This is a genomic window from Azospirillum largimobile, from assembly GCF_977007025.2.
In genome coordinates this window covers 174,888-231,056 of the sequence record NZ_CDRMUA020000003.1, presented here as the reverse complement: position 1 = coordinate 231,056, position 56,169 = coordinate 174,888, and the positions used below count along the sequence as shown (strand labels likewise).

Sequence of the window (56,169 nt, the reverse complement as noted above, 5' to 3'; positions counted from 1 at the left end):
TCTACGTGGAATGACTTTTCCCGCATGACCCTTCCGCTGCCGGCCGGTGCGCGGAAGGGCAACGACACGGAAGGCGACCGCCTCCCGTGAGCCGGCGATCCATGCCCAAAAATCCAATACTGAAACTCCGGAGGAGACATCATGACCACATTCTCCACCCTCGGTCGGCACGCCCTCGGCCGGCGCCGCTTCCTGCAGGTCGCCGGCGCCGGTGCGGCCATGGCCGCCGGCAACGCCTTCGCCCAGGCAATCCCGTTCACGCCGAACGCCCGCTATCCCGACCCGGCCGTCCAGATCCTGGATCCGAGCTTCGCCAAGTACCGCATCTACAGCAGTTCGGTGGAGCAGGTCGCCACCGGCTTCCGCTGGGCCGAAGGCCCCGCCTATTTCCCGGAGACGGGCACGCTCCTGTTCAGCGACATTCCCAACAACCGCATCATGAGCTTCGACGAGAAGACCGGAAGGACCACGGTGTTCCGCGAAAACGCCAATTATGCCAACGGCAACGCCCGCGACCGGCAGGGGCGGCTGGTCACCTGCGAGCATTCGGTGACGCGGCGGGTGGTCCGCACCGAGAAGAGCGGCGAGATCACCGTGCTCGCCGAGTCCTATCAGGGCAAGCGCCTGAACGCGCCCAACGACGTCGTGGTCAAGTCGGACGACAGCGTCTGGTTCACCGATCCCCTGTTCGGCATCAACGGCGAATGGGAAGGGTTCAGGGCCAAGCCGGAGCAGGAAACCACCAACGTCTACCGCATCGCCCCGGACGGCCGCATCGCGGCGGTGGTCACGGACCTCGTGAATCCCAACGGTCTGGCCTTCTCGCCCGACGAGAGCAAGCTCTACGTGGTGGAATGGAAGGGCACGCCAAACCGCGGCGTCTGGAGCTTCGACGTCGGCAAGGACAACACGCTGTCCAACAAGACCAAGCTGATCGACGCGGCCGATTTCGGGGCGCTGGACGGCTTCAAGGTCGACCGCGATGGGAACCTGTGGTGCGGCTGGGGAAGCAACGGCGCCCTGCAGGCCGAACCCACCCAGGTCGGCGGCCGCATGGTCTATCCGTTGAAGGGCAAATCCGAAGACCTCGACGGCGTGATGGTGTTCAACCCCCAGGGAAAACCCATGGCCTTCATCAAGCTGCCCGAGCGCTGCGCCAACCTGACCTTCGGCGGGCCGAAGAACAACCGGCTCTACATGGCGAGCTGCCACTCGGTCTACGCCCTGTATGTGGAGGCGCACGGGGCGGTCTGACCCGGCTCTCGATCGTCGATCAGGCGGTGGCCCGTTCCACGATCTCGAATCCGACGTCGATGACCTTCTTGGTCACCCGGTTGCCTGCCAGTCGGGTCAGCAGGGCTTCGGCGGCCAAACGGCCGATCGCCGACCGATCAATGCGCACCGTGCTCAACGGCGGCGACATGTAGGCGGCGAAATCCAGGTCGCCGAAGCCGATGACGGCGATGTCCCCCGGGACCGACAATCCGCGGGCCTGCGCCTCCAGCACCACGCCATGCGCCATGGCGTCGGAACTGCACTGAATGGCGCCCTGCCGGAAGCCGCGGGCCAGCAGCTCTCCCAAGGCCTGCCGTCCCATGGCCATGGAGCTGGGGGCCTCGGTCGAAAGGCAGGTGACCTCCTGGATGCCATGCCGGGCCAGGGTCGCAACGAATTCGCGGGTGCGCAGCATGGCGCGCTCGTCCTCGGCACTGATCGCAGCGAACTGACGGTAGCCCTTGTGATGGAGATAGTCGGCGACACCCCGGCCAACCGCCTCATGGGAGAAGCCCACGGCCATGTCCACGGCCTTGTGCGACAGATCCCAGGTTTCGACGATCGGAATGTTGGCGGCGCGCAGCTGCCGGCGCGTCTGTGCCAGATGGCTGGTGCCGGTGAGATACAGGGCGTCCGGACGGCGGCTGAGGATGGCCTGCAGCAGTTCGCCCTCCCGCTCGGTCGGATAGCCGGACAGCCCCAGCAGCATCTGGTAGCCGTCCAAAGCCAGCCGGTCGGTGAAGGCCTGGATCGCACCGGAGAACAGCACATGCGTCAGCGTCGGCACGACCGCGGCGACCACCTTGGTCCGGCTCGAAGCCAGCCCGCCGGCCAGCAGGTTGGGCACATAGCCGGTTTCGGAGATGGCCTTGAGAACGATTTCCCGCAGTTCCGGCGTCACCGATTCCGGACGATTGATCACGCGGGAGACCGTCATCCTGGAAACGCCGGCCAGCGTCGCCACGGTTTCCAGCGTCGCCTTGCCGCTGGTCGGCCGTGTGCCACGGTTCCCGGCGGTCTTCGCCGGCAGGGCGTCTTTCTTGGCTGCACCCTGACGCGGGCGAATAACTGGTGTGTCGGACACGGCGTAAACCCCAGGATGTAGAGTCTAGATACGGCTTGCGACGGTTCGACGCAAGGACGTCCCGAGGACGGGCGGCGTGCCCAAGCCGGGGGTTGCCCGCAAACGTGCCGGTTACTGTCTCGGCCGATCCCCCCGGCGACTACCTCGATCGTTGGGCCAACGGAAAAAATCGTGGCAAAGCGCCGCAGGCTCTTGCGCCGGCCCGATGTTGAGTTTAGGAGTCACAGCGCTATTGTGAGCGGTAACAAGAGACATCAAGCGCTCTTCCAACCATAAGAGAGCGCTCACATCAGAATCTTTCTCCCGATAAGCGCGCCTTAGAAAATAACAAACGGCAGCGCAGCATCGAGAATGGAGGCGCCACATGAGTGTCAACACAGTGATGGATCATAGCTCTGTCGCAGGCGCGGCAGCGGCAACAAAAACACGCATCCGTTGGACGATCGTTGTTATGCTGTTCGTCGTGACAGCAATCAACTACGCCGACCGCGCCGTCCTGGCCATCGCCGGCCCGGTTCTGTCCAAGGACCTCGGCATCAATGCCGCGCAGATGGGCTTCATCTTCTCCGCCTTCGGCTGGTCCTACGTGATCGGCCAGCTGCCGGGCGGCTGGCTGCTCGACCGCTTCGGCTCCAAGTGGGTGTATGCGGCGAGCATCTTCACATGGTCGGTGTTCACCCTGTTCCAGGGCTTCGTCGGCTTCCTGACCGGCGCCGCGGCGGTGACAGCCCTGTTCGCGCTGCGCTTCGCCGTCGGCCTTGCGGAAGCCCCGTCCTTCCCCGGCAACAGCCGCGTGGTCGCCGCCTGGTTCCCCGGGCACGAGCGCGCCACGGCCTCGGCCATCTTCAACTCGGCCCAGTATTTCGCCACGGTGATCTTCGCCCCGCTGATGGGCTGGCTCACCCACTCCTTCGGCTGGCCCTGGGCCTTCGGCTTCATGGGCGCCCTGGGTCTGGTCGTCTCCGGCATATGGCTGAAGACCGTCTACAGCCCGGTCGAGCACCCGAAGATCAATCAGGCGGAGATCGACTACATCGCCGCGGGCGGCGGTCTGGTCAACATGGACGACGCCGCGAAGAAGAAGACCGATGCGGCCGGCGGCGCCAAGTGGGATTACATCCGCCAGCTGTTCGCCAGCCGGATGATGGTCGGCATCTTCCTGGGCCAGTTCTGCATCAATGCGATCACCTATTTCTTCATCACCTGGTTCCCGGTCTATCTGGTGCAGGCCCGCGGCATGTCGGTGCTGAGCGCCGGCTTCGTCGCCTCGATCCCCGCCATCTGCGGCTTTGCCGGCGGCATCCTGGGCGGCGTGCTGTCGGACGCCATGCTGCGCAAGGGCTTCTCGCTGACCGCGGCACGCAAGACGCCGATCGTTCTCGGCATGCTGCTGTCGATGAGCATGATCGCCTGCAACTACACCGACGTGCAGTGGATCGTGGTCGGCTTCATGGCTCTGGCCTTCTTCGGCAAGGGCATCGGCGCGCTGGGCTGGGCCGTCATGTCGGACTGCGCGCCCAAGGAGATCACCGGCCTGTCGGGCGGCGTCTTCAACATGTGCGGCAACATCTCGTCGATCAGCACGCCGATCATCATCGGCTACATCATCCAGACCTCGGGTTCGTTCAACGGCGCCCTGCTATTCGTCGGCGCCAACGCCCTGGTCGCCGCGGTCAGCTATCTGGTCGTGGTCGGCGAGATCAAGCGCATGGAACTCAGGAAGTAAACGGCTCCCTCTTCCCCAGTTGAAGACGCATTCGAGAGGATTTCCCGATGTATATCGGCGAACAGCTGATCAACCCGACCGACAGCCGCCTGCGCCTGTCCGCCCAGCTCGGCTGCAAGGGCATCGTCATCGACACCCGCCCCAACAACGCGGTGATCGGCGAGGACGGGCTGTGGGATGCCGGCAAGGTCGCGGCGCAGCGCCGGTGGATCGAAAGCCATGGCATGCGCCTGGAAGGCATGGCGCTGGACGTCGGCTCCATCCTGCTCGACAGCCTGCGCGCGCCGGAAAATGCGGCGGCCAAGGCGAAGGAGCTTCGCCGCAACATCCAGGCCGCCGCGGACGGCGGCGTGGACATGGTGAAATACACGGTCGCCATGGTCGGCATCACCCGCACCGGCGAGATCGAGGGACGCGGCGGCATGCGCTGCTCCACCTTCAAGGCCGACGAGTACAGGGCGGAGAACGACGCCCGCTTCTCCTACTGGGGCACCGTGCTGCCGGACGACGAGGACGCGCGTGCCGGCGGCGCTGCCGAAACCTGCGGTCAGGTGATGGCCTCGCAGGCCGGCGGCATCTCCGAAGCGGACGGCTGGCGGGCCATCGAGTATCTGGTGGAGGCGCTGCTCCCCACCGCCGAGAAGGCCGGCGTCAAGCTCGCCTGCCACCCGCATGACCCCGCCTATCCGCCGGGCGGCCTGAACGGCGTGCATCATGTGCTGGGCTCGCTGGACGGCCTCAAGCGTTTCGTCGCCCTTGCGCCGGAAAGCAAGTCGCTCGGCTTCAACTTCTGCCAGGGCACCATCGCCGAGATGTCGCGGAACCCGACCGAGACGGTGCTGGAAGCAATCCGCACCTTCGGTCCGCAGAACCGCATCTTCATGGTCCATTTCCGCAACATCCGGGGCGGCTACCTCGACTTCCGCGAAGCGATGCCTGACGAGGGCTCGGTGGACATGGCGGCCTGCATCCGTGCCTACCGTGAGGTCGGGTACAAGGGCGTCCTCTGCCCGGACCATGTCCCCTTCTCCGACGTGGATCCGGACCGCGAGCGCTTCTTCTCCTTCTGCCTGGGATACACGCAGGCCCTGCTCCAGGCGGCCTGATCCCGGCGCCGCCAGCTGAAAAACATGGTCAATCGCAAATACATAGGATTGGAGACATCATGAGCAAGATCGGCTTTATCGGCTTGGGGATCATGGGCGCGCCAATGGCGGGCCACCTTCAGGCGGCGGGTCACGCGCTGTTCGTCCACACCGTCGGCCCGGTGCCCGGCAGCCTGACCGCCGGCGGCGCCGTGACCTGCGGCTCGGGCAAGGAGGTGGCGGAACAGGCCGAGATCGTCTTCATCATGGTCCCTGACACTCCCGACGTCGAAAAGGTCCTGTTCAGTGCCGGCGGCGTCGCCGAGGGCCTCGGCGCCGGCAAGATCGTCGTCGACATGTCCTCGATCTCCCCCGTCGCCACCAAGGACTTCGCCCGCCGCGTCAACGAGCTGGGCTGCGACTATCTCGATGCCCCGGTGTCGGGCGGTGAGGTCGGCGCCAAGGCCGCCTCCCTCACCATCATGGTCGGCGGGCCGCAGACCGCCTTCGACACCGTCAAGCCGCTGTTCGAGCTGATGGGCAAGAACATCACCCTGGTCGGCGGCAACGGCGACGGCCAGACCACCAAGGTCGCCAACCAGATCATCGTCGCCCTCACCATCGAGGCGGTCGGCGAGGCCCTGCTGCTCGCCGCCAAGGCCGGCGCCGATCCCGCCAAGGTCCGTCAGGCCCTGATGGGCGGCTTCGCCAACTCCCGCATCCTCGAGGTCCATGGCGAGCGCATGGTCAAGCGGACCTTCGATCCGGGCTTCCGCATCGAGCTGCACCAGAAGGACCTCAACCTGGCGCTCGCCACCGCCCGCTCGCTCGGCGTCAGCCTGCCCAACACCGCCACCGCCCAGGAGCTGTTCAACGCCTGCGCCGCCAACGGCGGCAAGGCCTGGGACCATTCCGGCATGGTCCGCGCCCTGGAGATGCTCGCCAACTTCGAGATCGGCCAGAAGGTCTAAAAGGAGGCTCCGTCCATGTCGACCGTTCCGCGCGACCTGCTGCGCCAGATGTTCGAGGCCGCCATCGCCGCCGCCCAGCCGGCGCTGTGCGTCCCGGCCAACCTGCCGGACCCGCCCAAAGGCCGGCTGGTGGTGATCGGCGCCGGCAAGGCCTCGGCGGCGATGGCGCGGGCGGTCGAGGACCATTGGCCGGGAGACCTCTCCGGGCTGGTGGTCACCCGCTACGGCTATGCGGTGCCGTGTGAGCGCATCGAAATCATCGAGGCCGCCCACCCGGTGCCCGACGCCGCTGGGCTGGCCGCTGCCGAGCGTATCCGCGCCCTGGTCTCCGGCCTCGGCGCCGACGATCTGGTGTTGTGCCTGATCTCCGGCGGCGGCTCGGCGCTCTTGGCGCTGCCGCAGGGCGGCGTGACGCTGGCGGACAAGCAGGCGGTCAACCGCGCCCTGCTCGCCTCCGGCGCCACCATCTCGGAGATGAACTGCGTGCGCCGCCACCTGTCGGCGGTGAAGGGCGGCCGGCTCGCCGCCGCCTGCGCCCCGGCCCGGGTGCTGACCCTGCTGCTGTCCGACGTGCCCGGCGACAATCCGATGGACATCGCGTCGGGCCCCACCGTCGGCGACCCCACCAGCTGCGCCGACGCCCTCGCCATCCTCCGCCGCTACGGCATCACAGTGCCGCCCGCGGTGCTGGAGCTGCTGGAAAGCGGGCGCGGCGAAAGCGTCAAGCCGGACGACCCGCGGCTGGCGGGCTGCGAAGCCCGCCTGATCGCCACGCCGCAGATGGCGCTGGAGGCGGCGGCGGCGGTGGCCCGCAAGGCCGGCTACCCGGTGCACATCCTGAGCGACCGCATCGAAGGCGAGGCGCGCGACGTCGGCAAGGTGCTGGGCGGCCTCGCCCTGCAGGTGGCCGACCGCGCCCAGCCCTTCACCGCGCCCTGCATCCTGCTGTCGGGCGGCGAGACCACGGTGACGGTGCGCGGTGGGGGCCGCGGCGGCCGCAATGTGGAGTTCCTGCTGTCGCTCGCCATCGCGCTGGACGGCCATGCGGCCATCCACGCCATCGCCGGCGACACCGACGGGGTGGACGGGCAGGAGGAGATCGCCGGCGCCATCATTGGCCCCGACACGCTGGCGCGGGCCTGGAGCCTCGGCCTCAAGCCGCGCGACAGCCTGGCCGACAACGACGGCCACGGCTTCTTCGAGGCGCTGGGCGACGGCGTGGTGACCGGCCCGACCCTGACCAATGTCAACGATTTCCGCGCGATCCTGATCGACGCGTGCTGAGCGACGAGGTGACAGCCATGACCATTCCCGAGAATTCCTTCAAGCGCGCGCTGGAAGCGGGCCGCCTGCAGATCGGCCTGTGGTCGATCCTGTCGAGCCATGTGACGGTGGAGATCATCGCCGGCTCCGGCTTCGACTGGCTGGTGCTGGACACCGAGCATTCGCCCAACGAGCTGCCGATGGTCTACAGCCAGCTGCAGGCGGCGGCGGCCGGCGGGCGGGCGCATCCGGTGGTGCGGGTGCCGTGGAACGACATGGTGACGCTGAAGCGCTACCTGGACATCGGCGTGCAGTCCTTCCTCATCCCCTATGTGGAGAGCGCGGAGGAGGCGGCGAACGCGGTGGCCTACACCCGCTATCCGCCGCATGGGGTGCGCGGCTATTCGGCGGCGCCGCGGGCGAGCGGCTTCGGCCGGATCAAGGATTATCCGCAGCTGTGCGAGGCGGAGCTTGCGGTCCTGGTTCAGGTGGAAAGCCGCCGTGGCCTGGACAACATCGAGGAGATCGCGGCGGTCGAGGGCGTCACGGGCGTGTTCATCGGCCCCGGCGACCTTGCGGCGGCGCTGGGCCATGTCGGCAATCCCAAGCACCCGGAGGTGCAGGCGGCGATCGAGGACGCCATCGCCCGCATCCGCGCCTGCGGCAAGCCGGCCGGCATCCTGTCGGCCGACGAGGCGCTCGCCAAGCGCTACATCGAGCTGGGCTGCAGCTTCGTCGCCGTCGGCTCCGACCTCGGCATCCTCGCCCGCACATCCGAACAGCTCGCCGCCAAGTTCAAGACGAACGCCTGAGAGGACCCCGTCCGATGTCCGACACTCCGCTCTACATCAAGGTGCATGGCAACGACAATGTCGCCATCATCGTCAACAACCTGGGCCTGCCGGAAGGAACGACGTTCCCCTGCGGCCTGAGATTGCGCGAGTTCGTTCCCCAGGGCCACAAGGTGGCGCTCGCCGATCTGGCGGAGGGCGAGGCGATCCTCCGCTACGGCGAGGTGATCGGCCATGCCGCGCGCGACATTGCCCGGGGAAGCTGGATCGAGGAGTCGCTGGTGAGGCTGCCGTCCGCTCCGGCGCTGGCCAGCCTGCCGCTCGCCACCGCCGTACCGCCGGCGCAGCCCCCGCTGGAGGGCCACACGTTCGAAGGCTTCCGCAACCCGGACGGCTCGGTCGGCACCAAGAACGTGCTGGGCATCAGCATGAGCGTGCAATGTGTGGCCGGGGTGATGGACTTCGCCATCGAGCGCATCAAGAAGGAGCTGCTGCCCCGCTACCCGAATGTCGACGACGTCGTCGCCATCGAACACGCCTATGGCTGCGGCGTGGCGATCAACGCCCCCGAAGCGGTGGTTCCGATCCGCACCCTGCAGAACCTCGCCCGCAACCCCAACCTGGGCGGTCAGGTGATGGTGGTCGGGCTGGGCTGCGAGAAGCTGCAGCCGGAACGCCTGCTGCCGGCCGGCGCGGCCGGCGACACCAGCATCATGACGCTGCAGGACGAACGCCATGTCGGCTTCGGCGCCATGGTCGCCTCGATCATGGAGATGGCGGAGAAGCGCCTTCGGGAACTGAACGGGCGCCGGCGCGTGACCTGCCCGGCCGCCGACCTCGTGGTCGGCATGCAGTGCGGCGGCAGCGACGCGTTTTCCGGGGTCACCGCCAATCCGGCGGTCGGCTATGCCTCGGATCTGCTGGTACGGGCCGGCGCGACCGTGATGTTCTCCGAAGTGACGGAAGTGCGTGACGCCATCCACCTGCTGACGCCGCGCGCGGTCGACGAGGAGGTCGGCCGGGCCCTGATCCGCGAAATGGACTGGTACGACCGTTACCTCTCCGCCGGCCAGACCGACCGCAGCGCCAACCCGTCGCCGGGCAACAAGAAGGGCGGGCTGGCGAATGTGGTGGAAAAGGCTCTCGGCTCCATCGCCAAGTCGGGCAGCAGCCCGATCGTCGGGGTGCTGTCGCCCGGCGAGCGGGCCGACCGCAAGGGGCTGATATACGCCGCCACCCCCGCCAGCGACTTCATCTGCGGCACGCTGCAGCTGGCGTCGGGCTGCAACATGGAGGTGTTCACCACCGGGCGCGGCACGCCCTACGGCCTCGCCATGGTGCCGGTCATCAAGGTCTCCACCCGGACCGCACTGGCCGAGCGCTGGCACGACCTGATCGACGTGGATGCCGGACGCATCGCCACCGGTCAGGCCACCATCGAGGACATCGGCTGGGAAATCTTCCGCATGATCCTGGATGTCGCCAGCGGCCGGAAGAAGACCTGGGCCGACCATTGGGGCATCCGCAACGCGATGACGCTGTTCAACCCGGCGCCGGTCACCTGATCGGACCGGCTCCCCTGCGCAGTGCCCCGGCGTTGGTTGCCGGACGCAAAAAATTGTTTCAGATCGTTGCAATCAAAAGGGTTGGATTGACACTGCACGTATGGCCTATTCCAGGCGCATGCGGGACGTGGGGCGCTTCCATGCCATGACCGGGCATCGCATGGAAAGACACGGTACGCAGTATGATCATGTGGCTCGACTCCCTGTTCCGTCCCGCCGCGCCCGGCCCCCTGGATGCCGTGTTGGTCGGGTCCTACACCCCCTGGTTGGTTGGGCTGTCCTTCCTGGTCGCGGCTTTCGCCTCCCTGGCTGCCCTGATGATCGCCCAGCGGCTGTCCACCGCCGCGCCGCTGGCCCGGGCGGTGTGGCTGGCCGCCGGTTCGGCCAGCATGGGCGGCGGAATCTGGGCCATGCATTTCATCGGCATGCTGGCGTTCGCGCTGCCCTGCGGCGTCAACTACAGCACGGGCCTGACCCTGCTGTCGCTCCTGCCCGGAATGATGGCCAGCGCCGTCGCCCTGCGAGTGATCGGACGGACCGACGAGATCGGGCGGAAGCGGCTGGCGCTCAGCGCCGTCCTCATGGGTGCCGGCATCGGCGCCATGCACTACACCGGCATGGCCGCCATGGATATCGACGCTGTCCTGCGCTATGACGCGCGGCTGGTGGTGCTGTCGGTCGTGGTCGCCGTGGTGTTGGCCTTTGTGTCGCTGAGCATCCGCGGCCTGACCCGCCGGGCCAAGGCGGCCGGCGGACGGCTTCTGGCGATGGTGGCGGCGGCGGTGGTGATGGGCGGCGCCATCACCGGCATGCACTACACCGCAATGCATGCCGCGGTCTTCTTCCCCGCCGAGCAGCCGGAGGCGCTCGTCGCCACGCTGCCGCCGACGACGCTCGCGCTTCTGGTCGTCGTCTTCGCGGTGTCGCTCGCCACCGCCACCATAGCCGCCGCCGTCGCCGGGCGCCAGGTCGAGACCGCCCAGGCTCTGCGCGAGGAGATCGCCCGCCGCGCCGCGCTGGAGCGGGACGCCAAGGCCGGCGAGGCACGGTTGCAGGCGATCTTCGATACGGTGGTCGACGGCATCATCACCATCAACGAGCGCGGCACCATCCTGCGGTGGAGCCCGGCCGCCGCCCGCATCTTCGGCTACGGCGCCGAGGAAACCGTCGGCAACAACGTCTCCCTCCTGATGCCCGAGCCGCACCATTCCGCGCATGACGGGTATCTGCGTCATTTCCTCGACACGGGCGAGGCCAAGATCATCGGGATCGGGCGCGAGACCGTCGGCCGCCGCAAGACCGGAGAGCTCTTCCCGCTGGAGTTGTCGATCAGCCAGGTCCGGCTGGGCGACGAGATGCTGTTCACCGGCATCGTCCGCGACGTCACCGAACGCAAACGCGTGCAACGGGAGCTGGAGGAGGCCGTGCGCGGCGCCGACGCCGCCAATCGTGCCAAGTCGGCCTTCATCGCCAATGTCAGCCACGAGGTGCGCACGCCGCTGAACGCCATCATCGGCATGGCGCATATTCTCATGCGGGCCGGCATGGAACGGTCCCAGCATGACCAGGCGGCCAAGATTCTCAATGCCGGCCGTTCGCTGCTGTCGATCATCAACGACATCCTCGACTTCTCGAAGGTCGAGGCCGGCCAGCTCACCATCGAGGCGATCGAGCTGGACCTGGAGCGGGTGCTCCAGGACGTCGCCGACATGGTGGTGGAGAAGGTGGCGGCGAAGGGGCTCGAACTGGTCGTCGACATCGGCGCCGACGTGCCGCTGCGCCTTGTCGGCGACCCGCTGCGGCTCGGCCAGATCCTGCTGAACTACGTCAGCAACGCCGTCAAGTTCACCCAGTCGGGCGAGATCAAGGTGACGGTGCGGCGAGACGACGGCGCGGGCGAACCGGCGGAAGGGCACGTGCGCCTGCATTTCGCTGTCAGCGACACCGGCATCGGTCTGTCGGAGGAAGCGCGGGGCCGCCTGTTCCAGCCCTTCCAGCAGGCCGACGCCTCGACCACCCGGCGCTTCGGCGGCACCGGTCTTGGCCTTGTCATCAGCAAGCGGCTGGCCGAGATGATGGGCGGCAGCGTCGGGGTGGAGAGCCGCCCCGGCGAGGGCAGCACCTTCTGGTTCACCGCCGCCTTGGGCGTCGCCGCCAGCGCCGCGGACCGGAAGGCCGCCACGCCGGTCGGGCTGCGCGGCCGCCGCGCCCTGGTGGTCGAGGACAACGACAGCACCCGCACAGTGATCTGCGACATGCTGCGCTCGATGACCTTCGAGGTGCAGGGGGCTGCGGGCGGCAACGAGGCCGTCGCGGCGACCCGCGCGGCGCTCGCCGCCGGCAAGCCCTTCGACATCGTCTTCGTCGACTGGCGCATGCCGGGCATGGACGGCATCGACGCGGTGCGCGCGATCCGCGCCCTGCATGCCAAGGACCCGGTTTCCGCCGCCGACCCGGCCTTCGTGCTGGTCACGGCCTATGGCGGGGCGGAGATCATGCACCGCGCCGCACGTGCCGGCGTCGACGAAATCCTGGTCAAGCCGGTGAATCCCAGCATCCTGCTCGACGCCGCATCCCGCGCGCTCGGCATCGTCGGCGCCGAGTTGGTTCCGCCCGACGCGCCCGATGCCGCGATCGGCGCGCAGTTGGCCGGGCTGCGCATCCTGGTCGCGGAGGACAATCCGCTGAACCAGGATGTCGCCCGCGAGCTGCTGACCAGCGTCGGCGCCCTGCCCGACATCGCCGACAACGGCGCCATCGCTCTGGAACGGCTGGCGGCACAGCGCTACGACCTCGTCCTGATGGACATGCAGATGCCGGTGATGGACGGGTTGACCGCCGTCCGCCTCCTCCGCGAGCGGCCCGAACTGACGACGCTGCCGGTGGTCGCGATGACGGCCAACGCCATGGCAGGCGACCGCCGGGCTTGCCTGGACGCCGGCATGAACGATCACCTCTCCAAGCCGATCGATCCGGATGAGTTGTACGCGATGGTCGCCCTCTGGGCCGGACGTACGACTGAGGCTTCGGATGGGTCGGCGGGATGCTCCCAGGATACTGCCGCGCCCGGCGTCCGCCGTGCGGCGGCCAGCGTGCCGTCACCCTTCGACGCCGTCGGGCCGGAGATCGACGCGGCGGCCGGCCTGCACCGGGTGCTGAACCGGCCGCAGCTCTATCGCTCCCTGCTCGACCGCTTCCGGGCCGAACAGGAAGGATCGGACGCGCTGATCGCCGATGCGCTTGCCGATGGCAACCTCGCCCTTGCGGAGATCATCGTTCACACCGCAAAGGGCCTGTCGGCGCAGATCGGGGCCGGCGCGCTCGCCGATGCGGCGTCGGCCTTGGAGGCTGCCGTGCGCGCTGGCGAGACCGGGGCCGCAACGGACGGGCTCGTCGCCGTCTACGCGCAGGCGCTGCGCCGGACGCTGGGCGCCATCGACCGCGCGATCCCGCAACGGGCGGCACCTCCCGCCGGATCGCCGGGTGTCGCGCCGTCTTGCGCCGCCACTCTCGACGCACCGTCCGGCACGCCAGCGGCTTTCGCCCCCCTCCCGCCGCTGAGTGCGGCGCAGGAGGACCTGCTGCGCCGGCTCGACGCCCTGCTGGCCGACGACGATGCCGATGCCCACGACCTGGTCCAGCGGGAGGAAGAGGCTCTGCGCGCTGCACTGGGATCCGAAGCCTACCGGACTTTGGCGACGGCCGTCGGGCGTTTCGATTTCGACCAGGGGCTGGCCGTCACGCGCGGCCGCCTGGCCGCCATCGCCGCCTCCACCTGATCCCTGCCATGTCCACAGCCGACCTGCCGACCGAAAGACAGTTTGCGATGACCGACGCCGAAGTCCGCCGCCCCCTCGTGCTCGTTGTGGACGATACACCGGACAATCTGATGTTGATGGCCGGCCTGCTGAAGGAGAGCTACCGCGTCAAGGTGGCGAGCGGCGGCGAGAAGGCGTTGCGGATCGCGCAAACCGCTCCGGCTCCCGACCTGATCCTGCTCGACATCATGATGCCGGACATGGACGGCTACGCCGTGTGCCGCCGGCTGAAGGCCGATGCCGCCACCCGGGACATTCCGGTGGTCTTCCTGACCGCTTTGTCGGAGCAGGCGGACGAACAGGCCGGGCTGGAGCTGGGTGCGGTGGACTACATCACCAAGCCGATCAGCGCGCCCATTCTGCTGGCCCGCGTGCGCAATCACATCCGCCTCAAGGAGGCGGCCGACTACATCCGCGACAAAAATCTGTTCCTGGAAGCCGAAGTGGAGCGCCGTACCGCCCATGTGCGGGCGATCCAGGACGTGACGATCATGGCATTGGCCTCTCTGGCGGAGACGCGGGACAACGAGACCGGCAGCCATATCCTGCGGACCCAGCATTACGTCCGCGCTCTGGCAGAAGAACTGCGCCACCACCCGCGCTTCGCCGACTTCCTGACCGACGGCGTCATCGACCTGCTCTACAAATCGGCGCCGCTGCACGACATCGGCAAGGTCGGCATCCCCGACGCCATCCTGCTGAAGCCGGGCAAGCTGACGCCGGAGGAGTGGGACATCATGAAGACCCACGCCACGCTCGGCAGCGATTCCCTGGCACGGGCGGAGGACCGGCTGGAAGGCGACACTCCATCCTTCCTGCGCTTCGCCCGCGAGATCGCCGATGCGCATCACGAGAAGTGGGACGGCTCCGGCTACCCGCGCGGCCTGAAGGGGGAGGAGATTCCCGTGTCGGCCCGGCTGATGGCGCTGGCCGACGTCTACGATGCCCTGATTTCCAGGCGCGTCTACAAGGAACCGATGAGCCATGAGCAGGCCATGGCGATCATCCTGGACGGGCGGGGCCGCCACTTCGATCCGGATGTCGTCGACGCGTTCCGGCGGCTTGCCGGACGTTTCCAGGAAATCGCCGAGCGCTACGCCGACCAAACCATGTCGTGAGAACCCCACTGGACCGCACCGGGCTTGCCGGAGGCCGACAGCGCCTTGGCCAAGCGATCAACGGCCTCCACAAGACCGAAGCGATCCGGCGCGGTTCGGTATTCGGGAGATCCGTCCTCAATCGGCCCTTTTGAAATCCATGGTCCAGTTCGTTTCCCAGCTTTCGCCGCCGTCGGCCGACATCGCCTGTTCCCACCGCGGAGTGGCGGTGTGGGTGTCCAGCCAGAGAAAACGGGTTTTGACCGGCCGGCCCTTGAAGCATTCATCCGCGTAGAAGGTCCCGACATTATCCTCGAACCGGCCCACCACGGGCGTCTCGATTGAATGCGGGTCGGCAGCGGAAAGCCACCAGATGGCCCAGAGCCCGCGCTGCGGATCATAGGACCTGATCGCAATCGCTCTGTAAGCGCCCTGCGGAAGGTTCAGGAAGTTATCTTCGATGTTCCCGTTCCCCCCGAGCACCGGCCGCATGTCCGCCGTCCCGGTAAAGCTGTCCCACTCCTGGCAACCGGCCAGACGCTCCCGCAGACGGCGATGCGAGACGTGCCAGGACCCGATTTCGAAATCAAAGGCACGCGCCATCAAGTCACGGTCACTCATCTGCAATCCTCCCGGCCGGAAACGGATAGCATGTTCGCTTTATGTTCCCTCAAGTGTCAATGGCATACTTCAACTGGCGCATTTCAGAACTGCGATGTCGCGTGAGGAGCGGGTGTCAGCCGAGGCAATGTTGTGGTCTGCGACTGGCTGAGGGAGGAGTTCGTCGGCCCCCCTCCCCCACCGCCAGGGTAATAGGACGCGAAGGGAATCAATGAGTGTGCGGGCGGGAGAGCGCGCAGTCCGGGTTCAGGCGCACACCGAAGCCGGGCCGGTCCGGAACCTTCAGCCGGCCGTTGGCTGGAACCGGCTCGTCGAGAAGCAGCGGGTTGAACATCGGCACGACGGTGTCGGCCTTCGGCGCCATCATCAGGAACTCGGCGAACGGGCTGTTATGGCGTGTCACGACGAAGTGATAGCTGTAGACACTCGACCCGTGCGGCACGACCAGCGTGTTGTGCGCGTCGGCCAACGCCGAGATCTTGATCAGTTCGGTGATGCCGCCGCACCAGCCGACATCGGGCTGGACGATGTCGCAACAGCCCATCTCCAGCAGCATGCGGAAGCCCCAGCGGGTGGATTCATGTTCGCCGGTCGTCACCATCATGCCCTTGGGCACGTTGCGGCGCAACTCGGCATAGCCCCAGTAATCGTCGGGCGGCAGCGCCTCCTCGATCCATTTCAGGCCCAGGCCGTGGGCCGCCTGCGCCAGCCGGGTGGCGTAGTTGACGTCCAGGCTCATCCAGCAATCATACATCAGCCAGAAATCGTCGCCGACGCGTTCGCGCATGTCGGCCAGAAGCGCGATGTTCTTGCGAAGCCCCTCCTCGCCTTCGGCCGGGCCATGGTGCAGCGGCAGCTTGCCGCCGATGAAGCCCATCTGCTTGGCCAGATCGGGGCGGGCGCCGGTGGCGTAGAACTGCAACTCCTCGCGCACCGGACCGCCCAGCAGGTGATGGACCGGCTCGCCGCGCAGCTTGCCCAGCAAATCCCACAAGGCCAGATCGACACCGGAAATGGCGTTCAGGACGATGCCCTTGCGGCCGTAGAACAGGGTACCGTTGAACATCTGGTCCCACATCTTCTCGATGTCGGTCGCCCGCTGGCCCTCGACGAAACGGGCGAGATGCTTTTCGACGATCCAGGCGCCGATCTCACCGCCGGTGGTGACGGCGAAGCCGACGGTGCCGTCCGACGCCTCGATCTCCACCACCAGCGTGCCCAGCACGTTCAGGCCGAATGTCTGGCGGCTCTGCCGGTATTCGGGATATTTGCTCATCGGCGTGGCGATGTGGTCGTCGATCCAATGCCCGCCGCTCTGGTCGTGGTAGTCGGCGCCGCCGCCGCGCACGGTGAAGGCGCGGACCTGACGGATGGTGGGCGTGTGGGTGGATGCGCTCATGGAACGGATTTCCGATCAGGATTGGTGTTGCGGGAGGACGGCACTGGACGGCCGCTTGCCGCCTGCCGACGCTTCGACCAGCCCCAGGCCCTTCAGGCCGAGGATCAGCAGCGCGCCCAGCAGGGTGGTGCCGGCCAGCAGGTAGAGTCCGGCTGCGGGCGAGGCGAAGGCGCTTTCCGCCCAGGTCTTCACGTTGGGAGCGACGAAGCCGCCGAGCGCGCCGAGGGAGTTGACCATGGCTATGCCGCCGGCCGCGGCGACGCCGCCGAGGAAGCCGGTGGGGAAGGTCCAGAACAGCGGCTGCACCGCGATGAAGCCGGCGGCGGCGACGCAGAGCGCCATCAGGGCGACCAGAGGAGAGGCGACACCGGCGGAAACCGCAATGCCTGCGCCGGCTGCGGCCAGCGTGAGGGCGGCGGTCACCCGGCGCTCTCCGGTGCGGTCGGAATGGCGCGGGATCAGATAGGCGGCGGCCAGCGCGCAGATCCAGGGGATGGCGGTGACCAGACCGACCTCGAAGCCGATATTCTTGCCCAGCAGGCCGGCCACCTGGGTCGGCAGGTAGAAGACCACGCCGTAGACGCTCATCTGGATCAGGAAATAGATGGCGCAGAGATAGAGCAGCCGCGGGTTGGACAGGGCCGCCAGGACGCCGCGCGGGCCGTGGGCGTTCTTGTGCGCCTCCTCCGCGGCGACGGCGCCGGTGATGACCGTCTTCTCCTCCGCCGACAGCCAGCGGGCATCGCCGGGGCGATTGTCGAGATACCAGTAGGCCCAAACGCCGACCGCCGAGGCCGCCAGCCCCTCCACCAGGAACATCCACTGCCAGCCGAGCAGGCCGCCGGCGCCGTGCAGGTCGAGCAGCAGGCCGGACGCCGGGCTGCCTAGGATGAAAGCGATGGGGGCGCCGAAATAGAACATGCCCATGACCCGTGCCCGCGCATTCGCCGGGAACCAGTAGGTCAGGTACAGGATGACGCCGGGGAAGAAGCCGGCCTCCGCGACGCCCAGCAGGAAGCGCAGGACGTAGAAGGTCGTCTCGTCATGGGCGAACGCCATGGCCGCCGACAGGATGCCCCAGGTCACCATGATCCGGCACATCCAGGCCCGCGCGCCGACCCGGTGCATGATCAGGTTGCTCGGCACCTCGAACAGGGCATAGCCGATGAAGAAGATGCCGGCGCCGAGCGCGAAGGCGGCGTCGCCGATGCCGGTGTCCGCCTGGAAAGCCTTCTTGGCGAAGCCGATGTTGGCGCGGTCGAGGAAGGCCAGCACATACATCAGCAGCAGGAAGGGCAGCAGCCGGGCCTGAACCTTGGCGACGGTGCGGTCGAGCAGCGCCGGTGGCGCCGCTGCGGAAGAAGCGGTTTGGGCCATGAGCGTTTCCTCAGGTGGGCGGGCTGTTCTTGTTTGATTGGTTGCCCGGCGAAGAATGGAGTCAGTAGACTGCGCGTCCGCCGGAGATGTCGAAGACCCCACCGGTGGTGAAGGAGCAGTCCTCCGTCGCCAGCCAAGCGATCATCGCCGCCACCTCGCCGACCTCGACGAAGCGGTTCATCGGGATCTTCGACAGCATGTAGTCGATGTGTTCCTGCTTCATCTGGGCGAAGATGTCGGTCTTCGCGGCGGCCGGGGTCAGGCAGTTGACCAGCACGCCCTTGGTCGCCAGTTCCTTGCCCAGCGACTTGGTGAGCGCGATCAGCCCGGCCTTCGACGCGCTGTAGTGGGAGGCGGTCGGGTTGCCCTCCTTCCCGGCGATGGAGGCCACGTTGACAATCCGGCCATAGCCCCGGCCGATCATGTGCGGGACCACCGCGCGGCAGGTCAGGAAGGGACCGACCAGATTGACGTCGATCACCCGGCGCCAGACCTCCGGCGACAGCTCCCAGGTCGGCGCGTTGCCGCCGGTGATGCCGGCGTTGTTGACGAGGATGTCTATCCTGCCGAACCGCTCCAGCGTCGCGGCGGTGGCGGCCGCCACGCTGTCGGCGTCGGTCAGTTCCACCACGGCGGTGGCGACGCTGCCGAGGTCTGCCAGACGGCGGGCGGCATCCTCAAGGGCGGCGGCATCGACGTCCCACAGCGAGACGGCGGCGCCGGAGCGCAGCATGCGGTCCGCGGCGGCATAGCCGATGCCGCGCGCTCCGCCGGTGACGATGGCGACGCGCCCGTCGAGGTCGAGGCGGTTCATGATGGCGTACTCCTGCTGTGTGGGCGGTGACGGACGGTCAGGCGGCGATGGTGCGTTGCTGCTGTTCGCCCAGCCCGGCGATGCCCAGCCGCATGGTCTGGCCGGCGCGCAGGTAGAGCGGCGGCTTCTGGCCCAGACCGACGCCGGGCGGGGTGCCCGTGGAGATGATGTCGCCCGGCTGCAGCGTCATGAACCGGCTGATGTAGGACACCAGATGGGCGACGCCGAAAATCATCGTGCGGGTGGAGCCGTCCTGGAACCGCCGGCCGTCCACCTCCAGCCACATGTCGAGCGCCTGCGGATCCTCCACCTCGTCGGCGGTGACCAGCCAGGGCCCGAGCGGGGCGAAGGTGTCGTGGCCCTTGCCCTTGTCCCACTGGCCGCCGCGTTCAAGCTGGAAGGCGCGTTCGGAGACGTCGTTGACGATGCAATAGCCGGCGACATGCTCCAGCGCGGTCTCTTCCGAAACATATTTGGCGGTCTTGCCGATAACGACACCCAGTTCGACCTCCCAGTCGGTCTTCTCGGCGCCACGCGGGATTTCGACATCGTCGAAAGGGCCGCAGATGGAACTGGACGGCTTCATGAACAGCACCGGTTCCGTCGGTACGGCCATGCCGGACTCGGCGGCATGGTCGGAGTAGTTCAGCCCGACGCAGATGATCTTGCCGACAGAACCGACGCAGGCGCCGATGCGCGAGGCCGCCGGAAGCTCCGGCAGGGTGGCTGTGTCGAGGCGGCGTAGGCGATCCAGGCTGTCGGGCAGCAGGGTGGCGCCGGCTATGTCCTGCGACTGGGCCGGCAGGTGGGCCGAGAGGTCGCGGAGTTTTCCATCGCGGTCCAGCAGCGCAGGCTTCTCCTGGCCGGGCCGGCCGACGCGCAGCAGCTTCATGACATGTCCTTTGGTTTGCAACACTGACTGTCAGCAGTGTAGAAACTCAGCCGATAGCGATCCAATCGAAACATGGACGGTTGCGATCGGATTTTTCTATCGCACCTATCTCGATCGGATTGGACATGACGCCCGCCCCGTTGCTGCCCGTGCTGATGAATCGCCTGCGTCTGAAGCAACTGGCGCTGATCGCGGCGCTGGGACAGCAACGGAACCTGCACCGCGCCGCCGAGGCGGTACATGTGACCCAGCCGACGGCGACCAAGATGCTGCACGATGTGGAGCTGGTCTTCGGCTTCCTGCTGTTCGAACGGTTGCCGCGCGGCATGCAGCCGACGGAACTGGGGGAGGAGGTGGTGCGCTTCGCGACGCGGCTGCTTGCCGACTTCGATCGCTTTGCCCAGGATTTGGAAGGCAAGCGCCGCGGCGGATTCGGTCAGCTTGTGGTCGGTGCCATCATGGGGGCCGCGCCGGACATCGTGGCACGGGCGGTAGCCGACCTGAAAGCGGCGCGGCCGCTGCTGGTCGTCCGGCTGCTGGGGGAAACCAGCGACGAAATCCTGGATCTGCTGGCGGCACGCAAACTCGATCTCGCGGTCGGCCGGTTCAGCGGGCCGCTGCAGCACAACGAGTTCGACTTCGAACCCTTGGCCAACGAAACGCTCTACGTGGTGGCGCGGACCGGCCACCCTTTGCAGGCGCGGTCCGATCTGGCCCTGAGCGATTTGGGTGGTACGCCCTGGGTGATGCAACCGCTGACCAGCCCGGCCCGCCAGCTTCTGGAGCAGGAGTTCGCCAACGCCCTGATGCCGACCCCTGCCGACATGGTGGAGGCAAGTTCGATCTTCGCGACTTTGCAACTGCTGCAGACAAGCGACGCGGTGGCCATGCTGCCGGAATCTGTGGTGCGCGACCACCTGCGCGCGGGTCTTCTGTGCTGCCTGCCGATGACGATCGGCAAGAACCTGACCGGCTTCGGTATTCTGACGCGGAAGGGGGAGACCTTGAGCGGCGCCGCACGGGATTTCGTGCAGGCACTGCGTCTCTATGCCCGGGCGGTGCCGGCCAATCCCAAAAACACCGCTTGATTACCTATATTTTATTCCGCTTTTCCGGTGGCGCGGCGATGAACGATGCGCTGCTGTCCGGCAGCATCGATCTGGGGTCCGCCGGAGTCGGGCCGCTGCTGACCATCTGGGACCCGACCAGGGGCAACGCCAAGGCCCCTTCGAACACCACGCCCCTTGCGCCGTCGATGGGCGGCCTCATCGCGCATGCGGCAGCGAGACATGCCCGACGGTGTAGATCTGCATCGTCTCCGTCGCCACGGGCGGCAACTTTGGCCAGAGCGTGAAACTGGCCGTCGCCCAATGCGTCGGATCGAACGCGGCGACGGCCGCCAATGCTCCGGCCTGGATCGCCGATCTTGTCTCCGCGATGGCGCTCTCCCGTTGCGAAGCTAGATCCGAATGGGCCGCGACCGGTCGGATATCACGGGTGGCATGGGTCGCGGCGCTCAGGTCAGCCGTCAGTTCCGCATGCCGGATCAGCCAGGTCTGCACCGATGGCCAACCGAAGTCGCGTGTCACCGCCGCAAAGCCCGGGCCGGAAAGAAAGTCGTCGATCCCTTCCGGCTCATCCCACAGGTAGAAGGGCGCATAGAGGTTTTCAGCACTGGCGAACCCGGCATCCTGCTTTCTTGCGGCGAGATAGGCCTTGAAACTCAGCCGTGGGAAGCCGTCCAGCAGTGGACCTTTCTCCCGAATGCGGCGGTCAATGACCGCCATGTCGTAATCGGCCGGCAGGACGAAGCTGTATTGCATCGCGATCATCGGGAAAGGTTCTCCTGCTCGACGGCTTCCATCCAATGGACGGCGGTCCCGCCCTGGACGGGTTGGACGCTGACGTAACTGAACGGGCTGGACGGTGCCGCGCCATGCCAGTGGCGTTCGCCGGGGGCAAACCAGACGGCGTCGCCGGCACGCACCTCGACCGGTTCGCCGCCATCGCGTTGAACGACGCCGACGCCATCGAGCACGAACAGAAGCTGCCCGGACGGATGGCTGTGCCAATGGGTCACGACGCCCGGTGGGATGAAGGCGCGCATCGCCGTCATTTCGCCGTCGGTCCGGCTCGACAGCAGCATCTGAGCGAGGAAGGAACCGTTGGCGATCCCCTCGGGCGCAGCGGCAATGCCCTCGCCGGCGCGACGGATGGTCATGACCGGCGGGCAGGAGGATTGCATTTCGAAATACCCGGTCATCGGCAAGCCTTCTCCAGCAGCAGGGCGGCCGACAGGCCGGATGCGAAAGACCAATCCTCGGAGCCCGATTGGGCGATCACGACCATCACGTCCTCGGGCCGAACACCCGGCGACGCCGCAAGATTCTCGACCAGCCGCCGATAGAAGCGGGCCTTCGTTTCCGGTGATCGCTCTTTCCCGGTGGTGATGTGGAAGACGATGTAATCGTCCGAGCGGGGACCGCCGCCATAGGTTCGATCGAAGATCAATTCATAGGGCTGATGCTGGTGGATGGCGGCGAAGCGGTCTCTTTCCGGAACGTCGAAACCATCGACCAGCGCTCGGTCGAGACTGTAGGAAACAGCCGCGAGGTAGGCCGGGGATTTGCCGGCGACCAGGGAAATTCGAGTGAAGGGCATCTGTGCCGCTCCTGCGAAAGCGTTTGACAGGGGCAGTATGGCGCGCCACGATCATCCCGATAATCAGATTATTCAGCATGAATGATCCTGTTTTTCGGGACCTTGGCGATGCGTCTGACCAACCTCGACATGGATGCGCTGCGCAGCTTCGTCGTCGGCATCGACGCCGGCTCCTTCGCCCAAGCCGCCGACCGGCTGGGGCGATCGACGTCGGCGGTCAGCGCCCACCTCAAGAAGCTGGAGGATCAGACCGGAACGGCGCTGGTGCGCAAGGCGGGGCGCGGCCTGACGCTCACCGATGGCGGTGAAGTGCTGCTGTCCTATGCCAGACGCCTGTTGACCCTCAATGACGAGGCGATGAACGCCGTTCGCGGGGCCGAGTTGGAGGGCTGGATCCGCCTGGGAATCCAGGAGGATTTCGGCGAGGCCGTGCTGCCGCAGGTGCTCGGCCGTTTCGCCCGTGCCCATCCCAAGGTCCGGATCGAGGGACGCATCGCCCGCAACGGCGAGTTGCTTGAGAAAATTGCCTCCGGCCATCTCGATCTGGCGCTGGCGTGGGACGACGGCACCGCGTCCGCCATCGACAGGATCGCATCCTTGCCGCTGTGCTGGCTGGGTGCGGCGGAGGAGGAGCCGGCCTGGCGGGCAGATGGCCGCGAACCACTCGGACGCGAGCCACTGCCACTTGCGGCCCTGGAGGCTCCCTGCCTCCTGCGCGCCATCGCCTGCGACCATCTCGACCGCCAGGGGATTGCCTGGCGCATCGCCTTCGTCAGCCCGAGCCTGGGCGGACTCTGGGCGGCGACGGCGGCGGGCCTCGGCATCGCCTTGCGTACCCCCGTGGGGCGGCCGCCGTCGGTGCGTGTGCTCGATCCCGCCGCCTATGGCTTGCCGCACCTGCCGTCGCTCGGCCTCAGACTTCTGCGGTCAGACAAGGGACCGAACCCGATCGGCGACCATCTCGCGACGATCATCCGGCAGGCGGTGCGCGAAACGCTGCCGGCAGGCTGGATGCCGATGCCATCGAACGCCGAGTGACGCCTGAGGGCTTGCAGGCGACAGGCGCGGTCCAGGGGGCAAGCATGAGCGGCGGCTTCCACTTCATATGCATACTATGATAGTGATTGTCATTCTCATATCTGGCGTCCAGGCGGACCAGCGGGCGGGGAGTTCCTTACATGTCTGTCAAGCAATCTGCACTTGAAGACGCCTGTGAGACCACTCGATTTGGTTTGCTATACAGCGAACATCATGGCTGGCTTCATGCCTGGCTGCGCCGAAAACTGGGCTGCGCGCACAACGCGGCCGATGTCGCGCAGGACACTTTCCTGCGTATCCTGGCATCACGCGACGGGTTGTTGGGCATCCGCGAGCCGCGCGCCTTCCTCACCACCACGGCGAAGCGCCTGCTGCTGGATCGTGCGCGCCGGCAAGTGATCGAGCAGGCCTATCTCGCCGAACTGACGCTGGCCGCAGAGACTATACCCGGCCATCCGTCACCGGAGGACGTGCTGGAAGCCGTGCAGGCGCTGGAACAGATCGGCGCCGCTTTGCAGGCCGTATCGGTCAAGGCCAGGGAGGCCTTCCTGATGCACTATCTGGACGGCGAGACCCACGGCGCCATCGCCGGCCGGCTCGGCGTGTCGACGCGGATGGTGCAGAAGTACCTGGCGCAGTGCCTGCTGCAGTGCTGCAGCGTACGTGACCAGCACCTGTGAGGCGCCCCGCATGAGCACGCAGTCCCGGAACGCGGCGGAGGACGCCATCGCCGAACAGGCGGCACAGTGGGTGGTCGCGCTGACGGCGGACGATGCGGCCGAGCGCGAACAGGCCCGGACCGGGTTCGAGCGCTGGCGGAAGGCGGACCGCCGACACGCCGAGGCCGCCGCCCGCATGGAACATCTGGTGGAGCAGTTGCAGCGCATGCGCGCCGACGGCACCACCCGGCCGGCCCGTGCCGCCCTGAACGCAGCATTCGCCGACGGAAAGCGCGGACAGGCCCGCCGCCTTGGGGCAGCGCTCGCGATCCTTCTGGCGCTCGGCCTGCCGGGCTGGCTGGCCGTTCAGGTCTATCCGCCCGCGGAACTGATGACTGCCCTGATCGCCGATGCCCGCACGGGAACCGGGGAGTGGGCAACACGGACATTGGCTGACGACACCCGGCTGACACTCGGCAGCGGCAGTGCCGTTGATCTGCGTTTCGACGACAGCCGGCGCACCGTGGAACTGCTGCGGGGAGAGATCCTCGTCGATGTGGCGCCCGATGCCCGCCGCCCGTTCGTGGTGGAAACCCCGCATGGCCGGATGCGCGCGCTTGGCACCCGCTTCGCCGTGGCAAGGGAGGGGAACGCCACCGTGCTGACGGTGATTGAATCCAAGGTTTCAGTCGAAACTCCGGGATCGCCGGACAGTCTGGTCGTCCGGGCCGGCGAGCGGGTGCGGCTGACCGCGGCCGGCCCTGGACCGGCGACCCCTGTCGATGTGCGCAGCGTGGAGGGTGCCTGGCGATTCCGCCAACTGGTGGTGCAGGGAGAGCCGCTGCCGGACGTGCTGGAACGGCTGAGCCGCTACCGCCGCGGCGTCATCCACTACGACCGCGCCGCGTTGCAGTCATACACGGTCTCGGCCGTCCTCCCGCTGGACGATACCGACCGCGCGCTCAGCCTGCTGGCGGCCAGCTTCCCGGCGATCCGCGTGCGAACCCTGACGCCCTGGGTGGTGCTGGTGGATGCGCCGGGCCGCCCGTAAACGGGAACGCCGAAAAAAGATTCACCGGACCGGTTCGGCTTTCCGGGTCTCGTCCGTCAGGAGAAGCGAGACCTTCGCCATGGAAAGCCGTCCATCATGCCGTTCAAGCACGTCCGCACCGCCGTCCTTCCCCTTGCCGCCGCATTGCTGCTCACCACTGCCGGCATCGTGCCGGTCCGCGCCCAGTCCGCCGCTCAACCCGCCGTCCAGCCCGCTGCGCGTTACGACATTCCGGCCGGTCCGCTGGCCGACACGCTGAACCACTTCGCGCAGCAGTCCGGCACTGCCATCGTCATGAATGCCGAGACGGTGAAGGGACTGCGGTCCCCGGGCCTCAACGGCACCTACGGCGTGGAGGAGGGTTTCGAGGCGCTGCTGCGGGGCAGCGGCTACCGCATCGCCAGGACACCGGCCGGCTATGTTCTGGTGCCGGTGGCGGCGGCGGGACAGGCGGGGGCGGACGGTGCCATGACGCTGCCGGAGGTGACGGTGGCTGCCAGCGCGACGCATCCGGACGCGCTGCCGCAGGCCTACGCCGGCGGGCAGGTGGCGCGCGGCGGGCGCATCGGCGTGCTGGGCAACCGCGATATCATGGACACGCCGTTCAGCGTCACCAGCTACACCGCTGGTAAGGTCGAGGACGATCAGGCGACCACCATCGCCGACGTGGTGGCCGGCGATCCGTCGGTGCGGACCAGCGGCCAAACCGGCGGCATGCTCGATGCCTTCTTCATCCGCGGCTTTCCCGTCGGCGAAGGCAATCTGGGCGAGATCAGCTTCGACGGCGTCTATGGCGTCGCTCCCAACTACCGCGTCTTCGCCGACTACGCGGAGCGGATCGAGGTGATCAAGGGTCCCACCGCGCTGCTGTCCGGCATGGCGCCCAGCAGCAGCATCGGCGGCGGCATCAACATCGTCCCCAAGCGCGCCACCGACACCGACCTCACGCGGCTGACGGCCGAATATGTCGGCACCTCGCAGTTCGGCGGACAGCTGGACGTCGGCCGTCGCTTCGGTCCCAACGGGGAGTTCGGCGCCCGCTTCAACGGCAGCTACCGGGGTGGCGACACGCCGTTGGACGAGCAGTCGCGCGAGGCGCGCGTCGGCGCGCTGGCGCTGGACTATCGCGGCGAACGGCTGCGCGCATCCCTCGACCTGCTGGAGCAGAAGGAGGATTTCAACGCGCCGTCCCGTCCGTTCCTGGTCGCGGCCGGCGTGCCCGTGCCTTCGGCGCCCGACGGCCGGCGCAACATCACCCAGCCCTGGGCCTGGTCGGAGGTCACCGACCGCGCGGCGCTCCTGCGCGGCGAATACGACCTGAGCGACAGCGTGACGGTGTTCGCCAACGCCGGCGGCGGCTGGACCGAGGTGGAGCGGCTTTTCGGCACGCCGACGATCCTCAACGCGCGTGGCGACACCAGCGAAACGCCGGAGCACTACAAGTTCGACGTCGAGCGCTCGACGCTGGATGCCGGATTGCGCGCGCGCTTCGACACCGCCATGGTCAGCCATCGCATGACCGTCCAGGCTAGCCGCTACCACGACACGCTGTCACGCGGCCTGATCGGCGGCCGGGCGGTGGCGTCGAACATCTACAGCCCGGTCGACCGGATCGCCCAGTCGGTTGCCGCGCCCGGTTGGGTGCCGAAGATCTCGGAAACCGATCTGACCGGCTTCGCACTGTCCGACACCCTGGGCATCCTGGACGACCGCGTGCAGCTGGTCCTGGGCGTGCGTCAGCAGACCATCAAGTCGGAGAATTTCAGCGCCACGACCGGCGCAACCACCTCGTCCTATAGGAAGAGCGCGGTGACGCCCATGGCCGCCCTCGTCCTGAAGCCGCTCGACAACGTTACCGTCTATGCCAACTACATCGAGGGGCTGAGCAAGGGCGACGTCGCGCCGACCACCGCCGTCAATGCCGGCGAGGCCCTGTCACCCTATGTCGCCAAGCAGTACGAAGCCGGCGTGAAGGTCGACTTCGGCCATCTCGGCGCCACCGCCAGCCTGTTCCAGATCACCAAGCCGTCCGGGCAGCTGGCCGGCAATGTCTATTCGGCCGGAGGCGAGCAGCGCAACCGCGGCCTGGAATTCTCCGTCTTCGGCGAGGTGGCGCCGTCGGTCCGGCTGCTGGCCGGCGTGACGTTCATCGACGCCGAACTGACCAAGACCAACAGCGCCGCCACCCGTGGCAACAGGCCGGTCGGCGTCCCGAAGATGCAGGCGAACCTCAGCGCCGAATGGGACACGCCGTTCCTGGACGCCCTCACCCTGGTGGGCAGCGTCGCGCACACCAGCGGGCAATACGTCAACGCCGCCAACACGCAGCGCATTCCGGCCTGGACCCGGCTCGACCTGGGTGCGCGCTACCGCACCACCATCCACGACCGTCCCGTCACCGTCCGCGCGACGGTGCAGAATGTGCTGGACACCGAATATTGGTCCGGCGTGGCGAGCTGGGGCGGCGTGTCGCAAGGGGCGCCGCGCACCGCGCTGCTGTCCGTCTCGACCGATTTCTAAAGCCGGATGACCAGCGTTTCCCTGGCACCGGACCGCGTCCGGCGCGTCGTCCGGATCCTGTTCGTGGTCCAGTTCGTCTCCATGGGGGCCATGGAGATGAGCGGCCCGTTCTGGCCTGTCCATCTGGCCTCCTTCGACCCGCCGGGCTGGCTGTTCGGCGTCGCGGGCACCGTCGTCTATGTCGGGCCGATGCTGGGCATCGCGCTGACCAGCTCCTTCTGGGGGCGGGTCGGCGACCGCTTCGGACACCGGCTGATGATGATCCGGGCTTTGCTCGGGCTGGCGCTGACACAGCTGGCCCTGGCATTCGCGGCAGACGTCTGGTCCATCCTGGCGCTGCGATTCCTGCAAGGGGCCTGTGCCGGATACATCGCGCCGGCACAGGCCTATGGGGTGGGCATCGAATCTCCTGCGGCGCGGACCCGTCTCTTCGCGCACCTGCAGGTCTCCACCAATGTCGGCTCGGTCGTCGGGGCGGTGGCGGGTGGCGTGATCCTCGATCATGCGGCGTTCTTCTGGATCAACGCGGCCGCCGCCGCGATATGCGCCGCCTGTGCGGCGGCCGTGGCGCTGCTGCTGCCCGACGTGCCCGCCCCCCTCCCCGCGCCCAAAACCACATTGCCGACGGACCGGTCCGCGGCAGGAGTCCGGCTGTCGACGCCGGCTCTTGCCCTGCTCGGCGTCATGGCACTGCTGCTCGCCGCCCGGATGATCACGCAGGCCCCCTTCTCGCTGTATGTGACGTCGGTGCTGGGTGCGGGCACCGGGGTGACGGGCCTGTGCTATGCGATGCTGGCGCTGGGCTTCGCGGTCTCGGCGCCCGCCTGGGCCCGGCACTTCGAGGGCATGGCGCGGAATGCAACGCTTCGACGGATGACGTGGGTGGCGGCGGGTTGCGCCGGCCTCACGGCGATTGCTGGCCTGACCACCAGCGTCACCGTCTTTGCCGCCGCCTATCTCGGCTGGGGCGTCCTGCTGGGCGCCACGACACCGGTGCTGATGGCGCTGCTTTCCCGCACGACGGACGGGGCGCGGCAGGGCCGGCTCCTCGGCGTGGCGCAAAGCACGGCGCAGGGCGCCTCCATGGCCGGCATAGCGTTGGGTGTCGGGATCGGCCAGACGGTTGGGCTGGAGCACACGTACCTCTTCGTCGCCGCGGCCTACGCGGCGGGCGCCGTCGCCCTGTGGGCGATGGCAAGCGACAGACACAGGTGACATCATGGCGTTCTTTGGCAAACCGACGATGCTGGCGGGCCTTTCCGCCCTGTGCATGCTGACGGCGTTCGACCTCATGGCATCGGGTGCGGCGAAGGCGGCATCGGTGACCGACCTCGCCGGACGCACGGTGGAGATCCGCACGCCGGTGCGGCGCGTCATCCTGGGCGAGGGGCGGCAGCTCTACGTCGTGGCGCTGCTGGACCGCGAGGATCCGATCCGCCGCATTGCCGGCTGGCGCAAGGACCTGATCCAGGCCGACCCGGACACTTACAGTCAATATCTGCGGGCCTTCCCGGACATCGTCCATATTCCGACCTTCGGCGGGATCGAGGACGGCACCTTCGACCTGGAGAAGGCGATCGCCCTGCAGCCCGACGTCCTCATCCTCAACATCGAAGCGCAACGGTCCAGCGAAGACGCACGCACCATCGAGAAGCTGGGGGCGCTGGGCATCCCAGTCGTCTACGCCGACTTCCGCCATCGGCCGCTGGAGAACACCGAACCGACGATCCGCCTGTTCGGCCGGCTGTTCGGGCAGGAGGAGCGCGCCGAGGCCTTCATCGCCTTCCGGGCCGCGCAGATCCGGCGCGTCACCGACGTGATTGCGGCCGGGATGCCGCCGCGCCCGAAGGTCTTCATCGAGCGCATCGGCGGCTACACCCCGGATTGCTGCCTGACCTTCGGCGACGAGAATTTCGGCCGGCTGGTGGAGATGGCCGGCGGCAGCAACATCGCCAAGGACCTGATCCCCGGCACCTTCGGCCAACTGAGCCCGGAGCGGGTGATCGCCGCCAACCCCGACCAGGTCGTGGTGACCAGCGCCAACTGGGAGGCCTACGTCCCCGGCGGCGGCTGGATCGGCGTCGGGCCGGGTGCCGACCTCGGCGAAGCCGTGCGCAAGCTGAGCGCCTTCCCCAGGCGCCCCGCCTATACGGGCATCCGGGCGAACGCCACCGGGGCTTTCCACGCCATCTGGCACCAGTTCTACAACAGCCCCTACCAGTTCGTGGCGCTCCAGCAACTCGGCAAGTGGTTCCACCCCGACCTGTTCGCCGACCTCGACCCGGAAGCGACCTTCCGCGAGCTGCATGAACGCTTTCTTCCCATCCCGTATCAGCCCGGCTACTTCGTGTCGCTCGGCGGAAAGGCGACAAGCCCGTGACCCAAGCGATGCCATTGCCGGCTCCCAGGACCCGCCATGGCTACCGCGCCATGGCGCGGCGCAAGCGGTTGCTGCTCTCCCTGCTGGCGTTCGCACTGCTGTGCAGCCTGCTGCTCGACCTCGCCTTGGGATCCGTGCGCCTCGGCCCATGGGAGGTGGTGCAGGCTTTGCTGACCCCGGACAGTGTCCCGCCGCAGGCGCGCGTGGTGGTCTGGGACATCCGCTTGCCCGTGGCGCTGATGGCCGTGGTCGTCGGCGCGGCGCTGTCGCTGGCCGGAGCGCAGATGCAGACGATCCTCAACAACCCTCTGGCCAGCCCCTTCACCCTGGGCATCTCGGCGGCCGCCAGCTTCGGCGCGGCGCTGGGGCTTGCCTTCGGCCTGCGATTGCTCCCGGTGGCGGCGGAGTACATGCTGCCTCTGAACGCCTTCCTCATGGCAATGCTCACGGCCTTGATCATCCACGCGCTGAGCCTCAAGCGCGGGGTGACGGCGGAGACCATCGTCCTCCTCGGCATCGCGCTGGTCTTCACCTTCAACGCCCTGCTGGCGCTGGTGCAGTATTTCGCGACCGAGCAGGCGGTCGCCGCCGTGGTGTTCTGGACCATGGGAAGCCTGACCAAGGCGACCTGGGGCAAGCTGGGCATCACCACGGCGGTGCTGGCGGCGACCCTTCCGCTCTTCCTGCGGCGGGCCTGGGCGCTGACTGCGTTGCGCCTGGGCGACGACAAGGCGGCGAGCTTCGGCGTGGACGTGCGCCGGCTGCGCCTGCACACCCTGGTTCTGGTCAGCCTGCTTGCGGCGTTCCCGGTGGCCTTCGTCGGCACCATCGGCTTCATCGGACTGGTCGGCCCGCACATCGCCCGCATGCTGATCGGCGAGGACCAGCGCTTTTTCCTGCCGGCCTCGATGCTGGCCGGGGCGGTCATCCTGTCGTTGAGTTCGGTCGTCAGCAAGATCCTGATTCCGGGCACGATCTTCCCGATCGGGGTCGTCACCTCGCTGATCGGCATTCCGTTCTTCATCTCCTTGATTTTGGGAAGCAGGAGGCGCTCATGGTGACGCTGCGGCTGGAGGGTGTCGGCGCTTACCATGGGCGCCGCCTCGCCCTCTCCGGGATCAGCACCCCGGCCTTCGCAGATGGCGAAGTGGTGGCGGTGATCGGCCCCAACGCCGCCGGCAAATCGACGCTGTTCAAACGCATGGCCGGCCTCCTTGGCGGCCCCGGCGACGTCGTGGTGACGGGAACGCGGCGCGGCGCGTCGGGGATCTGCTACATGCCCCAGGATTCGGCGACGAGTGCTGCGCTGAGCGTGTACGAGTCCGTCCTGCTGGCACGCAAGCAGAACGCATCCTGGATTGTGCAGGATGCCGATCTGGCAGCGGTGGACGAGGTTCTGGGATCCTTGGGCATCGCCGACATCGCATTCCGAAGCCTGGGGGAACTCAGTGGCGGCCAAAGGCAGCTCGCCTCGCTGGCACAGACGCTGGCCCGTGATCCCGAGATCCTGCTGATGGACGAACCGACGAGCGCGTTGGACCTGCACCGACAGATGCAGGTGTTGACCCTCGTCCGCGACCTTGTGCGACAGCGGCGGCTTCTCGCCTTCATCGCCCTGCACGATCTCAACCAGGTCTTGCGCTTTGCCGACAAGGTCCTGGTGCTTTCCGGCGGCACGTCTCGCGGCAGCGGCTCCTGCAAGGATGTCATCACCGTCGACCTGCTTCGCGAGGTCTACAATATCGACGCTCGTATCGAACGCTGTTCACAGGGCAATGGTCAGGTGATCATCGATGGCTACAGAACGCCTTTGCCGGGTTCCACGGAACCATGACGTCAGCCCCGACTGAGGGCGAGCGCCATTGGCATTGTCGGGCACGGCGAGAATCTTGAGCGGAGGTCCGGACGTTCAGGCTGGAACCGGTCACCGTGAGTTGTCCCGCCCCGGGGGATCGAGCCGGGCAGACAAAATCGTGCCCTGTCATCTCGGCCTGCAAAAATGCGGGAGCCACGCGATTCCGGCGGCAAATGAGCATGACGCCGGCCACCCATATGTTTGCTGCCGCAGCCAGATGCTCATTCCGGCCACCCATGACGGAATTGGATGCTCCCGGCAAACCGGACATTTGCCGGTGCCGTAGGGCCAGCCTCATTCGAATGCGCGACATCAAAGAAAGTCGATGCGCAAAGCAGGACGAATGGCTGCATTCAAATAGGAAATTTCAGCATTATCTCCAAAGAACAACCAAATTTTATCTGAATTTCATTAATATAGGACCCGGCGACTCCGTCAAGCACACACTGGTGGAGGAGATGTCAGTGCGGGTTGCGAGAAAATCATCTTTAAGAATTACTGCGCCACGTGCCCCTGATGACAGGGAGATAGGCACCGTTATCGACAGATTTGGATTCATTGTAACGTCAGCTTTATTAATTTATTCGGCATTGAGCTACTTTCTTGCTGCGTCGGATGCCCGAGATGGGGAGGTCGGCCTGCCCAATCAAGCCGCTTTCTTCGCTCGGTTGGCAGCATCCATCGCAGACTTCCCGATCCCGCTGGCGCATGCACTCACCGACGGCAACGTCTTCACCCATGATGGTCTTTATTTCCTGTCTTATTGCCTCCCGCTCGCCCTTCAGATCGCCGTGGCGGCATGGCTGTTCCGCTGGCTGTCCGATTTCAGCGGCCCGGTAACGAAGGCGGTGACGGACCGCCTCTTCTTCTGGCCGGTTCTTTTCACCGTCGCCTGCATTCCGTCGGTTCCGGTGATGACGCAGGACCTCTGGTTTTCCGCGCTGTGGGGCGAGAAAATCATCGATGGCCTCAACCCTTACTATGTTCCCTTCACACCGGAACAGGCCAGCTTCTACCCCTTCGACGAGGTGTCGGCGATGATGACCTACGGCCCCCTGTGGGCGGTCATCTCGGCCGGTATCATGGCTCTCAGCGACGGCAATGTCTGGGTGACCGGGCTTCTGTTCAAGCTGGTCCTGGGGGGCGCCTGGATCGCCGCGCTCGCCATTGTCCGCCGGATCGGCCGCACCCATGACGAGGCGACCGCCGCAGCCGGCCTCGTCGCGTTCGGCTGGCTTCCCATCGGCCACATCTATTCGGCCGGCGAGGGACACAACGACATGGCGATGGTCGTCTTCATGCTGCTGTGGCTGATGCGCCTTCCCTCCGGCGACCGTGCCGGCCCGCTGGCGCTGGCGGCATCGACCGCCTGCAAATACACCAGCGCAGCCCTGGTCTCCGTCGATCTGCTGTACAGGGCCGGCAAATCCAGGCGCATGGATCCGAGGAGCTTCCTGATTGCTTATCTTTGGCGAGGAGTTCCGGCAGCGGCCCTCTTCCTAGCCATCCTGTTCCTCTTTTTCCGCTCTCCCACCTTCTTCGATGGCGTTCGCGGCATGTCCGGCTGGCAGTGGCTTCAACCGGTCGACGTCGTCCGCGTGGCGGAAAGGCTGCTGGGCATGGACCTCGCTCCCCTCCGCTGGCTCGTGCGCGGTTCCTTCGCCGCTTTCGCCATGTGGACCCTGGCCACCCTGTACCGTCGGCCCACCACGGAAAATGCCTGGAAGGCCGCCACCGCGGTGATGGCGGCGGTGGTGTTCAGCATATCGACCCATATGTGGCCCTGGTTCATGCTGTGGATCCTGGCACTGGCCGCACTCGTCCCCGCCTGGTGGTTCTCACGCTGGATCTTCGGCGTCGCGGCCCTGGCCCCTTTCTCGATCGTCCCGTTCTGGCGTTACGAAGTGGGGTTCGACCCCTTCTACACCAAGACGCTTCCGGCCCTGCCCCTCTATCTGGGTGCAACCCTCTTCATGGTCTGGATGCTCGGCCGCAAGGAGCGCGCCGCAGTCACCGCATGGGCGGCGGCAGTGCCGAGACGCCTGGGCATCACCCGTCCGCACCGGTCATGAGGGAGCGCAAGATGACTGCCAGCCCGGCCGAAACCCTCGTCATGGCAAGCCGGGCCTCGGCTCGGCCCGTCCTTGGGAGTGAGCACATGCCACTGCCGAACCCACCGGCAACCAGAGACAGAAGCCTGGACATCATCCGCGTTTCCGCCCTTGTGTTCATGGTGGCGGGCCATTGGGGGCGCGCGATGCCGGACGCCTACCATCTCGTCAACATCCTGCAATTCGTCTTCGAACTGGCGCCGGTGCTGTTCTTCTTCGCCTTCGGAATGACGCTCGATCGCTTCCTGGGAAAGCCGCTGGGCCGGCGGATCGAGGATCATCTGAAGCTGTTCATCCTGGCGGCCATCCACAGCCTGTATCAACAGAACAACCCCTTCTCCAGCGACTTCTTCATGTTTCTGTTCGCCGCCCGGCTGCTGTTCGATATCGCCACCAGGGTCGGCGCCGCCAACCGGATGCTTATCGGCCTTTTTCTTCTCGCACTCTGCGGCGCTTGGTTCGCCTTGCCGCTTCCCTTCATCTACGACCTGTTCGTGAGATCCTTTCCGGGCTGGTTCCCTGTCTTCCCGTGGATCCTCTTCGTCGTTGCGGGGCGGATGTTCGCCCACCACCGGCACTCCCGCAGGACTGCGATCGTCGCCCTGCTGGGCCTCTCGGTTGCGTCGTTCGACATCCTGGTTCTCGGTCATGGGGTGTCGAAATGGCCGCTGTCGCCCGATTACGCCCTGCTCTTCGGCAGTGGGACTGCGGTGACCATCCTCGTCCTCGACCGCATCCGTTGGCCCACCTTCCTGCCCTGGCGAACCGTGGAGCTGCTGTCCGGCAACCTGCTGCTGGCGACGGCGCTGCATTACATCGCCGTCATCGGGGTAACGGCGGCGCATGGCGCATTGACTCCGATCCTCACCGCATCGCTTCCCCCCGGGTACCTGCCGGCAGTGTTCACCCTGGAATATGTCCTGATGGCCGGTATCGCCCTCCTCATCCTGATCGCGCTGGTTCACGTGGCCTTGGCGGCCGGCGCGTGGCTTGACGGCCGCGGCATACTCAGGCTCGCCGACACCCTGTTGCCGGCCATCGCCACGATCGGCATCGTTCTCTATGCCGCCATCCTCCACATCGATTTCCAAATGCGCGACGTCGGACTCCCCCTTCTCTGCACCGTGGCCTTCCTGATGGCCTACAAGCGGGCATAGGAAGCTTTAGCGGGCGAACACGGTGGAACGAGCCTGCGACCAGTCGTGGCCGGCGACGAGGGAGGCAATCGCCCGGGCGATCTTGCCGCCGCCCTGCACCGACGGCTCGATCGGATTGGCATAGTCCGCCGCCTCGTCGCAGATCAGGCGGAGGTCGATCAGCGGCAGTCCGCGCGCGAAGGCGGCCCGCGTGATGACGTCGTTGAAGATGGTCAGGCCGGTGACGACCAGCCGCTGCCGCAGCGGGTCGGGGTAGTTCGCATCATAGATGGTGCAGACCGCCGTCGGCAGGCGCCGGGCTGTCACGGCGTCGAGCATCGCCCGATAGTCGCGCTGGAATTGCTCCCGCACCTCGCCCAGCGCATTCACGGCGCCGGCGACCGACCGCGCCCCCTCGTCGAGAACGCTGGAATGCCGAAGGGCGTCGTTGCCGCCGACGCTCACCACGAGATGGCTGGCATCCGGGGGGAGTTGCCCGACCTGAGCGGCAACGCTCCCGGTGACGCCGCCATCCACCGCCCGCAAGGTCGCCTGCCAGCCCTGCGGCAGAAGCGGGCGAAGCTGCGTCACCACGTCGGGACCACCGCCCACATAGGCGGCATTATCGAAGATCGAATCTCCGAGAAGGACAACGTTCGACATGGACGGCCATCTCCCTTGCATCCGGGTTCCCGGCATTGAGCCGTATGAAATGGCCCTGTCCAGGCAGGACGAACAGCACCCTCTCGCCTTATGCCGACCGGTCGGCGCCGCCGGGCGGGGCAAGGCCAGGCCGGGCAAGATGGTCTTTCAGGAAGTCGATGAAACGGGGATCGGTCGCGTAGGCGATGTTGATCCGCAAGGCCGGCGCGGTCGGCATCCTGGTCGGTAGGAACAGCGTCCCGGGTGCCAGGAAGATGCCGCGTTCCGCCGCGTGGTGCGCCAGATCCACGTCGTTGAGATGGTCGGGAAGCTCGCCCCACAGGTAGTAGCTCCCAGACACGGTTGGCGGCAGCCGCACGCCGATGCGGCCGAGCGCCAGCATCGCCGTTTCGGCATGCTCCTCGATCCGGGTCTTCAGCTTGCGCAGGTGGCGCAGATAATGCCCGGACGCGATGAAGCCGTAGACGATCCGCTCGACATAATCGGAGGTGCTGACGATGGTCAGCATCTTCACGTCGCACAGCCGGTCGATCAGCGGCCGCTTCGCCGCCACATAGCCGACGCGCAGGCTGGCCGACAGCGTCTTGGAGAAGGTGCCGATGTAGATCACCCGGTCCAGCTGGTCGAGAGCGGCCAGCCGCGGACTGGCGGCAGGCAGCACGTCGGCGAAGGGATCGTCCTCCACCACATAGAATCCATGTTGGCCGGCGACCTGCAGCAGGCGGTGCGCCACCGCCGGCGTGATCGAACTGCCGGTCGGATTGTGGGCCAGTGACTGGGTGAAGAACAGTTTGGGCTTGTGGGCTGCGGCCTTGGAGGCAAGATCGTCCAGGTCGGGACCGTCCTGCAGGCGCTGCACGCCGACGATTGCGATCCGCGACAGGCGCAGCTTGCCGAACAGCGGGTAATAGCCGGGACTGTCGACGAGAACCGTATCCCCCGGCTCCAGCATCTGGCGGGCGACGAGGTCCAGCGCATGGTTGGCGCCCTGGGTCAGCAGGATCTGGTCGGGCGACGCCTTGATCGAGCGTTCCCCCAGCGTCAGCGCCAGCCTCTCCCGAAGCGGCAGGAAACCCCAGGGCGAGCCGTATCCATGTTCCGATGCCAGACCGCGCGCCGCCGCCATGAAGCGCGGGGCGCTGCCGATCTCGAACCGTTCCATCCAGGACGGCGGCGGGCGACCGTCGCCGATCCGCACCGAGCAGGTCTGGACCAGCTGTTCGCGCAGGAGCGAGACGGAATCCACCGCTTCCGCCACATGGGCCGGCTGCTGTTCGGCCGAGGCACGGCGAACCCGCGCGACGTAATAGCCGGAGCCCTGCTTGGCTTCCAGATAGCCCAGCGCCACCAGCCGGTCATAGGCCTCCGCCATGGTGTTCTTGGAAACGCCATGTTCGACCGCACCGGCCCGGACCGATAGAAGCCGCTCCCCCGGCTTCAGCAAACCGTCGCCGATCAGACCGGCGATCTTGTCAACGATGCTGTTCACCCGTGTCATCGTGCAGCCGGCCCTTCCGGTAAGGTGTCCCATTGAAATCACTGGGACAGTGTCCCGAAGATACCGGCGAACTGTCCCTTGCTCTGTCCCTTTGTATCACTGATCATTCCGCATGCGAACAGCGCCGTCGCGGCTTTCGCCGCAGCGTCCTGTTCGCCATCCCCGCATCCGTTCGAACGCGACGATCCGCGAGTGACAACCCGGGCGCCCTCCCCGGCCGGCAACGCCCTCACAGCCAACAAGGTTCAGGAATGACCAATCCCCATCGCAGCTCCCGCATCTCCGGATTCCACAAGAAGTCGCCGGTGGAGCGGCTGGCGATCGTCTCCGAATTCGCCGGGCTCGACGCGGCGGCAGCGGCGGCGCTGCCCGGCACCGGCAACCTGGATATCGACCTCGCCGACCGGCTGGTCGAGAACGTCATCGGGTCGATGAACATCCCGTTGGGGATCGCGACCAACATGAAGGTCGATGGCGAGGACTTGCTGATCCCGATGGCGACGGAGGAATCGTCGGTGGTCGCCGCGGTCTGCAACGCGGCCCGGCAATGCTACGACGCCGGCGGCTTCACCACCTCGATGTCCGGCACGCTGATGATCGCGCAGATCCAGGCGATCGGCGTCGCCGATCCCCATGCCGCGCGCCTGCGCATCCTCGGCCGGCGCGACGAGATCAAAACGGTGTGCGACGGCTGCGACCCGATCCTGCTGAAGTTCGGCGGCGGTTTCCGCGATGTCGAGGTCCGCGTGCTCGACAGCCAGGGCGGTCCGATGCTGGTGACCCATCTCATCGTCGACACCCGGGATGCCATGGGCGCCAACGCGGTCAACAGCATGGCGGAGAAGCTGGCTCCCCACATCGTCGAATGGACCGGCGGGCGCGTCTATCTGCGCATCCTGTCCAACCTTGCCGACCGCCGTCTGGCGCGGGCGCATGCGGTATGGCCTCTCGACCAGATCGGCGGCGAGGCGGTGCGCGACGGCATCATCAGCGCCTATCACTTCGCCGACGCCGATCCCTACCGCGCCGCCACCCACAACAAGGGCATCATGAACGGCGTCAGCGCCGTCGTGCTGGCCACCGGCAACGACACCCGCGCGGTGGAGGCCGGCGCCCATGCCTATGCCGCCCGCGACGGCCGCTACGGCAGCCTGACCCGCTTCGAGGTGACGGCCGATGGCCATCTCAGCGGGTCGATCGAGTTGCCGATGGCGGTCGGCCTGATCGGCGGCGCCACCAAGGCCCACCCCACGGCGCAGGCCTGCCTGAAGATCCTCGGCGTCACCAGCGCCGAACGTCTGGCCCGCGTCATCGCCGCGGTCGGTCTGGCGCAGAACTTCTCCGCGCTGAAGGCGCTGGCGACCACCGGCATCCAGAAGGGCCACATGGCCCTGCACGCCCAGAACATCGCCATGATGGCGGGTGCGGTCGGCGAGGAGATCGACCGCGTCGCCCGCATCCTGGTGGAGCGCGGCACCGTCCGCCAGGACGTCGCCCAGGCGATCCTGGAGGACATGCGGGCGGCCGCCCAATAGCCAAGGCCACAACAAGCAGGTCCGTCGAAGGGCCCGGCCAGGCAACCGGCAGGGTCATGACGCTCCACCGCGGCATGACTCCGCCCCCCGATGAAGAGGAAACGCAATGAAGACGGGACAATTGATAGAGGTCTGGGGGGACACGGTCGACAGCGTCCATCTCGGATGGGCGATGGCAATCGGCTGCGCCATCAGCCTCGGCGCCTTTCTGCTGGCCAACCGCATCCTTGCCGGACTCGTCGCCGCGCCGGAGATGGCGCGCGCCTATTCGATGCTGGTCGGGCTGGCGGGATGCCTGGTGTCCGGCGCGGTGTGCGCCCGCCTGTTCCCGCCCAAGCGGGAGGTCATCGACCGTGCCGCCGATCCTGCCTGGCGGGAGACGCTGATGGCCGAACTGCGATCGGAACCCGGCGGCTTCGGCCGGCTCGCCGACCTTCCCGCGCCGACCGTGGCCGAATTGAAGGAGATGGGACTCTACGACCTGTTCGCAGCCGAGGAAGCGGCCCAGGACGCCGGAAGGGATGCCGGCGGCCGCAAGGCGGCTCTGCACGACGTTCCGTCCCCGAGCCCCGATGCCCTGCGCTCCGAACCGGCGGCACGGGAGGCGCGGGCGTGATGGAACTCCTTCTTTCCGACATCCTCTGGGCGGCGGGAATGGGGCTGCTCGGTGCCGTGCTGTTCGCAGCCATCGGGCTGGTGTCCGGCACCGACGAGACCACGACCATTGCGCCCCTGACCCTGCTGGTCGTCCTGCTGGGCGTGCCGCCGGCCGGCGTCTTCACCTTCTTTCTCGCCAGCGCGGTCGCCAAGCACATGACCCACGCGGTGCCGACCGCCCTGCTTGGCATCCCCGGCGACACCATGGCGATCCCGCTGATGCAGCAGGCCGGCGTCCTGCGCAATCTCGGCGTGCCGCACATCGCCCTGCGCAAGATGGTGTCCGGCGCCATCATCGCCGCCTTCGTCTCCGTTCCGCTGGCGGTGCTGTTCGCCGTCCTGCTCGCTCCATTCGGACCGGCCATCACCAAGGCGGCACCCTGGATCTTCGTCGCCGCGGCGGTGATCATCGCCTATTTCTCTGCCGGGCGCTGGGCCTCGGTCGTCGCGCTGTTCCCCTTCGTGCTGGTGATCGTGGCCCTGCAGGGGCTGACCGCGAAGTTCGGCGTGAAGCTGAGCATCAGCTACTTCCTGGGCATCGCCATCGGTCCGCTGGTGGCCGACCTCTTCTCCGTCCTGTCGCCGGTCGACCGCAAGCGGATCGCCCGCGACCAGGTGCGCAGCTTCGCGCTCGCTCCCGACGTCAAGAGCTGGGGCGGCTATTTCCCGAACCCTTTCAAGGTGCTGGATGCCTCCCAGCTGCGCTGGACGCTGGGCACCGCCGCCATTTCCAGCGCCACCTTCGTGTTCAGCCCGGTCGCCATGACCGTTCTGCTAGGCGAGGTTGTGGGCTCGCGCGTCCGCCATGTTTACCATCGCATGACGACGGTGCTGACCGCGCGCAACGGCGTCACGGAATCGACCTACATCGCCGAGGCGCTGATCCCGCTGATCGCCTTCGGCCTGCCGCTGAGCCCCGTCGCCGCCGGACCTGCCGCGCCGCTGTTCAACGCGCCACCACGCTTCACCGTCGATGCCGCGACCGGGCAGGTCAACAACCTGCACAACCTGATGACCAGCTGGGAATTCCTGGGCTACGGCCTGCTGGCGGTCGTCCTGGCGGCGCTGGTCTCCTACCCCTTCGCGATGAATTATGCCCGCAGTGCCGCGGCCCTGGTCGCCCGCCGGCTGAGCCACGAAGCGATCATCGCCACCTTCTCCGGCCTGATCCTCGTCATCGGCGTGTGGGAAGGCGGGCTGATGGGCCTGCTGGTGATCCTGGCGATCGGACTGGTGGGCGGGCTGCTCTACCGGACGCTGGGCTTCAACACCGGGGTCCAGTTCATGGGTTACTACACCGCCGTCCTCACGGTCCCCGCCCTCACCAAGCTGTTGGGGGTCTGAAACCCGCGGCTTCGGCTCAACGGCAGACGCCGGTGCCGGCGTGCTGCACGCCATCCCTAAAGAGGCATCTCGGAATACACTGTACTAAGTGATGCCTCTTTTCGCTCCCATCCGAACACAAATGCGCAATGGTTTGCCAGAGCCATTCAGACAATCCTGTTATTGTTCAATGCCGCGGCCGCCAGGATTAAACATCCAGCATCCGCGGCAGTCCTCTTTGACCTGATCTTGGAACTCGGCCCTCTTTTCGTGTGAGGCGGAATGAGACATCTGGCTCGATTTCTATTTGCGCTTGTCCTCGCTTGCCAATCCGGATGGGCTTCGTCTGCGGAAATGACCCGCGCAGACAAGGCTCTCTGGTTGAACCTGGGGGTTGGCGCGGTGGCATTGGGCTGGGGAACATGGTCATGGGATTGGGGCTCGGGCGGTCCCAGATTTCAGGATGAGGGTTGGTTCGGCCGCACCACCGGCGAGGGCGGTGCCGACAAGCTGGGCCACGCCTGGTCGGGCTATGCGCTGAGCCATCTGTTCGCCCACAGTTACGAGCGGTTCGGCTATGGACGGACGGACGCCGCCCGCTACGGAGCTTTTTCTTCCCTCGGCGTCATGACCGCGATCGAGATCGGAGACGCCTTCAGCGACGATTACGGCTTCTCCTACCAGGACATGCTGTTCAACACGGCCGGGGCGGCGCTCGGCTATGCGTTGTGGGAGTATCCCGAGATCAAACGGAAATTCGACTTCCGCGCAGAATACGATCCCTTCCCCCGCGGCAAGCGACAGTTCGACGTCACCACCGACTACCAGCGCCTGAAGTACCTTATCGCCGTCAAGGCCGATGGATTCGAGGCGATCACCGACCCGGTGCTGCGCCATCTGGAATTCCACGTCGGCTACTATGCCCGCAACTATGACAGCTATTCCGGCACGGGGGCCTCCGACCGACGCGAACGGCACTTCTACATCGGTGTCGGGCTCAATCTGACGAAACTCCTGTCGCCCTATGTCGACACCGGCGGCGTTCTGAACTATGTCCAGGCGCCGTACAGCTATGTCGCCGTGGATCGCAACTTCGACCGCCGCTGATCGTGCCTGATGACCATCGGCGACCGGGTCATACGGCAACCATCTCCATCAGCCGGGCACGGTCGGCGGCGGAGGCCGCTTCGCCCTGAAGCGTGATGCGTCCCCGTTCCACCGCGTAGAACCGGTCGGCGACGTCTAGCGCACGGTGGATATTCTGCTCCACCAGCAGGATGGTGAGCCCCGCCCGCTTCAGGTCCGTGATGATCCCGAAGATCTCGTCGACGATCATCGGGGCCAGACCTTCCGTCGGCTCGTCGATCAGCAGCAGCCTGGCGGTGCCCACCATCACGCGGGCCATCGCTAGCATCTGCTGTTCGCCGCCGGACAGGGTGGTGCCGAGTTGCCGCCGCCGTTCGGCCAGCCGGGGAAAGCGGGCGAATGCCTGTCCGATCGCCCGCTCGTTGTCCTGACGGGCACGGCCGGGACATTGGTGCAGTCCCAGCCGCAAATTCTCCTCGACGCTGAGGCCGGGAAAGATGCGGCGATCCTCCGGCACCAGCCCAAGCCCGAGGCGGGCGATCGCGTCGGGCGTCTGCCCGGCCAGATCGACGCCACCGTATCGGATCGTTCCGGAACTGGCCGGCACCCAGCCGGCAATGGACTTCAGGATGGTGGTCTTGCCGACGCCGTTGCGGCCGAACAGCCCGACCACCTCGCCCGGACCGGCCTGCAGGGACACCCCTTGCAGGACGTGGCTGAGGCCGTAATGCGCGTGCAGGTTCTCGATGGATAGCATGGGTTTCACCCGTGTCCGAAATAGGCGGCCTGTACGGCGGGATCGGCGCGCACCACGGCGGGCGGGCCCTCGGCGATCTTCCGGCCCTGGGCCATCACGACGACATGGTCCGACAGGCTCATCACCAGGCCGATGTCATGCTCGATCAGCAGCACGGTCAGGTCGCCGGCCAGCGAGCGGATCAGGGCGCCGGTGTCGGCCGTGTCGCCGTGGCTCATGCCCTGGGTCGGCTCGTCCAGAAGCAGCACCCGCGGTTCGGCGGCCAATGCCACCGCGATCTCCAGCCGCCGCTGCTCGCCGTGGGAGAGATTGCCGGCAAGCTCCCCCGCCTTCGCCGACAGGCCGAACCGCTCCAGCAGCGCCTCCGCCTTGGCCAGCGCCCGGCGGCTGTGGCCGACCGGACGCAACGCGTGCCAGGGCCGTTCCAGCACCTGTGCGGCGATCCGCAGGTTTTCCAGGACCGGCAGCTCAAAGAACAGGTTGGTGATCTGGAAGGACCGCGCCAACCCGGCGGCGAGCAGCCGGTCGGGCGAGCGCCCGGTGACGTCGGCGCCGTCCAGCGTCACCCGGCCGCCAGTGGGGCGGATGGCTCCGCTGATCAGGTTGAACAGCGTGCTCTTGCCCGCCCCGTTGGGGCCGATGACCGAGGTGATCCGTCCGGCGGTGGCCTCGAAGCCGACGCCCGCCACCGCCTGGAGCCCGCCGAAATTCACCGACAGGTCTCGCACGCCCAGCGCACAGGCTCCGCCCGCACCGGTCGCCGCGGTCTTGAGGGAGGATGCCGTCATGGCGTCGACCTCCCCCGCCCGTTGCGGCGGTTGAGGCGAGCCAGCAGTGCACCGACCAGCCCCTTGCGCAGGAAGATGACGGACAGCATGAAGATGACCCCCACGACGATCAGGTGATGCTCGGTCCAGGAACCGACGACGGAGCGCAGGGCGGTCAGCAGCAGGCTGCCCACCACCGGCCCGACCAGCGTGCCGACGCCGCCGACGATGACGGTGATGACGGCGTTGCCGGAGGTCTCGAAGAACATCAGTTCCGGCGAGACGAAGCCGCGCAGCATCGGGTAGAGCGCCCCCGCCAGCGCCGCGACGCAGGCAGCCAGCACATAGACCGCCAGCTTGTAGCGCCATGCGTTGAATCCCAGGAACGGCACGCGCCTCTCATTGGCACGAATGGCGGCCAGGGTCCGGCCGAAGGGCGCATCCATCAGATAGGCCAGCCCGGAATAGGCGGCCACGGTCAGGGCCAGCACCAGCAGGAAGAAGGACAACGGGTCGGCGGTGTCGAGACTGAACGGTCCGAAGCCGACCTGGATCTGCGGGATGCCGATCAGCCCGTCCGATGCGCCCAGCGCGCGGGTGTTGTAGACGGTCTTGGCCGCGACCTGGGCCAGCCCGAAGGTGATGAGGGCGAAATAGACCCCCTTCACCCGGTTGGCGATGACGCCGCCGATCAGGCCCGCCAGGACGCCCGACAGCAGGGCCGCTCCCATCGCCAGCCAGAAGCTGGGAGCGACGTCGCGCAGGACGAGCGCCGAGACATAGGCTCCCAGCCCGAAATACAGCGCCTGCCCCAGCGACAGCAGGCCGGTGTAGCCGAGCAGCAGGTCGACGCTCATCGCCAGCCCGGCGAAGATCAGCGCCTCGGTCGCCAGACGCAGGTAGAAGCCGTTGCCGGTCGCCCAGGCGACGGCGGCGAAGCCCAGCGCCGCCGCCAGGAAGGCGAGCGCCAGCCAATGGACGGGGGCCAGACGGGAAACCGGCCCGGCGCGGCCGGGGTCGGACAGGGTGCGCAACGTGGTGGCGTCAGGCATGTCCCAGCCTCCCGAACAGGCCCTGCGGCCGGACCATCAGCACCAGCACCATGATCCCGAACACCAGCGGGTCCGACCAGACCGGCGAGATGTAGAGGCTGGACAGCGCCTGCACCTGGGTCAGCAACAGGCCGGCGATCACCGCCCCCTGGATCGACCCCATGCCGCCGACGATCACCACGGTGAAGGCCATCAGGATGAAGTCGCGCCCCATGGTCGGGAACACCGAGTAGATCGGCGCCAGCAGCACGCCGGACAGGGCGGCCAGCGCCACGCCGAAGGCGAAGGTGCCGGCATAGACCCGGCGCACCGGCACGCCCAGGGACGAGGCCATGTCCTTGTCGAAGGCGGCCGCCCGCACCATGGCGCCCAGCCCGGTGCGGAAGACCACCAGCCAGACCGCGGCGATCAGCGCGAGGCCGAAGCCGATCAGGAACAGCCGGTAGTTCGGCAGGAACATGCCGAGGATCTCGGTGCCGCCCTCGATCGGGTTGTCGGGCCGCAGGGTGTTGGGGCCATAGACCAGCTTCAGCACATCCTCCAGGATCATCCCCAGCCCGAAGGTCAGCAGCAGGGTCAGGATGTGGCGGTCGCGGCTGTGGAAGACCCGCTCGATCAGCCAGCGCTCGGCCAGCCAGCCGATGGGGAGCATCAGCAGCGGCACCAGCACCAGCAGCGCCCAGAACCCGACCCCCAGCCCGGCCAGGGTCAGCGCCAGGAAGGCGCCCATGGCGTAAAACTCGCCATGGGCCATGTTGATGACGTCCAGCAGCCCGAAGATGATGGTCAGGCCCAGCGCCATCAGGACGACGGCAACGCCGAGCGACAGACCGTTCAGCGCCTGCGGCGCCAGGACGAATTGCAGATAGTCGATGAGTTCGGCCATGGCCGTCGGCTCCCTGGAAACGGTTCCTCAGAAGCGGGTGCACTGGTCCGGCCCGATGGCCGCGTCGCCCGGAACGGTGCCGACCACATCGAAGCGGTTGCTGCCGCCGTCCGCCGCGATGCGCACGGCATACATGTCCTGGACCGCCTGATGGTCGCCCGCCCGCATGGTCTTGGCGCCCTGCGGCGTGCTCCAGCTCAGCCCCTCCATCGCCTTGCGCAGCGCGTCGGTGTCGGTGCCGCCGGCCTTCTCCACCGCGGCCTTGAAAAAGCCGATCAGGCCGTAGCTGTCAGCACCGTAAAGGTCGGGGGCGGTGTCGTAGGCCTTGCGGAAGGCGGCGACGAAAGCCTTGTTCTCGGGCGTCGCCAGTTCCGCCGAATAGCCGACGCCGGTGACGAAGCCTTCGGCCGCCTTGCCGATGGCGCCGATGTTCTGGGCGGTCACGGTGCCCGACGCGCCGACGATGGTCAGGTTGCGCAGCAGCCCGTATTCGCTCATCTGCGTCAGCAGGCGCACGGTGTCGTTGCCGGCGGTTGAGGTGTAGAGCACGCTGGGCCGCGCGGCGCGGAGCTGGCCGAAATACTGCGAATAATCTTTGCTGCCGAGCGGCGCGAATACTTCGCCGGTCGATTGTGCGCCGGTCTTCTCCGCCGCCGCCTTGAATGCCGCGACGGTGGACCGCCCCATCTCGTAGTCGGGGCCGAGATAATAGACCTTGGCCTTCGGCTTGTCCTTGGCCAGCCATTCCGCCAGCGCCGCCGACTGCTGCCCCGCCCGCGCGTTCACCCGAAAGACGTTGGGCGAGCATTTGTCGGTGGTGATGGCGTCGGAGAAGGAGACGGTGGTGGCGATCAGCCTGCCGTTGCGCTCCGCCAACTGCCCGACCGCCAGGGTGGAGCCGGAATTGACCGTGCCGGTCAGGAAATCGACCTTGTTGACCTGGAACAGCTTCTCCGCCTTCTGGGTTGCAACGGCGGGGTTGGCCTCCTCGTCCTCGAACAACAGCTCGACCTGACGGCCGAGGATGCCGCCGGCGGCGTTGACCTCCTTCGTCGCCAACTCCAGGCCCCAGCGGACCTGCTGTCCGATCGGCGCGTAGGTGCCAGACAGCGGGGTCACCACCCCGATGCGGATCGGATCGGCGGCCTGCGCCGCCCCCGGGGTCGCAAGTGAGGCCGCCAACAGGGCCAGCAGCGGCGGCAGGGCATGGACTGACCTTGGAAGAGCGTTCTTGGACATGGATGGTCTCCCTCACTGGCGCGATGCCGCGCCCTGTTGTCGGAAATGCGGCGCCCGCTCGTTCGGTGGCGGGCGCTCATGCCGGTGCCGTGACCGGCGTGGCGGGGATCAGATCCCCTTGAAGACGGGCTTGCGCTTCTCGTGGAAGGAGGCGACACCCTCCTTGAAATCCTCCGAACCGCGCAGGCGGCCGTAGGCCTGCCCCTCGATCTCGATGGCGCCGTTGACCGAGACGTTGTTGCCGCTGTTCAGCACGCCTTTGATGGTGCGCTGAGCCAGCGGCGAGAAGCCGCGCAGTTCGTCCACCAGGGCGGCGACCGTCGCTTCCAGTTCGGCGTCGGCGACGCAGTCGGTGACGAAGCCCCAGTCGGCGGCCTGCCGGCCGGAGATGCGCCTGGCCCGCATCACCATGTCCTTGGTCCGGCAGATGCCGATCATGTGCAGCAGGCGGGCCGAACCGCCGGAACCGGGGATCATGCCGATGCGCATCTCCGGCAGGGCGAACTGCGCGGTCTCGGACGCAATGCGAAAATCGCAGGCCAGCGACAGCTCGAAACCAACACCGAAGCAATAGCCGCGAACCTGGGCGATCACCGGCTTGCGGCAGCGTTCCGGAGCGGCGATGTTGACGGCCAGTTCGGACACATGTTCCGCCGGCATTTCCATGAAGCCGGCGATGTTGCCGCCGGACGAGAAATTCTCGCCCTCGGCGCGCAGGACGATCACCCGCACCCTGTGATCGCGGTCGAGCGCCGCGAACACGGCGGCGAACTGGTCGCGCTGGAGCATGCTGACGATGTTGAAGGGCGGGCGGTGCAGCACGATGTCGGCGCGCTCCTTCGCCTCGTCGATCTCCACGCGGAAACCGTCGAGGTTGGCGAGCAGGCTGTCGGTGCTGACGAAACGGTAGGGGGTCACGGTCGGAAACTCCATGGCTGAAGGCTTTGTTCGGTGGGGCTCAGTTCGGGCGCGAATTCGCCGGCCTGGAGCTTGCGGCGCAGGATCTTGCCGACCGGCGATTTCGGGATTTCGTCGAGGAAGACGTACTCGCGCGGGCGCTTGAAGTTGGCGAGACCGGATCTGCGGCAATGGTCGTCGAGATCCCGCGCCTCGACGCCACGGGCGCGCTTGACGAAGGCGACGACCCGCTGGCCCCAGCGCTCGTCGGGCAGGCCGGCGACCGCGACCTCCAGCACGCCGTCATGCAGCGACAGGACGCTTTCGATCTCGACCGGCGAGACGTTCTCGCCGCCGGTGATGATCATGTCGTCGACCCGGCCGGTGACGAACAGGTCGCCATCGCCATCGAGAAAGCCGATGTCTCCGGTGAAGTACCAGCCGGCATGCAGCGCCTTGGCGTCGGCGTCCGGCCGCTTCCAGTAGCCTTCGAAGGCTTCGTCGCCGGACAGATCGGCGACGATCTGCCCCTCCTCCCCGGCAGCGGTCCGCTCGTCGGGATCGAAGCTGCCGAGGCGGACGATGCGGATGCGCTGGTTCAGCGCCGCCTTGCCGGCCGAACCCGGCTTGGCCGGCGCGTTCTGGTCGATGGTGAAGGTGTAGATCTCGGACGAGCCGTAGTGGTTGACGAACAGCTCGGGCCGGAAGGCGGCGTCGAGCCGCTTCAGCAGGCCGTCGGTCATCGACGCCCCGGCGAAGCCCAGCTTGCGCACCGAAGACACGTCGGTTTGCGCGAAATTCGGGTCGGCCAGCAGGTCGTGGTACAGCGTCGGCACCAGATAGAGGCAGGTCAGGCGTTCCGCCGCGATCAATTCCAGCGCGCGGGCCGTATCGAACCGCGGCAGGCAGACGAAGCAGCCGTCGATCAGCGCCATCGCCAGCAGGGAGCGCACCCCCATCGTGTGGTAGAGCGGCATCACCCCCAGCGTGCGCTCGCCCCGGCGGTAGCAGTTCTGCGCGACATGGGCGACGGCGGAGGCCCGCTCCGTCCGGTGACGGCGCGGCACGCCCTTGGGCTTGCCGGTGGTGCCGGAGGTGTAGAGGAACAGCGAGACATCCTCGGCCGTGGCGCGGGGATGCGCCGAAGCCATTTCGCTTTCCAGCAGGTCGGCGAAGCGGTGGTCGGTTTGGACGCCGCCCCCATCTCCCGGATCGCCGACCGCCCAATCGCCAATCACAATGCGGGGCAAAGCCTGCACCGCGGCGGAGCCCCGGACGGCGTCGGCCGACACCTCCTGATAGAACAGGGCCCGCACCTCGGCATTGGGCAGGCAATAATCCAGTTCGTCGGCCTTCACCCGCCAGTTCAGCGGCACGACGGCGATGCCGGCCAGTTGGCAGGCCCAATGGAGGGTCGCCATTTCCCAGCTGTTCTGCAACGCGGTGGCGATGCGGTCGCCGGGATGCAGGCCGAACCGGTCGAAGGCGCCGACCAGCCGGCGGATGCGCTCCAGCCATTGCGCGTAGGTCAGCCGCAGGTCGCCGTCGACGATGGCGACCGCGTCGGGACTGCGCTCCGCGCTGGCCAGGATGCTGCGGCCGAGGTCAAACATCGGCGGCCTCCTTCATCGTCGTCCGGCCGGTGACGTCCATCACGGCGCGGACGATGCCGGCATAGCCGGTGCAGCGGCAAAGATGGCCGCTCAGCATGTCGCGTAGCTCCTCTTCGGTTGGCTTGGGGTTGCGGCCCAGGTAATCGGTCAGCGACATCAGGATGCCCGCCGTGCAGAAGCCGCATTGCAGGGAGTGATGGCGGCGGAATGCCTCCTGGAGCGCGGTCATGCGCCCCTGGTTGGCCTGCGCCAGCCCTTCGACGGTGTCGATGCGCCGGCCATCGGCCTGGACCGCCAGCGTCAGGCAGGCGCGGACCGCCACGCCGTCGATGCGGACGGTGCAGGCGCCGCAGACGCCATGCTCGCAGCCGACGCGGGTGCCGTGGGCGCCCAGTTCATGGCGCAGGAAATCGCTCAGCAGCAGGCGCGGGTGTGCGTGGCCGGTGCGCGGCGTGCCGTTCAGGACGACGGAGACGGCGTGGCGCGTCTCCGCCGACAGCGGCGATGTGGATTTCAGCGGCGGCATGACAGGGCTTCCTCAAGGACGGTGCGGCCGATCCGGCGGACGAGGTCGCGGCGGTAGCGCGCGGTGGCGTGCTGGTCGTCGTCACCGCCGAGATCCCAGGCGAAGGCGTTCAGCGCCTCGTCGAGATCCGGCGGCAGCCCGCCGGCAACCAGCGGCCAGGACCTTAGGACCGGCCGGTCGGCGACCCCGCCGACGGCTAGGCCGGCGCGCTCGCCATCGACCGTGGCGGCGCAGGCGGTGATGGCGAAATCGCCGTGCCGCATCGACAGTTCGCGGAAGGCATGGCCGCTGCCCGGCCGGGCGAGCGGGAAGCGGACGGATTCGACGATCTCGTCCGCCGCCTTCACCGTGGTCAGCGGTCCCAGGAAGAAGTCGGCGGCGGGCACGGTGCGGCGGCGGCGCAGGTTGCGCAGCACCACCTCGCCACCGGTGGCGACCAGACAGAGCGGCGTCTCGGCGCTGGGGTCGGCATGGGCGACGGAGCCGCAGAGCGTGCCGCGGTTGCGGGTCTGGAAATGGCCGACCCACGGCAGGGCGGCGGCCAGCAGCGGCACCTCCCGCGCCAGGGTCGGGCGGGCCAGCACCTCGGCCTGGGTGACGGCGGCGCCGACGGTCAGCCAGCCGTTCTCGGCGCGTAGCGTGCGCAGTTCCTCCAGCCGGCCGAGGTCGATCAGCAGGCGCGGCTGGACCAGCCGCATGTTCAGCATCGGCATCAGCGACTGGCCGCCGGCGATCACGCGGGCGTCCTCGCCCCCGGCCGCCAGCGCCGCCAGCGCGTCGGCGACGGTCGCCGGCCGCAGATAATCGAAGGACGCGGGTTTCATCGGGCGATCCCCAGAAGGCGCAGCAGACGCGCCAGAAGTGACGGCTGTTCGGCCGGAGCAGCGGAGCCGCCGGCCCGGGCGGCCAGCTTTTCGAAGAACTGGCCGATCAGCAGGCGGGACGCGCTATCGAGCATCCGGCCGCCGACCGCGGCAACCTTGCCGCCGACCGACGCGCCGTAGCGGTAGGTGACGCGCGTGCCGGTGGCCGTGCGTTCCAGCGTAACATGCCCGGTGCCGCTGCCCGATCCCAGTGCGCTGGTGCCGCTGCCGGTCAGGGTCAGCGCGTTGGGCGGGTCGAGATCGGACAAGGCGACCTGCGCGGTATAACGGCCGCGCACTGGTCCGATTCCGACCACCACCTCCGCCCGGTAGGCGTTGGGACCGACGAGGTCCAACGCCTCGCAGCCGGGCAGCAGCGCCGCCAACTCCTTGGGATCGAGCAGGATGGCCCAGACCTGTTCGGGCGTGGCCGGCACCTCGCGGCTGCCCTCCCCGGTCAGACCGCGCCCGCCCGGTGCGGCGGTCGGCGGCAGTGTCTCCCTGGCGCCACCGGCGGGTGCCGGTCGCGGCGGTTCCGGCGGATGGATCAGCGCAGCCAGCTTGGCCGGGGTGATCGGCAGGGACGGCACTTCGTCAACCGCTATGCCGGACACCGACAATCCGGACAGGGCGTCCGCCACCGCGTTGGCGAGGCAGACCGGGGTGCTCATGCAATTCCCCTCCCCCACCCCCTTGGCGCCGAGCGGCGTCACCGGCGACGGGCTTTCGCGGTGGAGGATGACGGGAACCGGCACCTCGCAGGCGGTCGGCACCAGATAGTCGGCGAAGGTGCCGGACAGGAACCGGCCATCGTCGCCATAGGCGTATTCCTCGTACAGCGCGGTGCCGACGGCATGGGCGAAGCCGCCCAGGATCTGCCCCTCGACCAGCAGCGGGTTCAGCAGCCGACCCGCGTCGTGCATGGTGACGTAGCGGTCGATCCGCAGCGCCCCCGTCGCCCGGTCGATCTCCACCCCGCAGAAATCGAAGATGAAGCCGTAGCAGGCGGAGCTGTTGATGTGGTCGGCATCGGTCGGCGCCTTCAGCGGCTCCGGCGTCCAGAAGGCGGTCTCGCGCAGCGCCGCCTCCTGCCCGTCCGGAAGCATGCCGGGCGACCAGTGGCCGGCGGCGGCGACGCGGGAGAACGACAAGCCGTTGTCCGGATTGGCGTCGGAGAAGACCTTGCCGCCGGCGAAGCGCACATCCTCCGCCCGGCAGTTGAGCTGCCCGGCGACCAGCACCGCCATGCGGCCGCGCAGCCGGGTCGCCGCCACCTGGGCCGCCCCCGCCACCGCCCCGGCGAAGCGGCTGGAATAATTGCCCGACGCGATCGACCAAGCGTCCTTGCCGGTGTCGAGGTCGGTGTTGACGCGGATGTCCTCGAACCGCAGGCCGAAGACGTCGGCCACCACCTGGGCCAGCACGGTGCGGTGCCCCTGCCCCTGGGGTGCGGAGGCCACCGTCACCGACACGCCGCCGGTGGGATCGACTGCGACGCTGGCGGTCGCCTGCGCTCCGTTCTTCGGCCCGGCCTTGCGCCGTTCCTCGGCGGTCAGGACGGTGGTGATGTAGCCCATGTTGGAGATCGACGGCTCCACAACCGCGGCGTAGCCGATGCCGTAGAGCCGCCCCTCCGCCCGCAGCGCGTCACGCCGCGCCTTCAGCGCGTCGAGCGCGCCGTCGCGCACCGCCTGCTCCAGCGTCGCGCGGTAGTCGCCGCTGTCGAGCGTCCCGCCCGACGCGGTGCGGTAGGGCATGGCGTCGGCCGCCACCAGATTGCGGCGGATGACGTCGAGCGGGTCCAGCCCCAGCTCCGCCGCCACGCGGCTCATCAGCCGCTCCAGCCCGTAATAGAGTTGTCCGCCACCAAAGCCGCGGTTGAGGCCGGTCGGCGTCTTGTTGGTGACGACGATGCGGTTGGTCACCGCCAGATCGGCAATGTCGTAGGCGCCGGTCAGGTTGCCGTGGTTGCGGTAGAGCGAGGCCGGTTCCGGCGCCCGCAGATAGGCGCCGCAATCTTCGGTCTGCTCCATCCGCAGCGCCAGCACCCGGCCGTCCGGCTCCACCGCCGCGTCGATGCGCATGCGGCGCGCGGTGGCGGAGGTGGCGGCCATCAGATGCTCCAGCCGGTCCTCCACCCATTTGACCGGCCGCCCGGCGACGCGGGCGCACAGCCCCATCAGCGCGACATAGGGGAAGACCGCCTGCTTGTTGCCGAAGCTGCCGCCGGAATGGGGCGGCGTCTTCAGCCGCAGCCGCGATCCCGGCACGTTCAGCGCACGGGCCATCACCGGATGGACGGCAAAGGGGCCGGAGAAGTTCGAAAGCACCTCATAGGAATCCTCGGCCGCGTCGTAGTCGGCCAGGACGACGAAGCACTCCATCGGGGTGCAGGAATTGCGGGGATACTCGACCTCGACCGACACAGTGCGGGCGGCGCGGGCGAAGGCGGCGTCAGGGTCGCCGTAGCGGAAGCTGCGGCTATTGATGAGGTTGGACCCCACCGCCGGGTGCAGCGGCTCCGATCCCTCCTCCAGCGCCTGGGTGATCGAGGTCACCGGCGGCAGCGGACGATAGCGAACTTCGATCCGGTCGAGCGCGTCTTCGGCCTGATAGCGGCTGTCGGCCAGCACCACCGCCACCGGTTCGCCGACATGGCGCACGCGGTCGATGGCGAGGCACCAATGCTCCATCGGCGCCCGGACGCCCACCAGGAAGGCGCTGGCATGGCGCTTGGCGTCGGCCCCGGTCACCACGGCGGCGACGCCGGGAACCGCCAGGGCGGCGGCTGTGTCGATGCCCAGCAGGTCCGCATGGGCATGGGGCGAGCGCAGGATCGCGGCGTGCAGGGTGCCGGGCTTCACCGGCAGATCGTCGGCATAGCGGGCGACGCCGGTCAGCAGCGCCGCATCCTCCACCCGCGGCATCGCGCGGCCGACGAACGGGGCCGCCGCCGACTGCGCCGGATCGCCTTCTAGTCCAATGGTCTGCGTGGCGGTCTGCGTGGCCGTCATCGTCATCCTCCCGTTACCGGGGGAGACTAGACCGTTCGCCAAGCAAAGCTTTTACCGTGGAGTGTCGCGATTTACCCTAGCGTCTCATTTTTGCGCGTCTCATCGTCAGGCATGCCCGGCCTCGGGCGGTCCCCCGCCCGGCCGGTCCACCAGATTGACGACGCGGCGGTATTCGGTGGGCGTCACGCCCTGGTGGTTGCGGAAGAAGCGGCTGAAATGGCTGGGCGCCGAGAAGCCTAGCCGCCCGGACACCTCGGTCGCGCTCTCCAGACCGGCGGCCATGGCGTCGATCGCCGCCTCCATCCGCAGCACGTTGAAATAGAGCGCCGGGGTGATCGCCATCGTCTGCTGGAACAGCCGGAACATGTGGGCGCGCGACAGGCCGGCGGCGGCGGCGACGCGGCCGGCGTCGAACTCCTCGCCCAAGCTCCCCCGCATGAAGCGGATGGCCTGACGGATGCGGAAGTCGCCGGCCGCCGGGGCGGCACAGCGCGCGCCGCCCAGCCTCCTCCATTCGGAAAAGCGGTCGATGATGGCTATCATCAGGTCGAACAGCGCCTCCTCCATCCGTTCGCCCGACGGGTCGTCATACAGCAGTTCCGCCGCCATGCGGTCGGCCAGCCGGCGGATGTGCGGCGTCAGCTCGCCGCAGGACTGCGCGAAGAAGCCGGGATTGCCGCTGGCGTTGAGTTCGCGCTGCATGGCGCCGAGCCAGCGCGGCTCGATGTACAGCGCCAGGATCACGGTGCGCGGGGCGCCCGGCTGATGGGCGTAGGAATGGGCCTCCCAGCTGTTGACCAGCACCGCGGTGTCGTCGCGAAGCGGGTAGAGCCGTTCCCCCACCGCGAAGCGCGTGTCCGCGCCGGAGGCCTTGATCAACACATGGCAATGGGGATGCGCGTGATGGATCAGCGCATTGTCCATGTCCAGCAGCGCGACGCGGCCGAAGCTTCCCTGATGGATGCGCATCGCTTTCGACATGGCCGCCCGTCCCTTTCCACACGCCCGCAGCCACCGGCTGCCGGGACGCTCTTTGATCATTTGTTTGACAAGCTAATCGTCAATGCCAGCCTTTACCAGAGCCATCGGACAGGAACGGTTGGACGCGCGGCGGGCGGCGGGCGGCGGCAGCATCAAATCATCAAGAGGGCGCCCCGCCGTATAAGGGACCTTCAACAAGCTACGGACACGCTTGCCGAACATCTCTAGGCACGGCGGGACACGCCAAAGTAGCCCACACCCTCCGGCTGCGCGATTAGGGATGACCCTGCGACAGGAGGTCCGGCAGAGTGAACCGGACGGGCGTCGTCGGGAAGCTGCGGACGGGGATCAGCAACCTGTTCTTTCCGGCAGCCCGGCAACGGGTGGAGCGGGCGCACAGGACTTCGCCGCCCCTTGTCCCGCACTGCCGCCGGCGGCCGGCGCGGTGCGGACGCCTATTCCGCTCAAGTCGTAGCCGGTCCAGGCAAGATGGCCCGGCGACATCAGCAGCGGCGCCCAGATCACGGCCGACAGGACATTGAAGGTCTGAAATTTCCGATGGGGCATCGCCATCATGCCGGCCGTCGTCGGCACCACCGCGCGCAACGGGCCGATGAAGCGCGCCAGGAACACGCTCTTGCTTCCATGACGCTGGAAGAAGGCTTCGCCACGGCGGCGCAGTTCGGGTTGCCTGCTCAACGGCCATATTCTGAACATGCGCTCGCCATAGCGGCGGCCCAGCCAGTAGGAGGTCGCGTCCCCCAGGATGGCGCCGCCCGCGATCGCCAGATAGACCGACCAGAAATCGAGAACGCCCGCCCCCACGAGGGCGCCGGCCGCGGTCAGCATGACGACGCCGGGAATGAGAAGCCCGACGAGTGTCAGCCCTTCCGCAAACGCCATCAGAAAGATGATGGCTTCCGCCCAGTCCGCGTGCGTTTCGATGAAGGCGGCAACAGCGGCCCCCTGGGCTGCAAAATCCGGCAGTCCCGTCAGCAAGGCGTTTGCGCCCGCGTCGTCTCGATCCTCGCAGGACGCTGGCTGACGACAAGCCGTCGATGCAGGTCGGTCATGAAAAGCGCCACGTCCTTTCCAAGTCCTTTTTCCAAGTCGGTGAAGCTGCCGAAGTTCCAAAACGCGATCATGCCCGGTTTATCGCATGCGGGGCAATCGAAGCAAGCGGCGGCCGCGCATCGGCACGGCCGCCACCCACACCGGTCAGGCCGCCTTGAAGGCGCGCTGATTGACCTCGCCCTCGGCAAGCTGGGTCAGCTTCTCGTCGGTCGCCTTCTCCTCGCTGAGCGTTTCATCGAGCAGCTTGGCGATGTCCGTCATTCCGCACGTCTCCGCCAAAGTCCTGAGGGAGCCGTAGCTGGCAATCTCGTAATGCTCGACCTTTTGGGCGGCCATGATCAGGGCGACATCGAGAACCTCCGGCGAAAGGCCCTGGTCCATGATCTCCTCGGCTTCCTCGATCAGACCCTGGGTCGCTTCGCAGGTGTTGCCCGCCGGATCGGCCTGGAGGATCTGGAAGATCCGCTCCAGCCGCTTGACCTGCCCATCGGTCTCCTGGAGATGGGTCTGGAACGCCTGCTTCAACTGAGGAGACGAGGCCGCTTCCGC

The 56,169-nt window shown here is 67.5% G+C and carries 50 protein-coding genes and 1 pseudogene (2 of these 51 running past the window's edge); 26 read left to right on the top strand and 25 right to left on the bottom strand.

All coding sequences use genetic code 11. From position 1 onward, the window contains the following. Together ACWPKK_RS18710 and ACWPKK_RS18705 are read left to right on the top strand one after the other, a co-directional pair. On the top strand, positions 1–14 hold the end of the coding sequence (locus ACWPKK_RS18710; RefSeq protein WP_452007127.1) for a tripartite tricarboxylate transporter substrate-binding protein. Its footprint begins 982 nt before the window's first position; the window shows 14 of its 996 coding nt (coding positions 983–996); the start codon falls outside the window, past its left edge; the stop codon is at positions 12–14. 205 nt (positions 15–219) lie between these two features. Continuing rightward, positions 220–1,254, top strand: coding sequence for an SMP-30/gluconolactonase/LRE family protein (locus ACWPKK_RS18705; protein ID WP_452008189.1), 1,035 nt, complete (start codon positions 220–222; stop codon positions 1,252–1,254). Between the two features lie 19 nt (positions 1,255–1,273). Here the strand turns inward: ACWPKK_RS18705 and ACWPKK_RS18700 are convergent, their stop codons facing one another. Beyond that, on the bottom strand, positions 1,274–2,359 hold the full coding sequence (locus ACWPKK_RS18700) for a LacI family DNA-binding transcriptional regulator (protein WP_452007125.1): 1,086 nt from the start codon (positions 2,357–2,359) through the stop codon (positions 1,274–1,276). Between the two features lie 382 nt (positions 2,360–2,741). On the opposite strand from ACWPKK_RS18700, the gene ACWPKK_RS18695 reads away from it, so the two are divergent. The 8 genes from ACWPKK_RS18695 to ACWPKK_RS18660 all read left to right on the top strand — a co-directional run bounded on the left by ACWPKK_RS18695 (position 2,742) and on the right by ACWPKK_RS18660 (position 14,696). Then, positions 2,742–4,085: an MFS transporter gene (locus tag ACWPKK_RS18695; RefSeq protein ID WP_452008186.1), complete on the top strand. Its 1,344-nt coding sequence runs from the start codon at positions 2,742–2,744 to the stop codon at positions 4,083–4,085. 47 nt (positions 4,086–4,132) lie between these two features. Further along, positions 4,133–5,191, top strand: coding sequence for a mannonate dehydratase (locus tag ACWPKK_RS18690; protein WP_452007123.1), 1,059 nt, complete (start codon positions 4,133–4,135; stop codon positions 5,189–5,191). 59 nt (positions 5,192–5,250) lie between these two features. Then, a complete protein-coding gene (gene glxR, locus ACWPKK_RS18685) occupies positions 5,251–6,141 on the top strand; it encodes a 2-hydroxy-3-oxopropionate reductase (protein WP_452007121.1) in 891 nt (296 codons plus the stop codon). Between the two features lie 15 nt (positions 6,142–6,156). Beyond that, a complete protein-coding gene (locus ACWPKK_RS18680) occupies positions 6,157–7,425 on the top strand; it encodes a glycerate kinase type-2 family protein (RefSeq protein WP_452007119.1) in 1,269 nt (422 codons plus the stop codon). Between the two features lie 17 nt (positions 7,426–7,442). Further along, positions 7,443–8,216, top strand: coding sequence for an HpcH/HpaI aldolase family protein (locus tag ACWPKK_RS18675; RefSeq protein WP_452007117.1), 774 nt, complete (start codon positions 7,443–7,445; stop codon positions 8,214–8,216). A gap of 14 nt (positions 8,217–8,230) precedes the next feature. Beyond that, the gene (gene garD, locus ACWPKK_RS18670) at positions 8,231–9,760 is read left to right on the top strand and encodes a galactarate dehydratase (protein ID WP_452007115.1); all 1,530 of its coding nucleotides are present in this window, start codon (positions 8,231–8,233) and stop codon (positions 9,758–9,760) included. A gap of 188 nt (positions 9,761–9,948) precedes the next feature. Then, complete coding sequence (locus ACWPKK_RS18665; RefSeq protein ID WP_452007113.1) at positions 9,949–13,539, top strand: response regulator; 3,591 nt, start codon at positions 9,949–9,951, stop codon at positions 13,537–13,539. A 47-nt stretch (positions 13,540–13,586) separates the two neighbouring features. Beyond that, positions 13,587–14,696 (top strand): HD-GYP domain-containing protein, encoded by a 1,110-nt coding sequence (locus ACWPKK_RS18660; RefSeq protein ID WP_452007111.1) that lies wholly within the window; start codon positions 13,587–13,589, stop codon positions 14,694–14,696. 117 nt (positions 14,697–14,813) lie between these two features. On the opposite strand, the gene ACWPKK_RS18655 is transcribed toward ACWPKK_RS18660, so the two are convergent. The 5 genes from ACWPKK_RS18655 to ACWPKK_RS18635 all read right to left on the bottom strand — a co-directional run bounded on the left by ACWPKK_RS18655 (position 14,814) and on the right by ACWPKK_RS18635 (position 19,778). Next, positions 14,814–15,296: a DUF1579 domain-containing protein gene (locus ACWPKK_RS18655; RefSeq protein ID WP_452007109.1), complete on the bottom strand. Its 483-nt coding sequence runs from the start codon at positions 15,294–15,296 to the stop codon at positions 14,814–14,816. A gap of 208 nt (positions 15,297–15,504) precedes the next feature. Next, positions 15,505–16,695 carry an L-rhamnonate dehydratase gene (gene rhmD / locus ACWPKK_RS18650; RefSeq protein WP_452007107.1) on the bottom strand — a complete coding sequence of 397 codons (1,191 nt, stop codon included), beginning with the start codon at positions 16,693–16,695 and terminating at the stop codon, positions 15,505–15,507. 15 nt (positions 16,696–16,710) lie between these two features. Continuing rightward, positions 16,711–18,072: an MFS transporter gene (locus tag ACWPKK_RS18645; RefSeq protein WP_452007105.1), complete on the bottom strand. Its 1,362-nt coding sequence runs from the start codon at positions 18,070–18,072 to the stop codon at positions 16,711–16,713. 61 nt (positions 18,073–18,133) lie between these two features. After that, positions 18,134–18,886 carry an SDR family NAD(P)-dependent oxidoreductase gene (locus ACWPKK_RS18640; RefSeq protein ID WP_452007103.1) on the bottom strand — a complete coding sequence of 251 codons (753 nt, stop codon included), beginning with the start codon at positions 18,884–18,886 and terminating at the stop codon, positions 18,134–18,136. A gap of 37 nt (positions 18,887–18,923) precedes the next feature. Further along, positions 18,924–19,778, bottom strand: a complete 855-nt coding sequence (locus ACWPKK_RS18635; RefSeq protein WP_452007101.1) for a fumarylacetoacetate hydrolase family protein — start codon at positions 19,776–19,778, stop codon at positions 18,924–18,926. A 125-nt stretch (positions 19,779–19,903) separates the two neighbouring features. Here ACWPKK_RS18635 and ACWPKK_RS18630 point away from each other — a divergent pair, with 125 nt between their 5' ends. Together ACWPKK_RS18630 and ACWPKK_RS18625 are read left to right on the top strand one after the other, a co-directional pair. Continuing rightward, positions 19,904–20,866, top strand: a complete 963-nt coding sequence (locus ACWPKK_RS18630; RefSeq protein WP_452007099.1) for a LysR family transcriptional regulator — start codon at positions 19,904–19,906, stop codon at positions 20,864–20,866. A 17-nt stretch (positions 20,867–20,883) separates the two neighbouring features. Then, a pseudogene (locus ACWPKK_RS18625) lies at positions 20,884–20,991 on the top strand (ABC transporter substrate-binding protein); the annotation flags it as partial. Between the two features lie 52 nt (positions 20,992–21,043). Here ACWPKK_RS18625 and ACWPKK_RS18620 read toward each other — a convergent pair. Genes ACWPKK_RS18620 through ACWPKK_RS18610 form a run of 3 tightly spaced genes read right to left on the bottom strand, consistent with a single transcriptional unit; the run spans position 21,044 to position 22,439 of the window. Next, entirely contained in the window at positions 21,044–21,610 is a 567-nt protein-coding gene (locus ACWPKK_RS18620; protein WP_452007097.1) for a DUF4865 family protein, read from the bottom strand. Further along, positions 21,607–22,041 (bottom strand): cupin domain-containing protein, encoded by a 435-nt coding sequence (locus ACWPKK_RS18615; protein WP_324868076.1) that lies wholly within the window; start codon positions 22,039–22,041, stop codon positions 21,607–21,609. The genes ACWPKK_RS18620 and ACWPKK_RS18615 overlap by 4 nt, the downstream gene beginning before the upstream one ends. Then, on the bottom strand, positions 22,038–22,439 hold the full coding sequence (locus tag ACWPKK_RS18610) for a tautomerase family protein (RefSeq protein WP_452007095.1): 402 nt from the start codon (positions 22,437–22,439) through the stop codon (positions 22,038–22,040). The genes ACWPKK_RS18615 and ACWPKK_RS18610 overlap by 4 nt, the downstream gene beginning before the upstream one ends. A gap of 108 nt (positions 22,440–22,547) precedes the next feature. Between ACWPKK_RS18610 and ACWPKK_RS18605 the strand changes: the two genes are divergently transcribed. From ACWPKK_RS18605 to ACWPKK_RS18560, 10 genes are all read left to right on the top strand, one after another. After that, positions 22,548–23,477 (top strand): LysR substrate-binding domain-containing protein, encoded by a 930-nt coding sequence (locus ACWPKK_RS18605; protein ID WP_452007093.1) that lies wholly within the window; start codon positions 22,548–22,550, stop codon positions 23,475–23,477. Between the two features lie 140 nt (positions 23,478–23,617). Beyond that, a complete protein-coding gene (locus tag ACWPKK_RS18600; protein WP_452007091.1) occupies positions 23,618–24,157 on the top strand; it encodes a sigma-70 family RNA polymerase sigma factor in 540 nt (179 codons plus the stop codon). Positions 24,158–24,167: 10 nt separating this feature from the next. Then, positions 24,168–25,187, top strand: a complete 1,020-nt coding sequence (locus ACWPKK_RS18595) for a FecR family protein (RefSeq protein WP_452007089.1) — start codon at positions 24,168–24,170, stop codon at positions 25,185–25,187. A gap of 96 nt (positions 25,188–25,283) precedes the next feature. Beyond that, positions 25,284–27,707: a TonB-dependent siderophore receptor gene (locus ACWPKK_RS18590; RefSeq protein ID WP_452007087.1), complete on the top strand. Its 2,424-nt coding sequence runs from the start codon at positions 25,284–25,286 to the stop codon at positions 27,705–27,707. A 6-nt stretch (positions 27,708–27,713) separates the two neighbouring features. Then, the gene (locus ACWPKK_RS18585) at positions 27,714–28,922 is read left to right on the top strand and encodes an MFS transporter (protein WP_452007085.1); all 1,209 of its coding nucleotides are present in this window, start codon (positions 27,714–27,716) and stop codon (positions 28,920–28,922) included. Between the two features lie 55 nt (positions 28,923–28,977). Next, complete coding sequence (locus ACWPKK_RS18580) at positions 28,978–30,087, top strand: ABC transporter substrate-binding protein (protein ID WP_452008183.1); 1,110 nt, start codon at positions 28,978–28,980, stop codon at positions 30,085–30,087. A gap of 8 nt (positions 30,088–30,095) precedes the next feature. Next, positions 30,096–31,148, top strand: a complete 1,053-nt coding sequence (locus ACWPKK_RS18575) for a FecCD family ABC transporter permease (RefSeq protein WP_452008180.1) — start codon at positions 30,096–30,098, stop codon at positions 31,146–31,148. Further along, positions 31,142–31,921 (top strand): ABC transporter ATP-binding protein, encoded by a 780-nt coding sequence (locus tag ACWPKK_RS18570; RefSeq protein ID WP_452007083.1) that lies wholly within the window; start codon positions 31,142–31,144, stop codon positions 31,919–31,921. Before ACWPKK_RS18575 ends, ACWPKK_RS18570 begins: the two co-directional genes overlap by 7 nt. Before the next feature lie 323 nt (positions 31,922–32,244). Next, positions 32,245–34,014: a hypothetical protein gene (locus ACWPKK_RS18565; RefSeq protein ID WP_452007081.1), complete on the top strand. Its 1,770-nt coding sequence runs from the start codon at positions 32,245–32,247 to the stop codon at positions 34,012–34,014. A gap of 86 nt (positions 34,015–34,100) precedes the next feature. Next, a complete protein-coding gene (locus tag ACWPKK_RS18560; RefSeq protein WP_452007079.1) occupies positions 34,101–35,210 on the top strand; it encodes a hypothetical protein in 1,110 nt (369 codons plus the stop codon). 6 nt (positions 35,211–35,216) lie between these two features. Here ACWPKK_RS18560 and ACWPKK_RS18555 read toward each other — a convergent pair whose 3' ends face one another. Further along, a complete protein-coding gene (locus ACWPKK_RS18555; protein ID WP_452007077.1) occupies positions 35,217–35,852 on the bottom strand; it encodes an SGNH/GDSL hydrolase family protein in 636 nt (211 codons plus the stop codon). Positions 35,853–35,940: 88 nt separating this feature from the next. Next, a complete protein-coding gene (locus ACWPKK_RS18550; RefSeq protein ID WP_452007075.1) occupies positions 35,941–37,350 on the bottom strand; it encodes an aminotransferase-like domain-containing protein in 1,410 nt (469 codons plus the stop codon). 251 nt (positions 37,351–37,601) lie between these two features. Between ACWPKK_RS18550 and ACWPKK_RS18545 the strand changes: the two genes are divergently transcribed. From ACWPKK_RS18545 to ACWPKK_RS18530, 4 genes are all read left to right on the top strand, one after another. Further along, entirely contained in the window at positions 37,602–38,885 is a 1,284-nt protein-coding gene (locus tag ACWPKK_RS18545) for a hydroxymethylglutaryl-CoA reductase, degradative (protein ID WP_452007073.1), read from the top strand. A 106-nt stretch (positions 38,886–38,991) separates the two neighbouring features. Beyond that, entirely contained in the window at positions 38,992–39,501 is a 510-nt protein-coding gene (locus ACWPKK_RS18540; protein ID WP_452007071.1) for a hypothetical protein, read from the top strand. Further along, complete coding sequence (locus ACWPKK_RS18535) at positions 39,501–40,886, top strand: tripartite tricarboxylate transporter permease (protein WP_452007069.1); 1,386 nt, start codon at positions 39,501–39,503, stop codon at positions 40,884–40,886. The genes ACWPKK_RS18540 and ACWPKK_RS18535 overlap by 1 nt, the downstream gene beginning before the upstream one ends. A 333-nt stretch (positions 40,887–41,219) precedes the next feature. Then, positions 41,220–41,972, top strand: coding sequence for a DUF2279 domain-containing protein (locus tag ACWPKK_RS18530; protein WP_452007067.1), 753 nt, complete (start codon positions 41,220–41,222; stop codon positions 41,970–41,972). A gap of 28 nt (positions 41,973–42,000) precedes the next feature. Here the strand turns inward: ACWPKK_RS18530 and ACWPKK_RS18525 are convergent, their stop codons facing one another. From ACWPKK_RS18525 to ACWPKK_RS18460, 14 genes are all read right to left on the bottom strand, one after another. Further along, complete coding sequence (locus ACWPKK_RS18525) at positions 42,001–42,708, bottom strand: ABC transporter ATP-binding protein (protein WP_452007065.1); 708 nt, start codon at positions 42,706–42,708, stop codon at positions 42,001–42,003. Positions 42,709–42,713: 5 nt separating this feature from the next. After that, entirely contained in the window at positions 42,714–43,496 is a 783-nt protein-coding gene (locus tag ACWPKK_RS18520; protein WP_452007063.1) for an ABC transporter ATP-binding protein, read from the bottom strand. Next, positions 43,493–44,527, bottom strand: a complete 1,035-nt coding sequence (locus ACWPKK_RS18515) for a branched-chain amino acid ABC transporter permease (RefSeq protein ID WP_452007061.1) — start codon at positions 44,525–44,527, stop codon at positions 43,493–43,495. Before ACWPKK_RS18515 ends, ACWPKK_RS18520 begins: the two co-directional genes overlap by 4 nt. Next, entirely contained in the window at positions 44,520–45,413 is an 894-nt protein-coding gene (locus tag ACWPKK_RS18510) for a branched-chain amino acid ABC transporter permease (RefSeq protein WP_310116978.1), read from the bottom strand. Before ACWPKK_RS18510 ends, ACWPKK_RS18515 begins: the two co-directional genes overlap by 8 nt. Positions 45,414–45,440: 27 nt before the next feature. Beyond that, entirely contained in the window at positions 45,441–46,652 is a 1,212-nt protein-coding gene (locus ACWPKK_RS18505; RefSeq protein WP_452007058.1) for an ABC transporter substrate-binding protein, read from the bottom strand. Positions 46,653–46,760: 108 nt separating this feature from the next. Further along, the gene (locus tag ACWPKK_RS18500) at positions 46,761–47,585 is read right to left on the bottom strand and encodes an enoyl-CoA hydratase/isomerase family protein (RefSeq protein ID WP_452007056.1); all 825 of its coding nucleotides are present in this window, start codon (positions 47,583–47,585) and stop codon (positions 46,761–46,763) included. Continuing rightward, positions 47,567–49,162 carry an AMP-binding protein gene (locus ACWPKK_RS18495; RefSeq protein ID WP_452007054.1) on the bottom strand — a complete coding sequence of 532 codons (1,596 nt, stop codon included), beginning with the start codon at positions 49,160–49,162 and terminating at the stop codon, positions 47,567–47,569. The genes ACWPKK_RS18500 and ACWPKK_RS18495 overlap by 19 nt, the downstream gene beginning before the upstream one ends. Next, entirely contained in the window at positions 49,155–49,688 is a 534-nt protein-coding gene (locus ACWPKK_RS18490; RefSeq protein ID WP_452007052.1) for a (2Fe-2S)-binding protein, read from the bottom strand. Before ACWPKK_RS18490 ends, ACWPKK_RS18495 begins: the two co-directional genes overlap by 8 nt. Beyond that, positions 49,676–50,512 carry an FAD binding domain-containing protein gene (locus tag ACWPKK_RS18485; protein ID WP_452007050.1) on the bottom strand — a complete coding sequence of 279 codons (837 nt, stop codon included), beginning with the start codon at positions 50,510–50,512 and terminating at the stop codon, positions 49,676–49,678. Before ACWPKK_RS18485 ends, ACWPKK_RS18490 begins: the two co-directional genes overlap by 13 nt. Beyond that, positions 50,509–53,565, bottom strand: a complete 3,057-nt coding sequence (locus ACWPKK_RS18480) for a xanthine dehydrogenase family protein molybdopterin-binding subunit (RefSeq protein ID WP_452007048.1) — start codon at positions 53,563–53,565, stop codon at positions 50,509–50,511. Before ACWPKK_RS18480 ends, ACWPKK_RS18485 begins: the two co-directional genes overlap by 4 nt. A 105-nt stretch (positions 53,566–53,670) precedes the next feature. Then, a complete protein-coding gene (locus tag ACWPKK_RS18475) occupies positions 53,671–54,546 on the bottom strand; it encodes an AraC family transcriptional regulator (protein WP_452007046.1) in 876 nt (291 codons plus the stop codon). A gap of 348 nt (positions 54,547–54,894) precedes the next feature. Beyond that, positions 54,895–55,545 carry a DedA family protein gene (locus ACWPKK_RS18470; protein WP_452007044.1) on the bottom strand — a complete coding sequence of 217 codons (651 nt, stop codon included), beginning with the start codon at positions 55,543–55,545 and terminating at the stop codon, positions 54,895–54,897. After that, complete coding sequence (locus ACWPKK_RS18465) at positions 55,539–55,691, bottom strand: hypothetical protein (RefSeq protein WP_452007042.1); 153 nt, start codon at positions 55,689–55,691, stop codon at positions 55,539–55,541. The genes ACWPKK_RS18470 and ACWPKK_RS18465 overlap by 7 nt, the downstream gene beginning before the upstream one ends. Before the next feature lie 73 nt (positions 55,692–55,764). Further along, a protein-coding gene (locus ACWPKK_RS18460; protein WP_149226886.1) for a YciE/YciF ferroxidase family protein crosses the window boundary here: on the bottom strand, positions 55,765–56,169 show its 3' portion. 93 nt of this gene lie beyond the right edge of the window; 405 of the gene's 498 nt are visible here — the last part of the coding sequence; its start codon lies off the right edge, out of view; it ends in the stop codon at positions 55,765–55,767.

What these genes read in the sequence shown, in the direction of transcription:
- ACWPKK_RS18560 (WP_452007079.1), top strand. Translation starts at nt 34,101, where the DNA reads ATGCCACTGCCGAACCCACCGGCAACCAGAGACAGAAGCCTGGACATC.
- ACWPKK_RS18580 (WP_452008183.1), top strand. Translation starts at nt 28,978, where the DNA reads ATGCTGACGGCGTTCGACCTCATGGCATCGGGTGCGGCGAAGGCGGCA.
- ACWPKK_RS18585 (WP_452007085.1), top strand. Translation starts at nt 27,714, where the DNA reads ATGACCAGCGTTTCCCTGGCACCGGACCGCGTCCGGCGCGTCGTCCGG.
- ACWPKK_RS18545 (WP_452007073.1), top strand. Translation starts at nt 37,602, where the DNA reads ATGACCAATCCCCATCGCAGCTCCCGCATCTCCGGATTCCACAAGAAG.
- ACWPKK_RS18505 (WP_452007058.1), bottom strand. Translation starts at nt 46,652, where the DNA reads ATGTCCAAGAACGCTCTTCCAAGGTCAGTCCATGCCCTGCCGCCGCTG.
- ACWPKK_RS18655 (WP_452007109.1), bottom strand. Translation starts at nt 15,296, where the DNA reads ATGAGTGACCGTGACTTGATGGCGCGTGCCTTTGATTTCGAAATCGGG.
- ACWPKK_RS18605 (WP_452007093.1), top strand. Translation starts at nt 22,548, where the DNA reads ATGCGTCTGACCAACCTCGACATGGATGCGCTGCGCAGCTTCGTCGTC.
- ACWPKK_RS18610 (WP_452007095.1), bottom strand. Translation starts at nt 22,439, where the DNA reads ATGCCCTTCACTCGAATTTCCCTGGTCGCCGGCAAATCCCCGGCCTAC.
- ACWPKK_RS18520 (WP_452007063.1), bottom strand. Translation starts at nt 43,496, where the DNA reads ATGACGGCATCCTCCCTCAAGACCGCGGCGACCGGTGCGGGCGGAGCC.
- ACWPKK_RS18510 (WP_310116978.1), bottom strand. Translation starts at nt 45,413, where the DNA reads ATGGCCGAACTCATCGACTATCTGCAATTCGTCCTGGCGCCGCAGGCG.
- ACWPKK_RS18590 (WP_452007087.1), top strand. Translation starts at nt 25,284, where the DNA reads ATGCCGTTCAAGCACGTCCGCACCGCCGTCCTTCCCCTTGCCGCCGCA.
- ACWPKK_RS18535 (WP_452007069.1), top strand. Translation starts at nt 39,501, where the DNA reads ATGGAACTCCTTCTTTCCGACATCCTCTGGGCGGCGGGAATGGGGCTG.
- ACWPKK_RS18570 (WP_452007083.1), top strand. Translation starts at nt 31,142, where the DNA reads ATGGTGACGCTGCGGCTGGAGGGTGTCGGCGCTTACCATGGGCGCCGC.
- ACWPKK_RS18615 (WP_324868076.1), bottom strand. Translation starts at nt 22,041, where the DNA reads ATGACCGGGTATTTCGAAATGCAATCCTCCTGCCCGCCGGTCATGACC.
- ACWPKK_RS18475 (WP_452007046.1), bottom strand. Translation starts at nt 54,546, where the DNA reads ATGTCGAAAGCGATGCGCATCCATCAGGGAAGCTTCGGCCGCGTCGCG.
- ACWPKK_RS18675 (WP_452007117.1), top strand. Translation starts at nt 7,443, where the DNA reads ATGACCATTCCCGAGAATTCCTTCAAGCGCGCGCTGGAAGCGGGCCGC.
- garD (WP_452007115.1), top strand. Translation starts at nt 8,231, where the DNA reads ATGTCCGACACTCCGCTCTACATCAAGGTGCATGGCAACGACAATGTC.
- ACWPKK_RS18495 (WP_452007054.1), bottom strand. Translation starts at nt 49,162, where the DNA reads ATGTTTGACCTCGGCCGCAGCATCCTGGCCAGCGCGGAGCGCAGTCCC.
- ACWPKK_RS18465 (WP_452007042.1), bottom strand. Translation starts at nt 55,691, where the DNA reads ATGATCGCGTTTTGGAACTTCGGCAGCTTCACCGACTTGGAAAAAGGA.
- ACWPKK_RS18600 (WP_452007091.1), top strand. Translation starts at nt 23,618, where the DNA reads ATGTCTGTCAAGCAATCTGCACTTGAAGACGCCTGTGAGACCACTCGA.
- ACWPKK_RS18480 (WP_452007048.1), bottom strand. Translation starts at nt 53,565, where the DNA reads ATGACGGCCACGCAGACCGCCACGCAGACCATTGGACTAGAAGGCGAT.
- ACWPKK_RS18630 (WP_452007099.1), top strand. Translation starts at nt 19,904, where the DNA reads ATGACGCCCGCCCCGTTGCTGCCCGTGCTGATGAATCGCCTGCGTCTG.
- ACWPKK_RS18690 (WP_452007123.1), top strand. Translation starts at nt 4,133, where the DNA reads ATGTATATCGGCGAACAGCTGATCAACCCGACCGACAGCCGCCTGCGC.
- ACWPKK_RS18665 (WP_452007113.1), top strand. Translation starts at nt 9,949, where the DNA reads ATGTGGCTCGACTCCCTGTTCCGTCCCGCCGCGCCCGGCCCCCTGGAT.
- ACWPKK_RS18525 (WP_452007065.1), bottom strand. Translation starts at nt 42,708, where the DNA reads ATGCTATCCATCGAGAACCTGCACGCGCATTACGGCCTCAGCCACGTC.
- ACWPKK_RS18540 (WP_452007071.1), top strand. Translation starts at nt 38,992, where the DNA reads ATGAAGACGGGACAATTGATAGAGGTCTGGGGGGACACGGTCGACAGC.
- ACWPKK_RS18500 (WP_452007056.1), bottom strand. Translation starts at nt 47,585, where the DNA reads ATGGAGTTTCCGACCGTGACCCCCTACCGTTTCGTCAGCACCGACAGC.
- ACWPKK_RS18515 (WP_452007061.1), bottom strand. Translation starts at nt 44,527, where the DNA reads ATGCCTGACGCCACCACGTTGCGCACCCTGTCCGACCCCGGCCGCGCC.
- ACWPKK_RS18550 (WP_452007075.1), bottom strand. Translation starts at nt 37,350, where the DNA reads ATGACACGGGTGAACAGCATCGTTGACAAGATCGCCGGTCTGATCGGC.
- glxR (WP_452007121.1), top strand. Translation starts at nt 5,251, where the DNA reads ATGAGCAAGATCGGCTTTATCGGCTTGGGGATCATGGGCGCGCCAATG.
- ACWPKK_RS18565 (WP_452007081.1), top strand. Translation starts at nt 32,245, where the DNA reads ATGCGCGACATCAAAGAAAGTCGATGCGCAAAGCAGGACGAATGGCTG.
- ACWPKK_RS18575 (WP_452008180.1), top strand. Translation starts at nt 30,096, where the DNA reads ATGCCATTGCCGGCTCCCAGGACCCGCCATGGCTACCGCGCCATGGCG.
- ACWPKK_RS18485 (WP_452007050.1), bottom strand. Translation starts at nt 50,512, where the DNA reads ATGAAACCCGCGTCCTTCGATTATCTGCGGCCGGCGACCGTCGCCGAC.
- ACWPKK_RS18530 (WP_452007067.1), top strand. Translation starts at nt 41,220, where the DNA reads ATGACCCGCGCAGACAAGGCTCTCTGGTTGAACCTGGGGGTTGGCGCG.
- ACWPKK_RS18645 (WP_452007105.1), bottom strand. Translation starts at nt 18,072, where the DNA reads ATGGCCCAAACCGCTTCTTCCGCAGCGGCGCCACCGGCGCTGCTCGAC.
- ACWPKK_RS18555 (WP_452007077.1), bottom strand. Translation starts at nt 35,852, where the DNA reads ATGTCGAACGTTGTCCTTCTCGGAGATTCGATCTTCGATAATGCCGCC.
- ACWPKK_RS18705 (WP_452008189.1), top strand. Translation starts at nt 220, where the DNA reads ATGGCCGCCGGCAACGCCTTCGCCCAGGCAATCCCGTTCACGCCGAAC.
- ACWPKK_RS18490 (WP_452007052.1), bottom strand. Translation starts at nt 49,688, where the DNA reads ATGCCGCCGCTGAAATCCACATCGCCGCTGTCGGCGGAGACGCGCCAC.
- ACWPKK_RS18680 (WP_452007119.1), top strand. Translation starts at nt 6,157, where the DNA reads ATGTCGACCGTTCCGCGCGACCTGCTGCGCCAGATGTTCGAGGCCGCC.
- ACWPKK_RS18635 (WP_452007101.1), bottom strand. Translation starts at nt 19,778, where the DNA reads ATGAAGCTGCTGCGCGTCGGCCGGCCCGGCCAGGAGAAGCCTGCGCTG.
- ACWPKK_RS18620 (WP_452007097.1), bottom strand. Translation starts at nt 21,610, where the DNA reads ATGATCGCGATGCAATACAGCTTCGTCCTGCCGGCCGATTACGACATG.
- ACWPKK_RS18595 (WP_452007089.1), top strand. Translation starts at nt 24,168, where the DNA reads ATGAGCACGCAGTCCCGGAACGCGGCGGAGGACGCCATCGCCGAACAG.
- rhmD (WP_452007107.1), bottom strand. Translation starts at nt 16,695, where the DNA reads ATGAGCGCATCCACCCACACGCCCACCATCCGTCAGGTCCGCGCCTTC.
- ACWPKK_RS18640 (WP_452007103.1), bottom strand. Translation starts at nt 18,886, where the DNA reads ATGAACCGCCTCGACCTCGACGGGCGCGTCGCCATCGTCACCGGCGGA.
- ACWPKK_RS18695 (WP_452008186.1), top strand. Translation starts at nt 2,742, where the DNA reads ATGGATCATAGCTCTGTCGCAGGCGCGGCAGCGGCAACAAAAACACGC.
- ACWPKK_RS18660 (WP_452007111.1), top strand. Translation starts at nt 13,587, where the DNA reads ATGACCGACGCCGAAGTCCGCCGCCCCCTCGTGCTCGTTGTGGACGAT.